The following is a 50,903-nucleotide window of genomic DNA, read 5'->3' as shown; positions in this document are numbered from 1 at the left end:
CGAAGCCTGGGTCTTCATCGCCCACATCCGCCTGCTCACGCGTCGCCTCGCAAGACCTTGAAATTGCACCAGTCGTTTTGATTCAGACACTTAGGCTTTTGGCGCGCTCGAAGTATTCCCATAACACCAGCCGTTCCTCGAGCCGATATTATCCTGTTGCTGCTCGCTCGTCACTGGCCTAGCGTCGGCCCTCGGCATAGCCGTGGGAAGACAAGTCGCGGGCAAAAAAATGCGGAAAGCAGTCGTCTCTCTGGGGGTGCTGACAGTTCTAGCCGCGGGGGCGATTGGCGGGTTGCTGATCACGTCAACCGCAGTTCTCTACCACGACGAAAAGGATCCAACGGACGGGTTCATCTGCCATTATTTCACGGGCGTAGGGACGTTCACGACGCCAAGCTATGCGGTGACTGGCTGCCCGCAGTTTATCAGAATTGGGTTCTAGGCGGGCTCTAGTCCCTCGTTCGAATGCTGCTATTGCATTAGCTCCCGCGCACTTTGCACCGATGTCGACGCGTCGGGTCTAAAAGGGGAACTCCATGGACACACTCGTGACGACGGCCCGGCAGTTTTGCCAAGGCGATCCAGGCGCTGCCATGGTCGAATATTCGATCCTCGTCGGCATCATTGCCGTAGCAGCGATACTTGCGATCCTGGCGATCGGTGGCTGGGTCACCGGGCGTTTTACCGGCCTGTGCGCCGCGCCCGCGCTCTCACTGCCTGAGAAGGGTCGGAGTTCGTTGCGCCGGCCCGTTTACGAAATTCTGTACGAACGACACCGCCACCCAGATTTCGAAGCCCGCTGTGGAGGTGGCCTGTACGCTATAGGAGTTTGTTGCATTAGGGCCAGTTGCATGGCCGCAACCTTGCGGATGTTGCCAGCCACTCGACTGGCCTTCGGCATCCAGTGTCAAGCCAGAGCACGACACTGTTAGTTGACGGCCAACGCCGTTGGCGCTGCGATGACAGCCTCCGCTAGCGGCTAGGGTGCTTATGGTGGGATCGGGCGCGTTGAAGCGCCTATTCTGATTCTTTCGCCTCTTCCTTTTTCAGGATCGGCGTCTCGGCAATTGTCGGCGTGTTCGCGACGCTTGCGACCTTGGTTTGAGGATCTACGCTTGCCGTCTTGGTTTGCTGATCTACGGAAGCCGTTGTTTTATTGTGGCCAACACATTCCGCTGCGGCGCCGGACACCGAAAGGCCCAGAGCGGCGACAACTAAGAGAGCGGTCTTCATCCTATGGCTCCTGCTTCGTTGTTGAGGGTACCGGAAAAGATTAACGGCATATCCCACGCTCGAAAAGTCAACTTTTCGTGCCCGCCCCCAACGAAAATAATTGCAATAGGCGGACACGACGTCCCGCGTTTCGGCCTCATCTGGGCGAATTCGGCATGGACAATAAACCGACCCACGCCTTGCAGCACGACTTTCTCGTTCCCAGATGTTACAAAGACTTAATGCGCATCGCTTGAACTATCTCTTGAGAGCGACGCGCTTTGGTGAAACTGCGGATCAGGGATTCTCGACCGTGTCCTCAACGGCGTTCGCTGTCGATTTGACGTCCCTGCCGACGCCGCGAACGGTATTGGCGCAGGCTGAAAGAGCCAAGGCGCAAGCGATAATGGCAATCGGCGCGATACGTAACAGTTTCATGAATGGTGTCTCCCTCAACAAATAGATTTGCCCGACAGCAACGAAGATCGGTTAAACTGGTTCCATGAGCCTCGCGCGAAAACAGCAATTCGATCAAGGCGACAGGCTGCTTGTCATCGCCTGCGGGATGATTGCGCGCGAAGTTCTGGCCGTCAAGGAGCAGCTGGGGCTCGACCATCTCGACCTGACCTGCCTGCCGGCGGAGTTCCATTTCTACCCGGACCGCATCGCGCCCGCCATGGACAAGGCAATCGAAAAGGCCAAGGCGGAAGGCTACAGAAACATCTTCGTCGGCTACGCCGATTGCGGCACCGGCGGCCTGCTCGACCGCGTCTGCGAGAAGCATGGCGTCGAGCGCATGGCCGGGCCGCATTGCTTTGCCTTCTACCAGGGCATGGACGCCTATGCGAAAATCGCCGACGACGACATGATGTCGTTCTACATGACTGATTTCCTGTGCCGGCAGTTCGACGCCTTCTTCATGAAGCCGCTCGGCCTCGACAGGCATCCGGAGCTGATCAAGGACTATTTCGGCAATTATGAAAAGCTGGTCTATATCGCCCAGACCGACGATCCGGAACTCGACAAGGTCGCCGAGAAAGCCGCGAAAATGCTCGGCCTCGCCTACGAGCGCCGCTCGACCGGCTATGGCGACCTGACGGCGGAGCTGGCCAGCGCCGCCGCACACGGCTGACCGTTCGTTCAGGCGGCTCTTTCTTCGGCTGCGAGCGCGGCAAGCACATCGGCAAAGCTCGTCTTGCAGATGAAGCCCAGCCTGTCCCTCGCCCGCGAGGCGTCGTAGACGCGGTCGATCGAGGAAAACATTGTCCAGCCCTTTCGCGCATAGAGCGCCGGAAATTCCGGAAAATAACGCGCGACGACGGACGGGGCGTCGGCGATCAATGCCTCGCAATCAACGGGCCGAAACGGTGTTGGCGCGGAAACGATGAAGATGTCGAAGCCCAGTTGCGGCGCCTTCTCCAGCGCCGCGATATGGGCCTCGGCGGCATCTTCCACGGTCAGCCGGCGGAACAACAGCTCATTGGCCTTGGTGTTGGCGTCCGACTGCTCGATCGCATGCGCCATGTCGTCTGCCTCCGGAAAGAACCGGGCGGTGCGCAGCACGATCACCGGCAGTCCGGATTGGATGTGATAGAGGCGGCAAAGATGTTCAGCCGAAAGCTTGGTGACGCCGTAGATGTTGCGCGGCTCGGGCGACATGTCTTCCGTCAGCCAGGCGGCCTTTCGCGCACCGCCGGTCGAGCCGGCGCGTATGGTTTTCGAGATCATCAGCGAGGTCGTCGATGTGAAGACGAAACGCTGAACGCCTGATACTACTGCCGCGTCGAGCAGGTTGAGCGTGCCGCGCACATTCGTCTCGATGAAATCCTCATTTCGTTGGTGTTCGATGTCAGGCTTATGAAGCGCGCCGCTGTGGACGATCGCCTCGATGCGGTTTTCCCTGAACGTTCGCATGACTAGGTCACGGTCGGCGACCGAGCCGATCACCTGGGTTTGCGCCGACGCGACAGGATCGAGGCCGATGACGTCGTGGCCAAGGGCCCGCAGGCGCGGCGCGAGCGCGCTGCCCAGCCAGCCTGACGATCCCGTAAGCAAGATCCGCATCGGCGAAACCACCATTTTTAAAGCTGATCGCTGTTAAGCATGGATGACAGGCCGCCGCGAACGGGTAAGTTGTATGCCAAACGAGAAAACAGGCTGTTCCAGCAGTCGACCGGGAAACGCACCATGATTGCTCGCCTCTTGATCGCCGCAGGCGTTGTCTGCTTCGCCCTGCCCGCGCTCGCCGATGGCGAGGTGCAGAAATTGATCACGCCCGCCGACAAGGTGCGGCTCGACAAATATGACGAGACACGCAAGGCAGCCCTTGACGAAGCCAAGGCCGGCGACGCCGCCGAGGTCAAGCAGCTCGACGCCGTGCTGGCAAAGCCGCTGGTCTCGTTTTCCGACAAGGACCTGACCGGCCACTGGCAGCACCATCAAGGCCGGCGGGCTGAGCCCGCTCGTCATCTACGGCTGGTTCAAGTGCAAGGTGAGCGACGGTGGTTCGGGCTGGATGCTGGAAAAACTCACCGGCTCGCAGCGCACCAAGGGCCGTTTCTTCGACGACGACGAAAAGCGCGCGATCTATCTCGGCTCTTTCTATGTCAACAACGATCCCGCAAAACCCTATGGCAGCGGCCCGCAAAGCGACCAGGTCGGCTACGCCTTTCGCAACAGCGCCAACGAATGGCGCATCGAGTTCCCGGCGCCCTATTACGAATCGAAGCTCGACATCCTTGAATTCAAGCGCTGAGCCCGCGGCCCTGACACCCAACCCGATCATCAAGATTAACCCGGCGGTCTAGCATCCTACGCGCTAAGACTATGTCTTTACGGGCGACACGTCGCGGCCTGCCTTCGAAACAGTGGTAGACCGGCGTAAAAAACCGGTGTCTGGTAACGAGCGCCGATTTACCGGACAGCGCCCCGGCGATAAACTTGCCTGCATGAGCGAAATCGACCACCGCACAATCATCGCCGGTCTGTCGGCCGCGGATCGTCGCGACCTCACCGCCAAACTGGATAGGCCTGGCATAGTCCGGCTGGCCGTTCACGGCGGGCTGGTTGTCGTGTTGGGAATGCTGATCGCCGCCCGCATTCCGTTCTGGCCGGTTCTCGTGCTGCCGCAGGGGATCCTGATCGTCTTTTTCTTCACGCTGTTGCACGAGACCATCCACGAAACGGCCTTCAGGACGCCGTGGCTCAATCGCGCCATCGCCGTCGTGACCGGCTTCCTGATCCTGCTGCCGCCGGCATGGTTCCGCTATTTCCATTTCGCGCACCATCGCCACACGCACGATCCGGACAATGATCCCGAACTGATGAGCCCGAAACCGGAGACCATTGGCCAGTATCTGCGCTATCTCTCCGGCTTCCCCTATTGGAGCGGCATGGCGCGCGTGATCGTCGTCAACGCCGCCGGCCGCAACCGCGACGTCTTCGTGCCGGAAAAGGGCCGCGACAAGGTGAGTTCGGAAGCACGTTGCTTTCTGATCGCCTATGCGGTGCTGCTGGCGGCCTCCCTTGCCGTGCAGTCGGCGCTGCTGCTGTGGGTCTGGATTGTGCCGGTGCTCGTCGGCCAGCCGTTTTTGCGGGCCTATCTGCTGGCCGAGCACGCGCTCTGCCCGCATGTCGCCAACATGCTCGAAAACACCCGCACCACCTTTACCACACGGCTGGTGCGCTTCGTGGCGTGGAACATGCCGTACCACTCCGAGCACCATTCCTATCCGGCCGTTCCCTTTCACCGTCTGCCGCGTTTCCATCAGATCGTCGCCGAACACCTGCGCACGACCGAGCGAGGCTATATCCGCTTCCACAGGAACCTTGTCGGCAGCTTCGATCGTCGCACCGGCTGATCCAAACCAAGCGAAATATCGAAAACTCTCACCTTTCCTTTTGCGGCCTCCAATTGCGTCGCTTTTGAATGCGCGCGCGTCGTCCCATAACAAGCAGCCCAACAGCGCTTCCGGCAATGCTCCGAACCACTGCATCGGCCCGAAGATCGATCTCCGGAAAGCACGATGCAGCTGAGTCAAAGTGGTAGAGCGTCCTTTGTGCATCCGATTGGACGCACGGCGCTCTACGGGAGTAGGAATTCATGGCCGATCTGATCGTCGTCTACTGGCGCGACATCCCCGCCCAGGTCATCGTCAAGAAAGGCCGGCAGAACGCCAAGCGCGAACTGCCGCTGCGCTTCACCGAGGCGATCGACATGTGTGCGATGCGCACCGGCGCCGGCGGCACCGACGACTACCTGGCCGAATGGCGCAAGGCCGACCCCGTGCCGGTCAGCGACGATCTTGAAGGCGAAGCTGAAAAAGCCTTTCAGGATATCGACGCGAAATACGACCGCGAGCGGCTGGTCGCTCTGGTCAAGGCGGGCGGAAAAGATGTCTGAAACAACCCCGGCGGTTACCCAGGCCACTCTGGTCAAGAAGGCAGCGCCGAAATCCGACTACAAGCCTGCCGACGTATCGCCGCAGCGGCGCGTGCAGCGCTCCTTCGCGGTCAGGCTGTGGTCCGTGCGCCACTCGCGACTGCTCGAATGGTTCTACGCCAGATTCGCCGACATGTTTCTGCTCCTCCATCCGCTGTGGAAGAGCATCGGTTACAGCCGCGTCGAAGGCCCCATCAAATTCGTCGAAAAACGCGTCAAGGGTTTTATGTTCGATTGCCGCATGTGCGGGCAGTGCGTCCTTTCTTCCACCGGCATGTCGTGTCCGATGAATTGCCCCAAGCAATTGCGCAATGGCCCTTGCGGCGGTGTGCGCGCCAACGGCAATTGCGAGGTCGAGCCTGATATGCCGTGCGTCTGGGTCAAGGCCTGGGAAGGTTCGCGCAATATGGTGCATGGCGACAAGATTCTCGACGTGCAGAAGCCGGTCGACCAGTCGCTGCGCGAGACTTCGGCCTGGCTGCGGGTGACAGCACAGGCTGCCGCCGCGCGCGAAGCCTCGCGCAACACTCCCAATCCTGGGGCACCGGCATGATCGGCCGCCAGCCCGACGAGAACCCGGCCGGCATCCATCTGCCGCTCGACCCCCTGCCCGGCCACACCTCACGCGGCCGGCTGGAGCGCGTCCTGAGGCGCGGCGAGTTCGCGGTGACGACCGAGCTCAACCCGCCCGACAGCGCCGATCCGGAGGACGTCTACAACCGCGCCAAAATCTTCGACGGCTGGGTTGACGCCATCAACGCCGTCGACGCGTCGGGTGCCAACTGCCACATGTCGTCGGTCGGCATCTGTGCGCTGCTGACCCGCATGGGCTATGCCCCGATCATGCAGATCGCCTGCCGCGACAGGAACCGCATCGCCATCCAGGGCGATGTGCTAGGCGGGGCGGCGATGGGCGTCGCCAACATGCTGTGCCTGACAGGCGACGGCGTGCAGGCCGGAGACCAGCCCGGTGCCAAGCCGGTGTTCGATCTCGACTGCATGTCACTGCTGGAAACCTGCCGTATCATGCGCGACAACGGCAAGTTCCTGTCCGGCCGAAAGCTGACGACGCCGCCTCAGCTTTTCCTCGGTGCGGCGATCAACCCTTTCGCGCCGCCGATCGATTTCCGCCCCTACCGGCTGGGCAAGAAGATCGCCGCCGGTGCACAGTTCGTGCAGAGCCAGTACTGCTTCGACGTGCCGATGTTCCGCACCTACATGCAGCAGGTCCGCGATCTCGGTTTCACGGAAAAATGCTTTATCCTGTGTGGCGTCGGGCCGCTGGCCTCGGCCAAGACGGCCAAATGGATCCGCTCCAACGTGCCGGGCATTCATATCCCCGATTCGATCGTCAAGCGGCTGGAAGGCGCCCAGGACCAGAAGAAGGAAGGCAAGCAGCTCTGCATCGACATCATCAACGAGGTGAAGGAAATTCCCGGCGTCTCCGGCGTCCATGTGATGGCCTATCGCCAGGAGGAATACGTCGCCGAGATCGTCGATGAATCGGGCGTGCTGAAGGGCCGTCAGCCCTGGAAACGCGAAATCCGCCGCGACGACCAGCTCGTCGCCGACCGGCTCGACCACATATTGCACGACGAGATCACCGAAACGCAGGTCGACATGGTCAAGACCGCGCATTGATGGCGCGGACGGTCACCATTCGCTTGATTGAAATCAGAAACGATATAAAGAAGTCTTTATATCACGAGGGAGAGATTTCATGACCCGGACGATCGTCGCCTCGGCGACACGAGAAATCATCATCGGCTTCGACCAGCCCTTCTGCGTGATTGGTGAGCGCATCAATCCGACCGGGCGCAAGAAGCTCGCGGCCGAGATGATCGCGGGCAATTTCGATACCGTCATCAGGGACGCGCTGGAACAGGCCGCCTGCGGCGCGACTATGCTCGACGTCAATGCAGGCGTCACCTCGGTCAACCCGAACGAGACCGAACCCGGTCTGCTGGTGCAGACGCTGGAGATCGTGCAGGGCCTGGTCGACCTGCCGCTGTCGATCGACAGTTCGGTGACCGCGGCGATCGAGGCGGCGCTCAAAGTCGCCAAGGGCCGTCCGCTGGTCAATTCCGTCACCGGCGAGGAAGAGAAGCTCGAAGCCATCCTGCCGCTGGTCAAGAAATACAATGTTCCGGTGGTTGCCATCTCCAACGACGAGACAGGCATTTCGATGGATCCGGACGTGCGCTTCGCCGTCGCCAAGAAGATCGTCGAGCGCTGCGCCGATTTCGGCATTCCGGCACATGACGTGGTCGTCGACCCGCTGGTCATGCCGATCGGTGCGCTGGGCGACGCCGGCCGCCAGGTCTTTGCCCTCCTGCGCCGGCTGCGTGAAGAGCTCAAGGTCAACACCACCTGCGGCCTTTCCAATATCTCGTTCGGCCTGCCGCACCGCCACGGCATCAACGCCGCCTTCATCCCGATGGTGATCGGCGCTGGCATGACCTCGGCGATCATGAATCCGGTGCGTCCGCAGGAGATGGAAGCAGTGCGCGGCGCCAATGTGCTGAATGGCACCGACGAGAACTGCACCAACTGGATCAGGACCTACAAGGACTACAAGCCGGCCGAGGGCGGCCAGGCGATCGCGGCGCCCACGCAAGTCAATGCGCCGGGCGAAGGCAATGGCAATGGCGGCCGCCGGCGCGGCGGCCGTGAAGCCCGGATGGCCCGAGGATAAGCGCAATCGTGAACTCTCCTGCCAACATCACCGATCCACTCGTGCTGTTCATGCCGTCCGGCAAGCGCGGGCGGTTTCCGGTCGGCACGCCGGTGCTCGATGCCGCACGCCAGCTCGGCGTCTATGTCGAGAGCGTGTGCGGCGGACGCGCCACCTGCGGGCGCTGCCAGATCGAGGTGCAGGAAGGTAACTTCGCCAAACACAAGATCGTCTCTTCCAACGACCACATCTCGCCCAAAGGGGCGAAGGAGGAGCGATACGAACGCGTGCGCGGCCTTCCCGAACGGCGCCGGCTGTCCTGCTCGGCGCAGATCCTCGGCGATCTCGTCGTCGACGTGCCGCAGGATACGGTGATCAACGCACAAACCATTCGCAAGGACGCGGACACCAGGGTCATCGCCCGCGATTCGGCAATCCACATGTGCTATGTCGAGATCGAAGAGCCCGACATGCACAAGCCGCTAGGCGATCTCGATCGCCTGAAGATCGCGCTGATGAAGGACTGGGGGCTCAAGAGCCTCGATTTCGATTTCCATCTGTTGCCGCAGGTGCAAGGCATCTTGCGCAAAGGCAATTGGACCGCGACCGCCGCCATTCACAAGGATGCCGACAGCGAGACCGCGCGGGTCATCTCTTTGTGGCCCGGCCTCAAGAACGAGGCCTACGGGCTTGCCTGCGATATCGGCTCGACCACTATCGCCATGCATCTGGTGTCGCTGCTGTCGGGCCGCGTCGCCGCCTCGTCGGGCACGTCGAACCCGCAGATCCGCTTCGGCGAGGATCTGATGAGCCGCGTTTCCTATGTGATGATGAACCCGGACGGTCGCGAAGGCATGACGGTCGCGGTGCGCGAGGCGATCTCGGGTCTCGTCGATAAGGTTTGCGCGGAAGGCAACGTCCAGCGCAACGACATCCTGGATTCCGTCTTCGTCGGCAATCCGATCATGCACCATCTGTTCCTCGGCATCGATCCCACCGAACTCGGCGGCGCGCCCTTCGCGCTTGCCGTCTCGGGTGCCGTGCACATCAAGGCGTCGGATATCGGCCTGAAGCTCAACCAGGGCGCCAGGCTCTACATGCTGCCTTGCATCGCCGGCCATGTCGGCGCTGATGCGGCCGCGGTGACACTGTCGGAGGGCCCGCACCGCCAGGACGAGATGATGCTGATCGTCGATGTCGGCACCAATGCCGAGATCGTGCTCGGCAATCGCCAGCGCGTGGTGGCGGCCTCCTCGCCCACCGGTCCGGCCTTTGAGGGCGCGGAAATCTCCGGCGGCCAGCGCGCCGCGCCCGGCGCCATCGAGCGCGTCCGCATCGATCCCGACACGCTGGAGCCGAAATACCGCGTCATCGGCTCGGAACTGTGGTCCGACGAGCCCGGCTTCCTCGACAGCGTGCAGGCAACCGGCGTCACCGGTATCTGCGGCTCCGGCATCATCGAGGTGGTCGCCGAAATGTATCTGGCCGGCATCATCTCCGAGGACGGCGTCGTCGACGGCGGGCTTGCCGTCCGCTCGCCGCGGGTCACCGCCAATGGCCGCACCTTCTCCTACGTGCTGAAGGAGGGCGAGCCCAGGATCACCATCACCCAGACCGACGTGCGCGCCATCCAACTCGCCAAGGCAGCGCTCTATGCCGGCACCAAGCTGTTGATGGAAAAGCAGCATACTGATCATGTCGACCGCATCCACTTCGCCGGCGCCTTTGGCTCGTTCATCGATCCGAAATACGCCATGGTGCTGGGACTGATCCCCGACTGCGATCTCGACAAGGTCTCGGCCGTCGGCAACGCCGCCGGTGCCGGCGCGCGCATGGCGCTCTTGAACCGCGGCTATCGCCGCGAGATCGAGGAAACGGTGAGCCGGATCGAGAAGATCGAGACCGCGCTGGAGCCGAAATTCCAGGAGCATTTCGTCTATGCCATGGCGCTGCCGAACAAGATCGACCCGTTCCCGAAATTGTCGGCAGCTGTGAAACTGCCACCGCGCAAGACGGTCAGCGAAGACGGGATTGCCGGCGATGCCGCCCCGCGGCGGCGTTCGCGCGAGGGACACGCGGCGCGGCGCGGCCGGGGATAGTATCCCGCTGCTAAAAGCTGCAGTTCGCCCTCATTCTCGTTTGCATGCAAATGTTTCCGGATCGGCCCAAACTGAAACAAGGCGCTGTTTTCGTGAAATCCACCAGATACATCTGCGGCGCATTTAACCGGCATCGAACGGCAGGCAGGAAATAACTTTCGGCCGCCGCAGCACTCCAAGGGAGATGAAGATGTCGATGTTCGAAAGCCTCGGCCGCTATAGGGCGGCCATCAAGCACGCGCACAGCAGGAACAAGTCCGTCCGGGCCATGAACAGCCTGCCGCCCGAAATTCAGAGGGACATCGGCTGGCCCGTGTCGCCGCGCGAAGACCCGCAGGTCACCCTCTCGGCCCTGCTTCTGGGTTCGGCGCGCTGATGACCTTCGCCGACAAAACCATGCGGCGGCCAACGCGCGGGAGCCTAAACGCGCCCCCGGCGGCAAGCGACCGTTGGCTGCGCGCCGCACTGCTGCCCCGACGCTGAGCATTGCGGCGAGCCACGACCGGATGCTGGCCTTGATTGCCAGCCAGATCACACCGCCGTGTTGAGGCCGCGCAAATCTTGACATTCTGGGCGAAGGCACGATCTTCGATAGCGAGGGGTTCTCTTAGTCGGCTCAGCCGAAGTCCGTGTGTCCGCATGCCAAGTATCAAAAGCCACGTCGTTTCCTTCGTGCTCAGGTATAGCCGCAAGAAAGCCTTCTCCAGCCCGGAAAACCTGCAGCGCTGGATTGCCTATGCGCGCAAGACGGAGAACCATCAGCCGCCCGCATCGCTGCATCAGCGTTTCGAGATCGCGACGCGCAGCGTGGACGGCTTTCCCGTGTACGAGATCGCGCCAAAGACCGGCGAGCGAAAGCGGATTCTCTACCTGCATGGCGGCGCCTATGTCTTTCAAATCACCTCCTATCACTGGGGATTGATCGCCGATATGGCCGACCGGCTGGGCTTCGGCATCACTGTGCCGATCTATCCCATTGCTCCCGAACACGATTTCCACGCCATGTTCGGCATGGTCGGCAAGGTTTACCGTCAGATGCTCGACGAAACGGAAGCGCAGGACATCGTCTTCATGGGCGATTCCGCCGGCGGCAACATGGCCGTGGTGCTGACCATGATGGCGGCGGAAGCCTCCCTGACCTTGCCGTCGCGGCATGTGCTGATTTCGCCCGGCCTCGACGTGTCGCTCGCCAACCCCGAAGTGTTCGAGGCAGAACGCTACGACCCCTGGTTGGGAATTCCTGGCGGGCTGGAGGCGGTCCGGCTCTACAGTGCCGGCATCGATCCCAGCGACTGGCGCATCAGTCCGCTTTACGGGGACCTCTCTGTGTTGCCGAAAACGCTGCTTCTGACCGGTTCGCGCGACATGCTAACCCCCGACAACCTAATCTTCGCGCAAAAGGCCCGTGCCGCCGGCGTAGAGATAGAGGTCGTGCACGAGCCAGGCATGTTCCACGTCTGGCCGCTGATCGACATGCCAGAAGCTCGGCGCGCGCGGGACAGCATCGTGACGTTTTTAACCTGCGACACCGAAAGCTATCACGCCAAAGCCGGCGAATTGGCGCTGCAAAGGACAGATCGCGGCGTCACCGCTCACAACTTGGCTACGCCGTTGCGATCCTGAATCAAAATTTCCCGGTTTCCCTGAACACTTCGAAGGTCGCGCGGATATGGTCGGCGACCGCCTTCACCGGCGCGCTGGCGTCCGGCGCCACGACCATAGCGAGATTGTAGGTGCCGATATCGGGCATGCCGTCCTTCGGGCAAAGCTCGACCATGTCGCTGCCGAGGAACGATTTCGGCAGCGGCGCCACTGCGAGGTCGGACATGATTGCGGCGCGCTGGCCGGCCGTATGCGCGCTCATATAGGCCACGCGATAGTTGCGGCCTTCGCGGCCGAGCGCTTCGAGCGCTCCGGCCCGCCAGGCACAGCCCTCTTCCCACAATGACACCGGAAGCGGTTCGCGCAGATGCGCGCAGCCGCCCTTGGCGCCGGCCCAGACGATCGGTTCGGTGAGCAGCACTTCGGCGCCGAGCGCGCTGGTCTTGTAGGAATTGGTGAGCAGCGTGATGTCGAGCGCCCGGTCGTCCATGCGCCGGCGCAGATTGCTGCTCTGGTCGATGGTCACGTCGACCGCGATCGAAGGATGCGACTGCGCAAAACGCTTCAGGACATGTGGCAGCACGCGCTCGCCATAATCATCCGGCGAGCCGAGCCGCACCACCCCGACGATGTCGGGGATGATGAATTTCGACACCACCTCGCGGTTGATCGATAACAGCCGGCGGGCGTAGCCGAGCAGCATCTCGCCATCCGTGGTCAGCGTCACCGAGCGCGCGTCGCGCGCGAACACCGAGCGGCCGAGAATGTCCTCAAGTTTCTTGATCTGCATGGAGACGGCCGACGGCGTGCGGAAGACGGCATTGGCTGCGGTTGTGAAACTGCCGGTCTCGGCGATTGCCACGAAGGTGCGCAAGACGTCGAGATCGAGCAGCGGCAACGGATGATTGAGTGGGGCGTTCATCGGGATCGTCCTTCAATTTTTCTGATGCAAACTATCATTTCATTTCGTTTGATTGAACATCAATTTGGGAGGATAGTCAACTCCATCGAAGGCAGACGTATCGAAAGCGGCCTTGAAACGCCACGACACGGAACTGCAATCGACACGAAATGAAGCTGAAACAAACCTGAAGTAGCGCTTCGTACGCGGAGCGACCGGAAACCTCCCGGCCCAACATTAAGGAGAATGAAAATGTCCATCCTGTTATCCATCGGCCGCATCGCGACCGAATTCAGCGCGGCTCGCGCCCGCTACCAGACCGAACGCGCCATCCGCTCTCTGCCGATCGAACTGCAGAAGGATATCGGCTGGCCTGAAGCCACCGACACCAAGACCGGCACTCGCTATGGCGTTGGATCCTGGGCTGGCGGAGCAAAATAGATCGTGTGTATTCAAAGCTGACGGCCTGTCGCGCAGATCATGTCCGGCAGGCCTTTTTGTTTGCAGTCAAATGTTTTTGGAGCCATGTCGCCGCAGCATGGCGCATATGAACGGGCTGCATAGCAGCCGGAATTTCCAGCTAACGCCTTGTAAAAAATCGAAAATCTTGGCGGTTGCCCAAATTTGTCGCATTCCGTGTCGCTTTTCATAACAAGTGCTTCGCTTTTGCGATTTAGTTTCCCCTCACGTAAGCCTATATCAGCGCCAGCCAACGAGCTGCCCCACTCCATCAAGCGAAGGCGACCCGTCTGAGCAACCGAATGGAGATGATCATGAAGCTTTTTGCCCGCCTTTTTCCTCGCCGTGAAATGAACCTGACGACCGCGCTCGAGCGCCAGCGCCTTGCCAACACCATGCCGGGCCAGACCGGTGCTATGGCCGCCGCGCGGCTTGGCTTCGTCGCCTGATCTGACAAGCTCGCAAGCGGCGCTCCCTGCTGCTGCTTCGAAGTTGATCACAGCGCCGCTTCGGTTCGCCGAGGCGGCGCGTTTTGTATGTGCCGACCACATGCCGCATATTTCCTCAAACCGGCGGCATGTTGGGACCGTCAACGCATAGCGATTGCCCATTTGCGACCCATGTCGCAAATAAAGTCTTTTTGTTGCCGCCTAGCCGATTGACAGGAAAGGTTTTTCCTGATGTCGCTATGCTGATCGCGACATCCTGTTCGCGCCATTGCAGCGTGAGGGCTACCCTGTGAACGTCGTAAATCATCCGGTCAGACGATCGTTTGTATTCTTCCTTGTCCCCGATTTCACCATGATCGCCTTCGCAACGGCGCTCGATCCGTTGCGCTCGGCCAACCGGATGCTCGGCTACGAGGCGTACCGCTGGCGGCTCGCCAGCATCGACGGCAAGCCGGTGCGCGCCTCGAACGGCGTCGAATGCGCCGTCAATACCTCGCTGGACGACGAACGCAAGAAGATGTCCGGCCCCGAACGGCCGAACATGGCGGTCGTCTGCAGCGGCATCAATGTCGAGCGCTACCAGAACAGATCGGCCTTCGCCTGGCTGCGCGAGGAATACAACCGCGGCGTCGCTATCGGCGGCCTGTGCACTGGCGCACATATACTGGCCGCCGCCGGCCTGTTGTCCAACAAGCGCTGCGCCATTCATTGGGAGAACCTGCCGGGCTTTTCCGAGGCGTTCCCGAAGGCCAATGTCTTTGCCGATCTCTTCGAGATCGACCAGAACATCTACACCTGCGCCGGCGGCACCGCGGCACTCGACATGATGCTGAAGCTGATCGGCGACGATTTCGACGACAATCTCGTCAACCGGGTCTGCGAGCAGGTCTTGACTGACCGCGTACGCAGCCCGACTGATCGCCAGCGCCTGCCGCTGCGCGCTCGCCTTGGCGTACAGAACTCCAAGGTGCTGACCATCATCGAGTTGATGGAGGCGAACCTGTCCGAGCCGCTGTCGCTGATCGAGATCGCCGATCACGTCGACCTGTCGCGCCGTCAGATCGAGCGCCTGTTCCGCACCGAGATGGGACGATCCCCTGCCCGCTACTATCTGGAAATCCGCCTCGACCGGGCCCGGCACTTGCTGATCCAATCATCGATGCCGGTGGTCGAAGTGGCGGTCGCTTGCGGCTTCGTCTCCGCCTCGCATTTCTCCAAATGCTACCGCGAGCTCTATGCGCGCTCGCCGCAGCAGGAGCGCGTCGACCGCAAGCAGTTGCTGGTCGCGTAGACAAGGCAGCACCTGGATGGTGTAGACGCCACCTCCCGGCGAGGAGTGCTCGCCAAGTCCAGAGCGTTCGATGCCCTAGCGGCTGTCGAACATCCAGCTTCGGTCGCGCCACATTTTCTCGCCGACCTGGCAGTCGGTGGCCGGCTTGTCTTGCGCCAGCACCACCGGCGGATCCGCCGCTTCGTCCGCCGCCCATTGCGGTGACGCAGGCCCGGCAAGCTCGAGCACCAGCTTGCGGCGGATCGCCTCAGGAAACTGCGTCCACTCGTTGACCGGGATCATGAACGCGCCGGGCCCACCGATGACGCAGTCGGTGTAGTAGCGGTCGAGATAGTTGACGTCGTAGACGCTGGTGAAGCCGCTCCGGGTCATCAGCGGCAGGCCGTTGATGGTGATGCCTTGCTTGACCAGCTCGTCACGGACCACATCGACGGGAGCACCTTGATTGTTGGGGCCATCGCCTGAAATGTCGATGACGCGCTTGACGCCCTGAAAGCCGCTTTCGGCGAAGAGATCGCTGCCGAATTGCAAGGCGCCGGAAATCGAGGTGCGCCGTGCGCTATTGGGCGCATGGGCGGCGAGCTGTTCGACCACCCGCTCGGCGTCGGCACGATTGGCGATCACCGTCCACGGCACGATGACGTGCTGCCAGGTCGTGCCGGCCCATTCGACATAGATGACGGCAATCTTGCCATAGGCGCCATCGGCTATCGCCTGCAGTACCGTGTCGTGCGTCAGCGCCGCGACATAGCCTTTGCGCTGGATCTCGAGTTCGGCCGGCGACATCGACAGCGAAACGTCGACTGCCAGCACCAGTTCGATATCGACGGGTTCGGCGGCGCGGGAGTCCGGCGCCAGCACGAACATCAGCACCAGCGCGGCGGCGCCTGAGAGGAGATGTCTTGCACGGGCAAAAGCAGACATGTCGCTAGGGTAAGCGAGAATCGCATTGTGGCAAAGGAAAAAGCCGGAACTGCCGGTTTCGGGATGTAACCCTCACGGGATCGGATGATAACTGCCCGGTACTGGTATCATTTATTGATCGGCCATCCGCCCCTGCCCCGCCATTCAATATCATCGGCAGGCTCGGTTGCCGGGCGCGGCGGACTGGGTTTTTTCCTGCCAGTGCCTCGAAACGCTCGCCAATTCGGCTTGAACGACGGCGGAAGCCATAACAGGACACCTGAGACGGCAGCAGAAAGGATGACAGCAAAACGCAAGATCGAGAGGACGACGCCGCAGAAGCCGACGATCCGCGCTGCCCTACCGGTTCCGAAGCGTCTTGTAAGCAAATGCCGCGCGATCGTGCTGCCATCAAGGGGGTAGGCCGGGAGAATGTTCAGAATAAAGAGCGCCACATTCAACAAAGTGCCAACCCAAAGCGTCCACTCCAGAAGACTGATCGACCTTGGAGGGGGCGAATTGAAGAAACTATCCGACTCGACAGTCAGGAACGGTGCCACGATGAAATAATAGGAAGCAACGAAAACTGCCGCCAAAACGATGTTCGCCAATGGGCCCGCAAATGCGATCCATGCCCAACCGCGCGACGAAGCTACGCCTCGCTTGAAATAAACAACCCCGCCAAAGAGATAGAGCTCTATCCTCTCGGTGCTGACGCCTTGCCGGCGCGCGGCCCATACATGCGCTAGTTCATGCAAAAAGACCGACACGAAGAACAGCCCGGCAAAGACCGAGGTATGGAACAGTGCGTCACCCGGACGGATCGACCACTCATGCACAAATGGCAGGACAATCGGGATTGCAAAAGTCCAGCTGATGCGAACGGGGATGTTCCCATTCACCCTGAACACCAGCGCATCGTTCTTCTTGTCCCAGTCAAACCGCCGCAAGTGCGCTACTCCGCCCAATGCGACGCTAAGCGAGAATTGCCCGTTTAAAAAGAGAAAAGCCCGGCTATGAGCCGAACTTTGCATCTACAGTCCTGCCGCACTCAGCTGCGCGGATTGAGGTTCTCTGGGTCGTAGAGCGGTCTGTAACCGACGGCGGCCACTTCGACCGGGTATGTCTCGCCGAAATATTCGACGTTCAGCTTGCGGCCCTCCTGGCAATACCCCCAAGGCAGGTAGGCGAGCGCAATGTTCTTGCCGATGGTCGGGCCATAGGCGATCGAGGTCGTGAAGGATCGGCGGCCGAGTTTGTCGACCAGCGTCTCACCCGTTTCCGGGTCCATCACCGGCATCGTGCCGACCGGATAGCGCGCAACGCCCCTGGAATCGACATTATCCGTCATGACGAGCGTGCAAAGCATCGCCGGCTGGTGCGCGCGGGCGCGATACTCCAGATGCTTTGCCTTGCCGCTGAAATCGGCCTCCTTGACCTTCGGACGGGCAAGATCAGCCTCCAGCAGATTGTACTCGGTCAGAAGATCTGCGTTCTGCAGGCGCAGGCTCTTCTCCATGCGGCGGCTGTTGGCATAGGTCTCGACGCCAAAAGCCATCACGCCGGTCGAACGCAACGCGTCCCATACGGCCAGTCCGTCTTCGTATCGCATATGCAGTTCCCAGCCCTGCTCGCCGACATAGGAGATGCGGAAAGCGGTCACGTCCTTGCCGGCGATCCTGACAGGCTTGATCGCGGCGAAGGGGAAATTCTCCGGCGTCAGGCCATCCGGGTCTTCCACGACCTTGCTCAATGTTGCCCGGGCGTTTGGTCCCCAGATGCCGACGGTCACGTAGTTCTCGGTCACATCGGTGATGGTGACGTCGAACCCTTTGTCTTCTGCCGTCCGCCGCATGTAGTGGAAGTCGCGCGGGCCGGCATCGGCGCCGTCGATGACGCGGCAGCGGTCGGCCATACGGATGACGGTCAGGTCGGCGCGCACCATGCCTTCGTCGTCGAGGAAATGGGTATAGATACCTTTGCCGATATTGCCGTCGCCGCCGATCTTGGCTGCGCACAGCCATTCCATCAGTGCGACATGATCCGGGCCTTCCACGTCGTACATCGCGAAATGCGACAGGTTGACGATGCCGCAATCCTCGCTCATTGCGAGATGCTCGGCATTGGAGACGCGCCAGAAATGGCGGTTATCCCACTCGTTTTCGCGCACCGGCACCCGGTTGCCATATTTCTCGAGCAGGTGCTCGTTGGCGGCATAGCCATGGGCGCGCTCCCAGCCGCCGAGCTCCATGAAATAGCCGCCGAGTTCCTTCTCGCGCTCCCAGAAAGGCGAGCGGCGCACGTTGCGAGCCTTGGAGAAGGGCTCGCGCGGATGGACGGCGGGATTGTAGACCTTCATCGCCGTTTCGGTGCAGCGGTCCCAGATGAACTGCTCTTGCGTCTGGTGCGGATAGAAGCGCGAATAGTCGATGGCGTGGTGGTCGATCGACGTCCGGCCGTCCGTCATCCAGTCGGCGATGAGCTTGCCCATGCCGGGGCCGTCCTTGACCCAGATCGCGACGGCATACCAGAGGCCCCGCACCTTCTGGCTCTCGCCCATGGAGGGGCCGCCATCTGCCGTCACCTGCAGAAGCCCGTTGAAGGAATGGCTCTCATTGTAGCCCAGTTCGCCCAGGATCGGCGTCAGTTCCATGGCCCGCTCGAGCGGGGCGAGGATCTGTTCCATGTCGAGGTCGCGCTGCGAGGGCGAAAGGCGGGCCTGGTCCTTCTCCAGAAGGTCGCGCGGATGGCAAAGGCGTGGATTGGTCTCTTCGTAGTAGCCCCACTCGATCTGCCCGCCTTCGGCGGTCTTGGGATCGCCGGTGTCGCGCATGTAAGCCGAGTTGCCCTGGTCGCGCAGCAGCGGCCAGCCGATCTCCTTGCCGGTGCCGGCGAACTCGGTATACGGTCCGAAGAAGGTGAGCGGATGGTCGATCGGCATCACCGGCAGGTCCTCGCCCACCATTTCCGCGATCAACCGGCCCCAGATACCCGCGCAAACAATCACATAGTCGGCTTCGATCGTGCCGCGATCGGTCACCACGCCCCTGATGCGACCGTTCTCGACGACAAGCGACCTGGCCGGCGTGTTGGCGAAGGATTTGAGCTTGCCGGAGGCTTCCGCCTGGTCGACCAGCTTACCGGCGACCGTTTGCGAGCGCGGGATGACGAGACCGGCATCGGGATCCCACAGGCCGCCCTGCACCATCTCTTCTTCGATCAGCGGGAACTTCTGCTTGATCTCGGCCGGTTCGATCAGGCGGGCACGCGTGCCGAAAGCCTTTGCCGAGGCGATCTTGCGCTTGATCTCCTCCATGCGGGCGTCGTCGCCAACGCGGGCGACCTCAAGGCCGCCGATGCGGGCGTAATGGCCCATCTTTTCGTAGAAATCGATGGAGTAGAGCGTCGTCCAACAGGACAGGAAATCATGGCTGGTCGTGTAGCAGAAGTCGGAGGCGTGCGCTGTCGAGCCGATATCGGTCGGGATGCCTGATTTGTCGATGCCGACGATGTCGTCCCAGCCGCGCTCGATCAGGTGGTGGGCGACCGATGCACCGACAATGCCGCCCAGCCCGACGATGACGACCTTCGCCTTTTCCGGAAACCCTGCCATTGCCCGCGACTCCAAAATGCTGCTGCGGGCCAGGCGCCCGCTTGATCGGCGCACAATATGCAGGCGACGGCCATCGTGCTACCGCCTGTTTGCGACACGCCGCAGGTACGGCGCGACCCCGGCGCACAACGCCGAAAAATCGGAATCGATTTTCGTTAGGATCATGCGCAGAAAGAAGTTCTATGGCGTCCTTTGCGCATCCAAAAGGACGCGTGGCACCGCAGTTGAGACCAGCTGTTTCAAGGGAAAACGATGCGCGCCAGGCTGGAGACGGAACTCATGGTTTATCTCCAGGAACGACGTGCAACACTGCGGGGCGACACCCTTTGATGCTCGCCCACAGCGCCATGAAGGGGCCGGCGAGCAGCAGGAACGGCGGGATCAGATTGGGAAAATAGATGCGGGTGTCGTGGATCGGGAAGACGGCGAACTTCGCCAGCACGCCAAGGACCAATGCCGCAACAGGATGCCGGCGCGGTGGTCGAGCTTGAAGCCGGCGCGACTGGCTGCATACCACCCCGCCAGCGCCAGCACCGAGACGCCGACCCAGCTGTTCAGGCTGATGGCGCGGACCAGGGAGGCGGCAAAAGCCCGGAGATAGGCGACAGCCGAGAACGGCGGATCGAAGCCGTCCATATTGTAATGCTGCTCGATGCTGAAGAACCACAGATGCGGCCACCAGCCGGGATGCTGCGCCCAGTGCGAGATCGCGAAATAGGCGACCAGGGAAGCGGCAAAGCCCGCCAGCTCGCCCCACGCCCTCTGCCTGAAGGCGACCAGCAGTATGGCGAAGATGGCAAGAAAGACGATGTTGTCGGGCCGCGCCATGAAGGCGAGGAAGAGCAGGGTTGCGGTGGCCACTTCGCGACCGCGCACATACGCAAAAAGCCCGCCGAGGAACAGCGCCGAGCACAACAGATCCGGCGTCGCAGCCCGCGCCGCATCGCCGAATTCGGCCATCATCAGCACCGCGCCGGCGACCGGCGCCAGCGCCAGCGCGCCTTCGGACCGCAGCCAGAGCAGCGCGATGTAGAGCCGGTTCCAGTTGCCGACGCCGTCGAGCGGAAAGAAAAAAACCTGGTAGCCGACCTGGCGCGGCGCCGTGGACCGGCCTTTCTTCCACCGGTAGGCGGCATTGAAGGCAGTCAGGAACGGCCGGTTGAGCACGTTGAACGGCGGCTGGAACGGCACCGAAAGATTCGCGCCGGCACGCAAAGCCGCATGGGAGCCATGCTCGGCGTGATTGCCGGTGAACAGCAGCCCGCGCCCGCGCCTGTGGCCGCCGGCAAGCTGGTCGATCCACGCGACGACGTATTCGTTGGCCCGGTCGGCCGCTTCGGCAAGCTCGAAGAATTCGCCAACGTCGCGGAACGGCGTCGCCGTCTCGACGATGTCGAGCGATGGCACCCGCGTCAGCCGGATCGACGCCGACAGGATCAGTCCGGTCAGCCCCATGCCGCCGATCGTCGCCGCAAACAGGCGTGCATCGTCGGTGGCCGAGCAGTAATGGGTCCGTCCATCCGATCTGAGCAGCGTGAAGGATTCGACGTGGCAGCCGAAGGTGCCCCGCCGGTGATGATTCTTGCCGTGAACGTCATTGGCGATGGCGCCGCCGAGCGTGACGAACTGCGTACCCGGAATGACCGCCGGAAAGAAGCCGTATGGCGCTGCATGGGCGATGATATCGGACAGAAGCACGCCGGCCTCGGCCTCGATCACGCCGGTCTCGGCATTGAAGGCGCGGATACGGTTCAGCGGCCGCATGTCGACGACCATGCCGGCCTCGTTCTGGCAGGAATCGCCATAGGAGCGGCCGTTGCCGTAGGCGAGCAAAGCGTTTCTTGTCGCCTTGCCGCTCTTCAGCAGCGCAACAGCGTCATCCGTCGGGATCACATCGAGTGCCGGTGGCGTGGCAAGACCAAAGCTCTGGAACCGCTCCCCCGCCATGCCTACCAGCCTCCGGCGACCAGAAACACGGCGCCGATGAGCACGACGATCTGGCTGCGCCAGTCGCGGATGATGAAGACGACCGGATCGTCATGCATCTCGTCGCGGCGGGCGAGAATCCAGACGCGTATGGTCAGGTAGAGCACGATCGGTGCCAGCGGCCAGACCAGCCAGGGGTGCGGATAGAGTTCGCGCACCGCACCCCTGTCCATATAGAGCGCCAGCACCAGCGCCGAGGAAAAGGCCGAGGCCATGCCCGCCTGGGCGACGATCTCCTGGTCTTCGGTGCGGTAGCCGCGGCCGGCAATGCGTTCGCCGGCCGGAATGGCGGTCGTGCGCAGCTCGACGAAACGCTTCACCAGCGCCAGCGACAGGAAAAAGAAGATCGAGAAGGCCAGCAGCCAGAACGAGACGTCGACGCCGGTCGCCGCGGCGCCCGCCAGAACGCGGATCGTTTAGAGACCGGCCAGCGTCAGCACGTCGATCAGGAGCATGCGCTTGAACGACAGCGAATAGGCGGTGGTGATGACTATGTAGCCGCCGAGCACGCCGATGAATTCGATCGGCAGCAGAAGCCCTGCACCAACGCCTATTGCCAGCAGCACCATCTTGGAACCGAGGCCGAACGGGATCGACAGCGCGCCGCTGGCGAATGGCCGGTTGCGCTTGGTCAGGTGTTTGCGGTCGAGCGCGAGATCGAAGAAATCATTGAGGATGTAGATGGCGGAAGCGACTGCGCTGAACGATACGAATGCCAGCAGGCATTTCCAGATCATGTCGGCGTTGAAGTATTCGTGCGACAGCACCATCGGGACCGCAATCAGCGAGTTCTTCAGCCACTGATGAACGCGCAGCATCTTGACGATGGTTCTGAAAGTCGGCTTCGGAGCCGGCATCATTTCGGCACCGTGCGTGGACTGCCAGCGCGCGGCATGGCGGTCAGGCGCGACGACGATTGCCGCGCGCGCGGCGTCGAATACCCTAAGGTCGTGCCGGCTGTTGCCGGCATAGTCGAAGCCGCCATCGCCATAGGCGGCGACAAGCGAGGCGCGCTTTCTGCCTGAGGTCATGTTGTGGGGGCCGTCGGTCGCCAGGACGCGATCGAATATCCCGAGATGTCCTGCGATCGCCTCGGCGAATTTGCGCGGCGTGCCGGTCGCCAGCACGATCTGGCGGCCCTCGCCATGTTCAATGCGAAGGCGCTGAAGCAGCGCCTCGCGGCAGCGACGCAGGGTCGATGTCGACGCGTTGAGCGATGGCCTGCTTCAACCGCGCCGGTCCGCCGGCAAGCCAGAACGGCACGAGGAAAAAATAGAGTGGATTCTTCTTGAGAAGGATGAACAGGCCTTCCCACAACAGGTCCGTCGCGATCAGCGTGCCGTCGAGATCGACCGCAAGCGGGATTGCGTTCCTGTCCGACCGCGCGTCCATTTTCCGTTGCCCTGCCTAAAAGCGGGCATGACCCCGAAAACCGATCTTTCCGAAAGGATCATGCGCCGATCCAAAACCCGCGCCGTGCTTCGGCGTCTTCGGCCCGATATAACGGGGAACAGCGCAGCGAACGTTAAAACGCCCAGCCTGGCCTGGTTTGCGTGACGGTATTTCCCCTTCATCGTTAAGTTTCGATGACCCGAAACGATAAAAGCCGGGCAGTTGCCCGGCCTTCGAAAACAAGTCGTCAACGTTGCTTGGCGCGGTTACTTGATGCGGGCGACGCCGCCCGAGATTTCAATCGTTTCCGAACCGGTCAGCGCCTCGAGGTCGCCATTCGGCATGGTAACGAAACAGCCGGTCGGGCAGAATTCCGCCGTTTCGCCGGCGGCCAGCGCCAGCTCCGTCTTGCCACCGCCTTCGGTCACGACCAGTGTGCGGGTCTCGGCGTCCTTGTTGGTCGCGCTGGCGGCGAAGGCTGAACCGCCCACGGCAAGAAAGGCGATGGCGGCGACGAGAGACTTCCACATTTGCAGTATCGGTGTTTCCACCGCCTCTGTTGCATTTCGCAAGGCATTCTCGCCCTTTGCATGTGAGCTTATATGAGATGCAAGCTGAACGGCAACTGAATGCCGCATTCATGCCGCAATTGCTTTTCGCTGTGCCGAGAGCCGGCATCAGCTGAATCTTGATGGATCCTAATCGGGATCCGGCTTGCGGACCTTACGCCCGGATCTAGCCAGGCGTTTCGCCTCGGCCACGGCTTCCGCCTTCGCTTGCTCCTGTTCGGCGAAATCGACTTCGATCTTGTCGTCGTCGATCGGCCACGCCTCATGCTTCTTGGTCTCGACGACGGCGCGCGGCGCCGACGGAATTTCGATATGCTGATCGGCGAACTCATCGAGGACGGCAAACCGGATGTCGTTCTGTACGATGTTGCCGTTCATCACGTCGGCCAGGAACACGCGGATTTCGAATTCGAGAGCGGCCGGCCCGAAATTGGTGAACAGCACGAAGGGTTCGGGATTTTTCAGCACCAGCGGATGACCGCGCGCAATCTCCAAAAGGACAGCATGGGCCTGCTTGACGTCGCTGCCGTAGGCGACGCCGACCTTGATGTCGATGCGACCCAGTTTGTTGCGATGCGTCCAGTTGCCGACGGCATTGTTGATCAGGTTTGAATTGGGCAGGATCACCGACTGCCGCTGAAACGTCTCGATCTCGGTTGCGCGCACACTGATCTTCTTGACCGTGCCGCTGATATCACCGGCGACGATCCAGTCGCCGACCTTGAACGGCCGCTCGGCCAAAAGGATCAGACCGGAGACGAAGTTGGAGACGACATTCTGCAGGCCGAAGCCGATACCGAGGGACAGGGCGCCGGCGACAAGCGCCAGATTGGAGAGATCGATGCCCGCCGCCGAGACGCCGACGAGTGCTGCGAGCGCCACGCCGGCATAGCCGACCGCCAGCCGGATCGAGTTGCGCACGCCGGTATCGACTTTGCCGCGCGCCATCACCGAGCCATCGAGCCAGCCCTGGAACCAGCGCGTCAGGAAATAGCCGATGATGAAGACAATGATGCCGGTCAGGATGCCGGTCACCGAGATCGTCACCGAGCCGATGGTGAGACCCGTCGCCAGCTTGTAGCCCCAGGCCTGGATGTCGCCGGGCTGGAAGCCCCACATCAACAGGATCAGCGGCAGGAATACCAGCACGATCATCAGGTTGATGGCGACGCTGACAACCAGGCCGAGCTGGTCGAGCGCGGACTCCTCATAACTGGAATTGGTCGATAGCCAGCGCCCGATCGACGTGTTGGCAAAGCCGCCTTCCTCGCTGATCGCCCGCGCCGACAGGAAGCCAATGTAGGCGGTGACCAGAATGGTTCCGGTGACCACGACCTGCAGCGAGACGAAGATGGCGAGGCCGATATAGCCGAGCAGCGCCGTGGCGATGGTGAAAACGCCGAGCGCGACGGCCGTGTAGCGCAGCCACATCGGCCAGGGACGCCAGCTTCCGTCAGCGGCCTTGAACGGTTTCAGCAGCCCCATCAGGATCAAGATGACGCCGACGATAAGGGTGGCGACAAAACTTCTGGCGATGGTGAGCGACAGCGGCGAGCCCATCTTGTCGTTGACGACCGACAGGAAATTGTTGACGCCGATCACCACCGCCATGGCGGTCGTCAGCCGCACCAGCCAGCGGGCCGGACCCGTTTCAACGGGTATCAGCCGCCAGTTCGGCAGCTGCGGCTCCAGCGCCGCATTGGCCAGCCGGTTGACGCAGAACACGACCGCGATGACCGCGACCAGCGCATTCAGGAAAACGCCAATGTCGCCGCGCAATACATTGTAGTAGTTGAAAAAGAACACGGTCGAGACCAGGAAGACGCCAACCGCCAGCGTCGGCAGCAATGTCGACCAGAACGCCACCGACAGCCGGCTGAGATAGGAGGGATCTTCGACGGAAGGGTCAGCTTCGAAGACGCGCCCGAACAGGCGCCGCCCACCGACAAAAAGTACCGCCGCCAGGGAAAGTGCCGTCAAGGTCGCGGCCAGCACGGCCTGGAACTTGAACTTGAAGGCGAAGGTCAGCCACGATGACACCGCCTTGTAGAAGCCGGCATATTCATCGTTGGCATCGGAAATGACCTTAGGGCTCAACGCATCGGACAGCACGTAGCGCTTTGTGAGCAGATTGCGAAACAGCTCGCTGCGCATGTTGGCGATCCTGTCGATGAGGCTGCTGATGCGGATCGACAGATTTTGCGCGGCGGCGATGACAGCATTGATCTCGGCCTTTTCGGACGCCAGCGCCTGGCGTTCGCTGGTCACGATGTCGGGTTCGGGTGGCTGGCCCGCGGCCGGCGGCGCCCCGAGCTGATCGAGCCTTGCGTTGATCTCCGAAAGGCGTGGGCGGAAGGCAAGCGCGCTGTTCAGCGCGCCTCGCGACATTTCCTCGAGCTGCAGGCGGATATCGACGAGGCTGGCGTCGTCGTCACCGTCTTCCTGGATTTTCTTTTCGAAATTGTCGGTCCGCGTCGTCAGGTCCTGCAGGATTTTCTGCTGGTCGGCGACCACTCCGGAGGCAGCCTGGTCAAGCCCCTGCGCCACCGCATCAAGCGACAGCGGCGCCGAGGCAACGATCGCCAGGACCAGAACGAAGCGGAGCAGTCGGAAAAGCATGATCGTTTGGCGACTCACAGGCGGCAAGGCGTTCTAAAGCTCGTCCTTGATAAAGACGCTCATACCAGGGAGCAAGCCGTCCCGCTCTGCCCGTCGATTTCGGAGTCGGCCAGTCGAAAAGCAATGGCGCAATATTGGCTTTGCGGCAGCGGCCTGCTCTATAGTGTGCCGCATCGCCCAAAACGGACGACAAAAAGCCAGAACGGATAACAAGAAGAATGGCGGAATATTCGGCCTTCTCGCTTCTCAAAAACGCGCTGACCGGCAACAAGGACTGGAAACCGGCCTGGCGCAAGCCGGCCCCGAAGGCCTCCTATGACGTGATCGTCATCGGCGGCGGCGGCCATGGCCTGTCGACCGCCTATTATCTCGCCAAGGAGCACGGCATCACCAATGTCGCGGTGCTGGAGAAGGGCTGGCTCGGCTCCGGCAATGTCGGCCGCAACACGACAGCCGTTCGCTCCAACTACCTGCTGCCTGCCAACACGCGCTTCTACGAACATTCGATGAAGCTGTGGGAGAACCTGTCGCACGACCTCAACTATAACGTCATGTTCTCGCAGCGCGGCTGCCTCAATCTCGCGCACACACCCGCCCAGCTCGACGATTTTGCCCGCCGCGGCAACGCCATGCGCCATCTCGGCGTCGACGCCGAACTGATGACCACGGCCGAGATCGCGCGCCTGGTGCCGGCGCTGGACGTCTCCGCCACAGCGCGCTTCCCAATCGTCGGCGGCCTGATGCAGCGGCGCGCCGGCACCGCCCGCCACGATGCCGTCGCCTGGGGCTATGCGCGCGGTGCCGACCGCCGTGGCGTCGACATCATCGAGAATTGCGAAGTTACCGGCTTCCTGCGCGATGGCGACCGCATATCAGGCGTGTCGACGTCGCGCGGCGAGATCCGCGCCAGGAAAGTGGCGGTCGCGGTGGCCGGCAGCACCGGGCAAGTCATGCGGCTCGCCGGCATCGATACGATGCCAATCGAGAGCCATGTGCTGCAGGCCTTCGTGACGGAGTCGCTGAAGCCGTTCATCGATACCGTCCTGACCTTCGGCATGGGCCATTTCTACATGTCGCAGTCGGACAAGGGCGGCCTTGTCTATGGCGGCGACCTCGACGGCTACAACAGCTACGCCCAGCGCGGCAGTTTGCCTGTTGTCGATGAGGTGATGAGCGAGATGCTGGCGCTGTTTCCGGGTCTCGCCCGCGTCCGCATGCTGCGCTCCTGGGGCGGCGTCTGCGATATGTCGATGGACGGTTCGCCGATCGTCACCGCCGGTCCGCTGCCGGGCATGTATCTCAACTGCGGCTGGTGCTACGGCGGCTTCAAGGCGACGCCGGCCTCCGGCTGGTGCTTTGCTTGGACCATCGCCAAGGATGAGCCGCACGACTTCAACGCGCCCTTCACGCTCGACCGCTTCCACCGAGGCCTGGTGATCGACGACAAGGGCCAGGGCGCAACGCCGCGGCTGCATTAGGTAGGACATCGATGCTCATCACCTGCCCCTATTGCGGCCCGCGCGACGTCATCGAGTTCACCTATCAGGGTGACGGCAACCGCGAGCGCCCTCAGCCTGCCTCGCAGAACCTCGATGCCTGGAACGCTTATGTCTACGATCGGTTGAACCCGGCGGGCGACCACAATGAGATCTGGCAGCATTCCGGCGGCTGCCGCGCCCATCTCAGGGTCGTGCGCAACACGCTGACACACGAGATCTCCAGCGTCGCCTTTGCGCGCGGCGACCATAAAGTCGCTGCTCGGCACAAGACGGAGGGCAAGACATGAGCCCGCGCCGCACCGATGCCGGTGGCCGGATCGACCGGCTGCGAACCATCCGGTTCACCTTCGACGGGGCGCCTTACACCGGGCATGCCGGCGACACGCTTGCCTCAGCATTGCTGGCCAATGGCGTCACACTGTTCGGGCGCTCGTTTAAATATCACCGCCCGCGCGGCGTGCTGACATCCGGCGTCGAGGAGCCGAACGCCCTGGTGACGGTCTTGCGGGGCGAGGTTCGCGAGCCGAACATCGCCGCCACCATGGTCGAGATCTATGACGGGCTGACCGCTGTCAGCCAGAACCGGTTTCCATCGCTGGCCTGGGATGTCAGCGCCGCCAACCAGCTCGGCGGCAAGCTTCTGTCCGCCGGCTTCTATTACAAGACCTTCATGGGACCCGCGATCGGCCCGCTGAAGAGCACGCGTTTCTGGATGTTCTGCGAGCATTTCATCCGCCGCGCCGCCGGTCTCGGCCGCGCCGGAACCGCTGCCGACACGACGCGCTACGAGCGCATGAACGCTTTCTGCGATGTGCTGGTGGTCGGCTCCGGTCCGGCCGGGCTGATGGCCGCCAGGGCCGCCGCCGATCAGGGCGCGCGTGTGATCCTCAGCGAGCTCGAACCGCATTTCGGCGGCTCGGCCAACTGGTCGGGCGAGACGATCGACGGCATGCCCGGGGCCGATTGGGCAGCGCGAGCCGCCGGGCAGCTCGAAGGCTATGACAATGTCCGCCTGCTGCCGCGCACCACGGTCTGGGGCTACTACGATGGCAACACGCTCGCCGCGCTCGAACGGGTCACCGATCATAAGGAGAGGCCCGGCAAGGGCGAACCGCGCCATCGCTACTGGACCATCCGCGCCAAATCGGTGGTGCTGGCCACCGGCTCCTTCGAGCGGCCGCTGGTGTTTCCCGGCAACGACCGGCCGGGCGTGATGCTGGCGCATGCCGCCGAGCGCTACGCCAACGAGTACGGCGTGCTGCCGGGCAACAAGATTGCGCTCTTCACCAACAATGACAGCGCCTATCGCTCCGCCCTTGCACTGAAAAAGGCCGGTGCGGCGATCGTCGCCATCGTCGACGTGCGGCCGGAGCTTTCGAGCGAGATGCGCGAATTCGCCGATGAAGCGGAGGCCAAGATCCTTTTCGGTCACGCCGTGGTCGCCACCGAAGGCGGCAAGGCGCTGTCCGGCATCAAGGTGCAGCGCTTCGACATGGTCAACGGCGCGCTTGCCGGCGAGGCGCGCAGCATCCAAGCCGACTGCCTGCTGATGTCGGGCGGCTGGTCGCCGACCATCCATCTGGCCAGCCAGGCCGGCGGCAAGGCGGAATGGAATGCCGCCCGACAGGCCTTCCTGCCACCGAAGCCGACGCAGCAGTGGATCGGCGCCGGCGCATTCACCGGCAGTTTTTCCACCGCCGAGGCAATCGCCGGAGGCCGCGCCGCCGGCCTGTCCGCGGCGGGCGGAACGGGTACGCCAGCCGCCCTGCCGGTCGTTGAAGCCGTCCCAGGCGATCCCGATCCGGCACCGGTGTTCGAGATCAGGGCCGATGGAAAAAGCTTCGTCGATTTCCAGCACGACGTGACCGCGGAGGATGTGCGGCTTGCGCATCGCGAAGGCTTCATCTCGGTCGAGCATCTGAAGCGCTACACAACGCTCGGCATGGCGACCGACCAGGGCAAGAGCTCTAACATAGCCGGCCTAGCCATCATGGCCGAAGCGTTGGGCAAGCCGATCCCCGAAGTCGGTACGACCCGTTTTCGTCCGCCTTTTTCGGCCGTGTCGATCGGCTCGCTGGCCGCCGAGCGTTTCGGCGACCTGAGGCCCGAACGGCTGACGCCGATGCATGACTGGCACGTCGCCAACGGCGCGACGATGTACTCGGCCGGCCTCTGGTATCGCCCGATGATCTACGGGCTTTCAGGCGAAACAATCGAGCAGGCCTATGTGCGCGAAGCCAGAGCGACGCGCGAGAGCGCCGGTATCGTCGATGTCTCGACGCTGGGCAAGATCGCCGTGCAGGGCCCGGACGCGGCGGAATTCCTCGACCGGGTCTACACCAACATGTTCTCGACGCTGGCCGTCGGCAAGGCCCGCTACGGGCTGATGCTGCGCGAGGACGGCCTCGCCTTCGACGACGGCACGACATGGCGGCTCGGCGAACAGGACTTCTTGATGACCACCACCACTGCCAATGCCGGCAAGGTGATGCAGCACCTGGAATATTTCCTCGACGTCATCTGGCCGGAGCTGAAGGTCCACGTCACCTCGGTGACCGACCAATGGGCGGGTGCGGCGATCGGCGGGCCAAAGGCGCGAGCCATTCTTGCTGCTTGCGTCACCGGAACAGCGGTAGACAACGCCACCTTGCCTTTCATGGGCATCGTGCACGGCAAGATATCAGGCGTGCCGGTGATGATCTGCCGGCTTTCCTTCTCAGGCGAAATGGCCTTCGAAGTTTACTCCGGCGCCGGGTACGGCACCCATGTCTGGGAAGCGTTGATCGAAGCCGGCAAGCCGTTCGGACTGGTGACTTACGGGCTTGAGGCGCTGGGCACGATGCGCATCGAGAAAGGCCACGTCACTGGCGCCGAGATCGACGGCCGCACCACGGCGCGCGACCTGCATCTCGACTGGATGCTGTCCAAGAAGAAGCCCTTCATCGGCTCGGCGATGATGGATCGCGAGGGCCTGATTGCGCCCGGCCGTCTGGAACTCGTCGGCCTGATTTCGCTGGACAACCAGCCGCTCAACGGCGGCGGGCACATCGTCGAGGCGCTTGACGAAGCCAACCCGCACGATTCCATCGGCCACATCACCGCTTGCTGTTATTCGCCGGCACTCGGCAAGTACATCGCGCTCGCTTTGGTCAAGGACGGCAAGGCACGGCGCGGCTCGCGCGCCCATATCTCCGATCCCCTGCGCAACCGGTTCGGCCCGGTCGAGATCGTCTCCAACCACTTCTTTGATCCGGACGGGAGCCGCATGCATGGTTGAGCGCCAATCACCGCTTGAGCCGGCACCGCTTGAGCCGGAACTGCGTACCGGCTCGCACGGCGATTTCGAACACGGCATCGAGGTCATCCTCTCCGAAACCAGGCCGGGATCGATCCTGCAGCTCGCTGCCTGGCTGGGCCAGGAGAAGGAGTTGATATCAGGTATCCGCACCGTTACCGGCCTTGCACTGCCCGATGGCGCCGGCGCCGGCAGCATCGACGGCGTGAGGTCGGTGTTCGGCTTTGCGCCTGGAAAATTCACTGTGGTCGATGAGGCAGAAGGCCTGGCATCGGCCTTTGGCAATGTCGTCACCCCGGCGATCGGCACGGTGACCGACCTGTCGCACGGCCGCACCGCGATCCGCATCGCCGGACCGAAGGCCGAATGGGTGCTGGCGAAATTCTTCGCCATCGACTTCGCGCTGCCGGCCTTCCCGGTCGGTGCCGGCCGCTCGACCATGCATCATGACGTCTTCGCCCAGATCCAGCGCACCGGCGCCGACCAGTTCGACATCTATGTATTCCGCTCATTTGCGCGCTCGTTCTGGAAGGCGCTCTGCCATGCCAGCGAGGAAGTCGGTTACGAGGTGCAGTAGAGACGGCGTATCGTTGCCTCACGTGGCGAACGTCACCCACTCCTCTAACGGCGCACGGTCGGTGCGGAACTCGTTTTCGGGCTTGGATGTGTCCTCACGGCCAAGCGCCATGCCGCAGACGACGATCTCCTCGTCGGGAATGTTGAGCACCGGCCTGATCTGCTTGTGATAGGGTGCAAAGGCGGCTTGCGGGCAAGTGTGCAGACCCCTGCCCCGCGCCGCCACCATGATGTTCTGCAGGAACATGCCGTAATCGATCCACGACCCCTTGTTCAGCCGCCGGTCGACGGTGAAGATCATGCCGACCGGCGCGTCGAAGAAGACGAAGTTGCGGTCGTGCTGCGCGCGCATCCTGTCGACCTCACGCCGGCCGATGCCGAGCACGCTGTAGAGGCCGAAGCCGTTCGCCCGCCGCCGGGTGAGATAGGGTTCGAAGAACTGGTCGGGATAGTAGCGATATTCGTCCCACTCGGCCTTTTCGGCGCGGATGCCGGAGTTGAGGATGGCGTCGGTGATCCGCTGCTTGACCTCACCCTTGGTGACGTAGACCCGCCAAGGCTGCATGTTGGTGCCCGAAGGTGCACGCGCGGCAACCGAGAGAATGGCGCGGATCGTCTCATCGTCGACCATATCGGGCAGAAAGGCGCGGACCGAACGGCGCGACGTGATCGCCTCGTCTACAATCGCTGCACCATCTTTAATTGTAGTCCTGTTGTCCAGCATGGGCATCCCTTTGCGCGTGACCCGAAATCCGGAATCGATTCCGGAAAGGATCATGCGCCGTCCAGAAAATGAGAGAGCACCATTACGGGTCCAATTTCACGCGTGGCGCTCTATCGCAAGCCTCGACCGGGCGCCCTCACTCGCCGTTCGTGGCCGAGCCTTTGCCTGAACCGCCAAAATGGCGCAAGCAAATCTTGTGGCCTCATGAAAATCCTATTGATTTTTTCACGAACTTGACCTCTCATGAAATTTGCTCCTAATTTTTCACCAGAGAAATTTTCACCATGGCTTTGCCCTCAACCGCCGTCCGATCGGAGCAGGAAAACCGCGAACGGCTGCTGGCCGGCGATATCAGGGCGCTGCGCCGGGCGCGCGGTCTGACGCTTACCGAGATCGCCCTGAAGCTCGGCCGCTCCGTCGGCTGGGTCAGTCAGGTCGAGCGCGGCCTGTCGATGCCATCGCTCAGCGATCTCAGAGCCTTCGCGGAATTGTTCGGCGTGCCTGTCAGCCTGTTCTTCAGCCACGACGTGCCCGTTGAGAACGAGCGCGGCGCGGTCGTGCGCGCCGGCAGCCGCCGCACGCTTGGCACAAGCGATTCCGGCCTGGTGGAGGAGCTTCTTTCGCCCGATCTTGGCGGTAGCTTCGAGATGCTGCGTTCGGTCTTCGCGCCGGGTGCTGAGCTGAAGACCGAGGCGCGCCGGCCGACGGAAGAAGCCGGATATGTCGCTTCCGGCAGCTTCGATATCGAAATATCAGGCGTCTGGCACCGGCTTGGTGAGGGCGACTCTTTTCGCTTCGACGGCAAGCCGTTCCGCTGGCGCAATCCTGGAGCGGAGCCAGCGGTAGTCATCTGGGTGGTTTCGCCACCTGTTTATTGAACGTTTGGAGAAGAACATGGCCGGTTTGCCGACCACGGCACGTGTGGTGATCATCGGAGGCGGTGTCGTCGGCGCCTCCTCGCTCTACCATCTCGCCAAGGCGGGCTGGACCGATTGCGTGCTCCTGGAAAAGAACGAGCTCACCTCCGGCTCGACGTGGCATGCAGCCGGCAACGTGCCCACCTTCTCCTCGTCATGGTCGCTGATGAACATGCAGCGCTATTCGACGGAGCTCTATCGCGGGCTGGCCGACGCGGTCGGCTATCCCATGAACTATCACGTCACCGGCTCGCTCAGGCTGGCCCATACGACCGAGCGCATGCAGGAGTTCCGCCGCGCCAAGGGCATGGGCCGCTACCAGGGCATGGACATCGACGTGGTCGGGCTCGACGAGATCAAGCGACGCTACCCGTTCATCGAAACGCATGAGCTGAAGGGCGCGCTCTACGATCCGAGCGACGGCGACATCGACCCGGCGCAGCTGACCCAGGCGCTGGCCAAGGGCGCCCGCGACATGGGTGCGAAGATCATTCGCTTCTGTCCGGTCACCGGCGTGCGCCGCGAGAGGGACGAGTGGGTGGTCGAGACCGCGCAGGGCGAGATCCGCTGCGAGATCGTCGTCAACGCCGCCGGCTACCGTGCGGCCGAAGTCGGCAGGATGTTCGGCCGCGACGTGCCGATGATGGTGATGAGCCATCAATATATTCTGTTCGAGGAAATCCCCGAACTGGCCGCATGGTCGAAAGAGCAAGGCAAGAAACTGCCGCTGCTGCGCGATGTCGACACCTCCTATTATCTGCGCCAGGAAAAGAACGGCATGAATCTCGGCCCCTATGAGCGCAATTGCCGTGCGCATTGGGTCGGCCACAACGACCCGATGCCTGATGATTTTTCGTTCCAGCTGTTTCCCGACGATCTCGACCGGCTGGAGGACTATCTGGCCGATGCCGTTGCCCGCGTGCCGATTCTCGGCACTGCCGGATTGTCCAAGGTCATCAACGGCCCGATCCCCTACGCGCCGGACGGCAACCCGCTGATCGGCCCGATGCCCGGCGTGCCGAACGCCTTCGAGGCCTGCGTCTTCACCTTCGGCATCGCCCAGGGCGGCGGCGCCGGCAAGGTGCTGGCCGAATGGATGACTGAGGGCCAGACCGAATGGGACATGTGGTCCTGCGATCCGCGTCGCTTCACCAGCTTTGCCTCGGCCCCGGATTACTGCGTCGCCAAGGGCATGCAAATCTACGGCAACGAATATGCCATCCAGTTTCCGCGCCATGCCTGGCCGGCTGGGCGCGATCGCAAACTGTCGCCGATCCATGATCGCATCAGGGCGCTCGGCGCTTGCTTCGATGCCTATAATGGCTGGGAGCGCGCCACCTGGTACGCGCAACCCGGCGACGATGTTTCGGAAGCCGCGACGCTGACCTTCCGCCGCGATGGGCCCTGGCAGCATCGCGTCCGCGAAGAATGCCTCGCCGTGCGCGATGCCGCCGGCATTCTGGACCTGCCTGGTTTTTCCCGCTTCAATCTCGACGGTCCGGGCGCTGCGGAATGGCTGAGCCAACAGGTTACCGGGCTGGTGCCGAAACCCGGCCGCATCGGCCTCGCCTATTTTGCCGACGATAAGGGCCGCATCGTCACCGAAATGTCGGTGGTGCGCCACGACGAGAACTTGATGACGCTGATCACCGCCGCAGTGGCGCAGTGGCACGATTTCGAATGGCTGAAATCGCGCATGCCGAAGGACGCTTCATTCAAGCTGGCAGACCGGACCGAGGAATATTCCACGCAGATCCTCGCCGGGCCCAATTCGCGAAAAATCCTCGCCGACGTCTGCGCCGCCGACCTTGCTCTGCCCTGGCTGACGCACCAGGAGACGAGAATCGCCGGCCGTTGGGCAAGGCTGGTGCGCGTGTCCTTCGCCGGCGAACTCGGCTGGGAAATTCACACCAAGGTCGACGACACCGCCGCCGTATTCGACGCCGTCTGGGCGGCCGGGCGGAAGCACGGCCTGAAGCCGTTCGGCATGTACGCCCTGGATTCGCTGCGGCTCGAAAAGGGCTATCGCGCCTGGAAAGGCGACCTGTCGACTGACTATTCGATCCTGCAGGGCGGGCTGGAGCGCTTTGTGAAATGGGACAAGCCCGACTTCCGCGGCAAGGCGGCACTGCAAAACGAGAAGCAGCAGGGCGTGAAGAAGCGCTTTGTCACGCTGGTCGTCGAAAATCCCGGCGACTGCGACGCGCCCTCCATGTCGACGCTGTGGCATGACGGCCGGATTGTCGGCGAGACGACGTCCGGCGGCTGGGGTCATCGCATCGACAAGTCGATCGCGCTCGGCATGCTGCGCGCCGATCTCACTGAGCCGGGAACCGCGGTCGAGGTCGAGATCTTCGGCGAGCGCTTCAAGGCGGTCGTGCAGAAGGACGAACCGCTGTGGGATCCAAAGAACGAGAGGCTCAGGGCATGAAGAAGACAGTCATCCTCACCGATGGCGGCATGGGCCAGGAACTGGTACGCCGCAGCAAGTCCGAGCCGACGCCGCTGTGGTCGGCCAGGGTGCTGATCGACGAACCGGACCTGGTGCGCGACCTGCATGCGGAGTTCATCCGGGCCGGCGCCCGCGTCATCACCATCAACACCTATTCCGCAACGCCCGAGCGTCTGGCGCGCGAGGGCGCGGAAGAGTTGTTCAAGCCGCTGCAGAAGCGCGGCATAGAACTGGCAAGGCAAGCTCGCGACCAGTCCGGCGACGCGGCGATCGCCGGCTGCCTGTCTCCCCTGTTCGGCAGCTACGCCCCGGCACTGACGATATCCTTCCAGGATACGCTCGACATCTACCGCCGCATCGTTGCCGAGCAGGCTGACGGCGTCGATCTGTTCCTGTGCGAGACCATAGCGTCGGCCGAGGAGGCGCGCGCGGCTGTCACCGCGGCGTCGGAAAGCGGCAAGCCGGTGTGGGTGTCGTGGACGCTCGCCGATCACGGCGTACCGCGCCTGCGTAGCGGCGAAGCCATTGCGGCTGCGTCGAGCGCTCTCGACGGCCTGCCGGTCGCAGCTAGACTGATCAATTGCTGCCGGCCCGAAGCGATTGCTGCAGCGCTGCCCGAACTGATCGGCCTCGGCGGCCCGGTCGGCGCCTATGCCAATGGCTTCACCTCGGTCGAGGCGCTCAAGCATGGCGGTACGGTGGAGGTGCTGCACGCCCGCCACGACCTCGATCCGGATGCCTATGCCGGCCAGGCAGTCGGCTGGGTCGAGGCTGGCGCCGACATCGTCGGCGGCTGCTGCGAAGTCGGACCGCCCCATATCGCCGCCCTGCGCGCCCGGCTCGAACAAGCCGGCTACGAGATTTCGGGAGTAGCATAATGCCCAGGCCCTCATCACGCATTTCCGGCATCGTGCCTTCCGGCAAGGACGGCTGGGAGGTCCATTTCGCCGCCTGGACACGCAAGCAGGCCGGCGAGGACATCATCATGCTGTCGGTCGGCGACCATGATTTCGATACGCCGGCGCAGACGATCGAAGCCTGCGTGACCGCGGTTCGCGCCAGCAACCACCACTACACCCCGCTTCCCGGCATTCCGCGCTTGCGCAAGGCAATGGCGGCGGCCTCGAGCGCGTGCACTGGCGTTGCGACCAACCCCGACCAGGTCATCGCCACGCCGGGCGGGCAGGCTGCACTTTACGCGGCGGTGCAGGCCGTTCTCGACCAGGGCGACCATGCCATCGTGGTCGCGCCCTATTACGCGACCTACCCCAACACGTTCAGTGCAGCGGGTGCCGATTTCACCGTGGTCGAGACACCCGCCGAGGATGGGTTTCAGCCGCGAGCCGCCGACATTCGCGCCGCCCTTCGGCCAAACACGCGCGCCATCCTCATCAACACGCCCAACAACCCGACGGGTGCCGTCTATTCGCGCCAGCGGCTGGATGATCTGGCGCAGATCTGCCGGGAACATGACCTCTGGCTGCTGTCGGATGAGGTCTATTGGACGCTGGGCGGCGGCGAGCACATTTCGCCGCGTTCGCTGCCCGGCATGGCGGAACGCACGCTGGTCATCAACTCCATGTCCAAGAGCCACGGCATGACCGGCTGGCGCATGGGCTGGCTGACCGGACCCGAAGAGATGATCTCGCTGCTGACCAGCCTCAATCTGGTGACGACTTACGGCCTGCCGGCCTTCATCAGTCTCGCTTGCGCCGAGGCGCTCGAAAACGGCTACGGCGTCAAGGAGATCGCCGAACGCTATGCTGCAAGGCGCACCGTAGTACTCGATGCCATGCGCGGCATGAACGACGTCACCGTGCGGGGTTCGGAGGGCGGCATGTATGTCATGCTCGACATATCAGCCATCGAGCCGGACGACGAGAAATTCGCCTGGGCGTTTCTCGACAAGGAAAAGGTCGGCGTGATGCCCGGCTCGAGCTTCGGGGAGGCGGCCGCCGGACATATTCGCGTCAGCCTCTGCCAGCCCGAGGCGATACTTTTGGAAGCAGCCCTTCGGCTTCGTCGCTTCGCTTCCACCTATCGCCGCGAGGCCGCATGAGCGCCCTGCCCCCGAAAACCATCCCTACGAAAGCAAGGGCCGTCATCATCGGCGGCGGCGTCTCCGGCTGCTCGGTCGCCTACCATCTGGCCAAGCTCGGCTGGACCGACATCGTGCTGCTCGAACGCAAGCAGCTGACATCGGGCACGACATGGCACGCCGCCGGCCTGATCGGCCAGTTGCGCGGCTCGCAGAACATGACCCGGCTGGCGAAATATTCGGCCGACCTCTACGTCAAGCTGGAAGCCGAGACCGATGTCGGCACCGGCATGCGCCAGGTCGGCTCGATCACCGTGGCGCTGACAGAGGAGCGCAAGCACGAGATTTATAGGCAGGCGTCTCTCGCCAGCGCGTTCGATGTCGATGTGCGTGAGATTTCGCCTGATGAAGTCAAGGACATGTACCCGCATCTCAACATTTCCGATGTCGTCGGCGCCGTGCATCTGCCGCTCGACGGCCAGTGCGACCCGGCCAACATCGCCATGGCGCTGGCCAAGGGCGCCCGCCAGCGCGGTGCGACGGTCGTCGAGAACGTGAAGGTCACCAAGGTCCATACCAGGGATGGCCGCGTCACCGGCGTTTCCTGGACGCAAGGGGACGAGCAAGGCATGATCGAGGCCGATGTCGTCGTCAATTGCGCCGGCATGTGGGCGCGCGAGCTCGGGCGTCAGAACGGCGTTACCATCCCGCTGCACGCCTGCGAGCATTTTTATCTCGTCACCGAGCCGATCCCCGGCCTGGCCCGCCTGCCGGTGTTGCGCGTGCCGGACGAATGCGCCTACTACAAGGAAGACGCCGGCAAGATGATGCTCGGCGCCTTCGAGCCGGTGGCCAAGCCTTGGGGCATGGACGGCATCCGTGAGGATTTCTGCTTCGACCAGTTGCCCGAGGATTTTGAGCATTTCGAGCCGATCCTCGAAATGGGCGTCAACCGCATGCCGATGCTGGCCAGCGCCGGCATCCACACCTTCTTCAACGGTCCCGAGAGCTTTACGCCTGATGACCGCTACTATCTCGGCGAGGCGCCGGAGCTCTCCGGCTACTGGATGGCGACCGGCTACAATTCGATCGGCATCGTCTCCTCCGGCGGCGCCGGCATGGCGCTTGCGCAATGGATCAACGACGGCGAAGCGCCCTTCGATCTCTGGGAAGTCGATATCCGCCGCGCCCAGCCGTTTCAGAAGAACCGGCGCTACCTCAAGGAGCGCGTCTCCGAGACGCTCGGCCTGCTCTACGCCGACCATTTCCCCTACCGCCAGATGGCGACTTCCCGGAACATTAGGCGCTCCCCTCTCCACGAGCATCTGAAGGCGCGCGGCGCCGTGTTTGGTGAGGTCGCCGGCTGGGAGCGCGCCAACTGGTTCGCGCGTGACGGCCAGGAGCGCGAATACCGCTATTCATGGAAGCGGCAGAACTGGTTCGACAACCAGCGCGAGGAACACCTGGCCGTCCGAAACGGCGTCGGGCTGTTCGACATGACTTCGTTCGGCAAGATCCGTGTCGAGGGCCGTGAGGCCTGTGCCTTCCTACAGAGGCTTTGCGCCAACGACATGGACGTGACGCCGGGCAAGATCGTCTACACCCAGATGCTCAACCAGCGCGGCGGCATCGAGAGCGATCTCACCGTCTCACGGCTGTCTGAAACGGCCTACTTCCTCGTCGTGCCCGGCGCGACGCTGCAGCGTGATCTCGCGTGGCTGCGCAAGCATCTTGCCGACGAGTTCGTCGTCATCACCGATGTGACCGCTGCCGAGGCCGTGCTCTGCCTGATGGGTCCGGATGCGAGGAAGCTGATTCAAAAGCTGAGTCCGAACGATTTTTCCAACGAAACCAATCCGTTCGGGACGTTTCAGGAGATTGAAATCGGCATGGGGCTGGCTCGCGCCCACCGTGTCACCTATGTCGGCGAGCTCGGCTGGGAGCTTTATGTCTCGACCGACCAGGCAGCACACGTCTTCGAGGCGATCGCGGAGGCCGGCGCCGATGTCGGCTTGAAACTTTGCGGTCTACATACGCTGGATTCCTGCCGCATCGAAAAGGCGTTCCGGCATTTCGGCCACGACATCACCGACGAGGACAATGTGCTGGAAGCCGGCCTTGGATTCGCAGTGAAGACTGCCAAGGGCGATTTCGTTGGCCGTGATGCCGTGCTGAGAAAAAAAGAAACCGGATTGAACCGGCGCCTGGTGCAGTTCCGCCTGAAAGATACGCAACCCTTGCTTTTCCACAATGAGGCGATCCTGCGCGACGGCAAGATCGTCGGCCCGATCACCTCGGGCAATTACGGCCACCATCTCGGCGGTGCTATCGGCCTCGGCTACGTGCCGTGCCAGGGAGAGAGCGAGGCGGATGTGCTGTCGTCGTCCTACGAGATCGAGATCGCCGGCGAGCGCTTCGCCGCGGAAGTGTCGCTGAAGCCGATGTATGATCCGAAATCGGAACGGGTGCGGATGTAGCTCAAAACCGCTCCAGCTTCGTTCGCACTTTCTCCAGAAACGCCGCCCTCGTCTTCGGTGTCGACGCATCCATCAGGTAATGCGCCAGAAAGAACGTCCTGCAGCGGGGAGCGCAGAGTGCCCGCATGCCGCGCAAGATTGTCTTGCGTCCCGGCTGGCCGACTACGACGCTCCACCAAGTCGGTGCGCCGCAGGTCGTGATCACCCCGATCTTCGTCACATGCCTCATCAGCGACTGGATCCGTCCCTTGCCGGCCGGCAGCCGGAAGGCGACGTCGGTCGCCCAGACCCGGTCGAGCCAGCCCTTCAGCATTGCCGGCAGGCCGTACCACCATGTCGGATAGATGAAGAGGATTGCCTGGGCCCATTTGAGATTTTCGATATGCGGCTTGAGCGCCGGGTCTTGCGGGGCGTGCTCATTGTAGGAGCGTCGCTCGCCGCAGCCCATGACCGGATCGAAATTTTCCGCATAGAGGTCGAGCAGCCGCACCTCCCAGCCCCTCGCCTTCAGCACCTCGATGGCACTATCCCGGATCGCGGCACAAAAGCTTCCCAGGACCGGATGGCAATAAACCACCAGGACCCGCATCAGAATGCATCCATACTGGCGGCGACTTTCGCCGTGAATCTCTTCCGCGTTTCATCGGTCGACAGGTTCATCGAATAATGTGCGAGATAGGACACGGAGGCACCTGGCTTGACTGCGGCGCGCAATACACGCTTGACCAGCTTGCGCGGCGGATCGCCCATCAGCATGGCGTGGAGCCGGCTGCCGCCATAGGTGGTGACCGCCGCCAACTTGCGAATGTTGTGCAGCGACGGCTGCACCTTGCCATTGACCAGCTTGAACGAGACGCCGGGCAGGAAGACGCGGTCGAAAAAGCCTTTCAGGATCGCCGGGTAGCCGTAGTTCCACACCGGAAACGACAGCACCAGCGCCTCTGCTTTTTGCAACCTCGTGACATAGGGCGCTGCCGGATCACCGGCGCCGCGCTCGTCGTGGTAACCGAGCCGCTCGGCGCGCGTCAGCCGCGGGTCGAAATCCTCGGCATAGAGATCGCAGTCGTCGACCGCGTGGCCGGCGGCCGTCAGCCGCTCGACGATCACCTTGTGCAAACCGGCATTGAAGCTGGTCTCGACCGGATGGGCGTAGAGAACGAGGATTTTCATCACCCCGCCTTCTGCAACCCCTTGAACAGGAACGACTTGCCTGAACGATAGTCGTAGTCCGGGTTTTCCCAGGCGATCATCTTGCCCGGATTGAGCAGCCCTTGCGGATCGGTCTCGCGCTTGAACGCGAGCTGCACCTCGTCCGTCTGCTTCATGCCGCCCTCTTCCAGCGTGTAGCGGTGCGGATTGAAGACCCAGCAGCCACTGTCCTCGTGAATGCGGATGATCTCGTCGAGCCGCTCGGCCGTCGTGAAGCGCACCAACGGCAGTCCGGCCACGCCGATCGCGCCGTCGAAGCGGATGAATTCGAGATGTGTCGGCACCTCGTCGCCGAAGCGATCCATCATCGCCTTGACGTAAGCCAGATGATCCGGCGAGGGATAGCGGGTCTGCAGATATGTAATCGTCGGGTCGACCCTGATGGCACGCAGCGTCGTGTGGTTCCAGGTCAGCTCATAGGCCGGCGGCAGGCCCTTGAGATCGGCCTCCTTGTCGGCGCGGAAGACGATCTCGCCCTTGCTGCGCGCCGTGAGGGCGACAAAGGCGTCCATTGCATGCGGCGCAATCATGCAGACGACGATGCTTTGCTCGCGCCTGAAGAACCGCTGGTGCCGCTTGAAATAATCGTAAGGGATGGGCGCGGCGATCGGCGTGATCAGCTTCGCCAGAATGCCGTCCTGAATGGCGAGATCGTTGCCGTAGCCGGCCGCATCCATGAAATCGTCGAAGCCGACGATGACGTCGATCCAGTCGTAAGATGCGGTCAGCGGCATCTCGACCTCGGTGATGATGCCGTTGGTGCCATAAGCATGCATCACCTTCAGCACCTCCTCGCCGGTAAGATCCATGATGCGAGGCTCCGCTTCCATCGTCACGGTCCTGAGCCGGATGACATTGCCGAGGTCGCGCAGCCCACCCCAGCGGATCGAGCCGACGCCGCCCGATCCGCCGGCGACGAAACCACCTATGCTCGCCGTATTATAAGTCGATGGCGACATCCGAAGCTCCTGCCCGGAATGGGCGCGCGTCGCCCTGTCGATGTCGGCGAGGACGGCACCGGGTCCGGCCACGACTCGGCCGGGCGCGATCGACTTCACCGCATTCATCTCGGCAAGGTTGAGCACGACGCCGCCGGACAGCGGCATCGCCTGGCCGTAATTGCCGGTGCCGCTGCCTCGCGGCGTCACCGGAATGCCATGCCGGTGGCAAGCGGCGAGCACGCGGATCACCTCGTCTTCCGTCTTCGGCGTGACGATCAGGTCGCCGGAGACATGGTCGAGCTGTTGTTTCAGCACCGGACTGTACCAGTAGAAGTCACGGCTCTTCTGCTGGACGATTGCCGGATGGTCGTCGATCTTCAGGCCGTCGAGATCGCGTTTCAGGGCAGCCAGGTCCATCATTCCACCATCAGATCGTCGAGTTCGGCATAATCGGGCAATTGGCGCTCGATGGCGCGGCCGTCGCGCACCACGATGCGATCCGATTCGGGCCGCGACAGCAATTCCGTCCAGCTCCGCCCCTTGAAGACGACGAAATCGGCGGCGCCGCCGGCGGCAAGCGTGCCGAAGCCATCGAGCCGCATCACCTTGGCCGGCGTTGCGGTCACCGCTTGCGGCCAGTCGCCGACCGGGTGATCGAAATGCAGGATGCGCGTCGCCATGCGGTAGACCTCCAGCATGTCGAGATCGCCATAGGCGTAGAACGGATCGCGGGTGTTGTCGGAAGCGACGGCGACCGAGATGCCGCGCGCCTTCATCTCGTGCAGCAGCGTCACGCCGCGCCAGCGCGGCGTGGTCTTGTCGCCACGCCGGTCCTGCAAATAAAGATTGCACATCGGCAGCGACACCACGGCAAGCCGCGCCTTCGCCACCTTGTCCAGTGTGTCGAGCACATCGAGATCGGGCTGGCGTGCCAGCGAGCAGCAGTGGCCGACGAGGATGTTTCCGTCAAAACCATTCCACAGGGCCGCCCCGGCAATCTTCTTCAGCGAGATCGCCGAGATATCGTCAGTCTCGTCGGCGTGGAAATCGAGGTCGAGGCCATGCTTGATCGCCTGCGCGAACACCTGGTCGAGAAGCTCTTCCAGGTCCGGCAGCATATAGGTGACGACGCCAAGCACGCCGTTGGCCGCGGCCACGCGCTTGGCCAGCCTTTCGAACCATTGCTTGTCGCGCACCCCTTCGATGCCGAGCAGGCAGGCCGCCTGCAGTTCGATGCGGCCACGCCATTTCTCCCGTACCGTCTCGAACACCGGCCAGGAGATCTCCTCCTGCGGCGCGACGCTGTCGAGATGGGTGCGCATAGCCCTGGTGCCGTGCGCGTAGGCGCAGCGCAGCGAAAAGTCCATGCGGCGAGCGACGTCCTCGGCGCTCCAGCGGGCGGCACGGTCGGCGCCGGTGGCGTTCAGCGCGCCCATGAAGGTGCCGTCGGGATTGGGTTTTCGAGGCCAGATATGGCCCTTGTCGACATGCGTGTGGCAGTCAACGAAGCACGGCATGACGATACGGCCGCCGAGCTCGACGGCGTCTGCTGGCGCCTTGGACTGGCGATGCGCGGTAATGCTGGAGATTTTGCTGTCGGCGACAGCGATGTCGGCGAGCGCAAATCCGTCGGCATCGATAGGTGCATTAAATCCGGGCGTCAGGGATGAGTGAAGCCGGACGCTTGAGAGAATGAATCGGCCGGATTCGGGGATCATTTCTGAGGTCATCGCTGCCCCTCATCCGCCTGCCGGCACCTTCTCCCTGTATAGTGACGGGGAGAAGGGGCTGGCTGAGACCGCAGCATACTTTCAGCAACGCTGGAGATTGGCGAAATCGTGGATGATGGCGTCCTTCTCCCCGTCTCTATACGGGGAGAAGTGCCCGGCAGGGCGATGAGGGGCAGCGCTGACGCCGGGACGGACGACCGGCAGTTTTTGCCTTGAACACACAGTACCATCATGGCTCCTGCTTCAGCGCGCTCTCGTGCCAGCGGCGCAGAATGAGGTGCGAGATCAGCGACAGCACCAGGAAGATCAGAATGCCGGTGAACGAAATCAGGATCAGCGCCGCGAACAGTCGCGGTGCGTTGAGCCGGTAGCCGGCCTCGATAATGCGCGAGGCCAGCCCCGATGACTGTCCCTGAGCCCCGGCGACGAACTCGGCCACCACCGCGCCAATCAGCGACAGGCCGCCTGCGATCTTCAGCCCGCCTAGAAAATACGGCATCGCCGCCGGCAGCCGCAGGTAGCGCAATTGCTGCCAGCGGGTCGCGCCGTTAAGCCTGAACATGTCGCGCAGATTGCGGTCGACCGAATTGAGGCCGAGCGTGGTGTTGGACAGGATCGGGAAGAAGGCGACGATCCAGGCACAAAGCAAAAGCTTCGTCGTCTGGTTGTCGACATAGATGTTGATCAGCGGGAAGATCGCGACGATCGGCGTCACCTGCAGCACGATGGCAAACGGGAAGAACGACATCTCTACCCACTTCGATTGCGCGAACAGCACCGCCAGCCCGACACCGCCGACGACGGCCAGAAGCAGGCTGAGGAAGGTGATCTTGAGCGTCACCAGCAGCGAGGAGAACAGCAGCCCGGCATCGTCGAACAGCGTTTGCAGCACCACACCGGGGCGCGGCAGGATATATTTCGGGATGTCGTTCCAGACGCAGATGCGGTCCCACAGCCAGATGGCCAGGATCATGATCGACAGCGGCAGCAGCCACCGGCCGATTCGCTCGAGCCGTTCCTGGCGCACGCGACGCGCCTCCTCGGGGTCGAGCGTTAGCGCGTGTTCTTCAATGGCCGTCATGATGCGGTCCGGCAGTTGAGTTGATGACGCCGATCAGCACGTCGGATGCCTGGCGGCAGAGCGCGGCATAGTCGGGCGAGGTACGGAAGGTCTCGTTGCGCGGATAGGGTGCATCGATGGCGAGTTCTTTGAACACCCGGCCCGGTCGCGCCGCCATGACGACGACGCGGTTGGAGAGGAAAACGCTTTCGAAGACGCTGTGGGTGACGAAGACGACGGTAAAACGCTCGTCCTGCCACAGTTCCAGAAGATCGTTGTTGAGCTTGAAGCGGGTGATCTCGTCCAGTGCCGCGAACGGCTCGTCCATCAGCAGAATACGCGGCTTGGTCACCATGGCGCGGGCGATCGAGACGCGCATCTTCATGCCGCCGGACAGCTCGCGCGGCACGGCATTCTCGAACCCGGTCAGGTGGACCCGCGCCAGCATCTCCATCACGGCAGGCGCAGCCTTGGCCCGCGACACGCCTTTCAGCCGCAGCGGCAGCCAGACATTGTCGAAGACATCGGCCCAGGGCAGCAGCGTCGGCTCCTGGAAGACGAAGCCGATATTGGAGCGGTCGACAGAGCTGCTGCCGCGCCAGTCGAGCACGCCGGATGTCGGCGTCGCCAGACCCGCAATGAGGCGCAAGGCCGTCGACTTGCCGCAGCCGGACGGGCCGAGAAGGCTGAGGAAGTCGCCTTCCCGGATCGTCAGGTCGACATTGCTGAGCGCAGTCACGCCGTTGGAAAAGACCTTACCGACGCCACGCAGCGCCAGCAGCATCGGACCTTTGCCCGATGCGCTTGCCGGCGCTTGCGCCACTTTTTCCTGCATCATGCCCGGGTGCTATTTCTTCAGGTCGATGCCGACGCCCTTGTTGACGAAGGCCAGCGTGTAGGACTTCTTGATGTCGACGCCGGCCGGCACGACCTTGGCCTTGACCATCTTGTCGTAGAAGCTCTGGATGCGCGCGTCAGTCATCGCACCGATGCCGAGTTTTTCCGTGTCGCCGGAATCGACGATGCCGAATTTCTTCATCTGCTCGATCGAAAACGCGATCTGCTCGTCGCTGATGTCGGGGTTATCCTTCTTGATCGCAGCGTTGGCGGCAGCGTTGTCGCCATAGAGATAATTGTACCAGCCCTTGGCCGAGCCATCGACGAAGCACTGAACCACCTCCGGCCGCTTGTCGATCGTGGCCTGCATGGTCTCGATCGTCGTCGCATAGGTGTCGAAGCCGTAGTCGGCGAGCAGGAACAAATTGGGCTGGAAGCCGCCTTCCTTGGCGACGGCATAAGGCTCCGAAGTCACGTAGCCTTGCTGGATCGATTTCGGATTGGCGATGAAAGGTGCGGGGTTGAAGGTGTAAGGCACGCGCTTGGCCGGATCGAACCCGAATTCCGTGATCATCCATTGGAAGAAGCTCTGCGCCCCTTCGTCGCCGATGATGTACTGGTCCGCGTTCTTCAAATCCTCCCATTTGTCGAGGCCCTGACCCGGATGGCTCATGATCACCTGCGGCTCTTTCTGGAAGGAGGCGGCGACCACGCGCAGCGGAATGTCCTGCTGAACGGCGTCGAAGGCCTGCAGCATGTTGCCGCCCATGTAGAAGTCGATCTTGCCGGCGAGCAACAGCGGCCGACCGCTGACCTGCGGGCCACCTTGCATGATCGTCACGTCGAGCCCGCAAGCCGCATAGGTGCCATCAGCGGCCGCCTGATAATAGCCACCGTGCTCGGCCTGGGCGAGCCAGTTGGTGCCGAAGGTGACTTTTTCATTTGCTGCCGCGCTTAGCGTGCTTGCGGCAAGCAGCACGATCGCGCCCACTGAAATCTTAAGTTTTCCGTCCATCCACACCACCCTCTGTTGGCTCCGGCGCGCCACGCACCGGGCTCGACACCATCGATTCAAGAAGCAAGACACATGCCATCGCCCGGACCGCCCGCCTGCGCAACGGTGGCGCGCGAAGGCCGGACGGTCATGCTGTACCGGAGGCATCGTGCCTATTTTTTGAACGCCTGTCCACAATCGCCCTGATAACATGCACTGCATCTTGAAGGGGCCGCCAATCCGGCCTTACGCTGGCGGCAAACTGGAGATTTTCATGTTCAAATTCCTGACGCCGAAGTCGATCAAGCCGCCCTTCGCCCGCTATAGCCATGGCGTCGAGGTGCCTCTCGGCAAGAGGCTGGTGCTGTGTTCGGGCCAGGTCGCCATCACTGCGGACGATCAGATCCCGGAGGATGCCGGCGCGCAGGCCGAGCTCTGTTTTCAGAACATCGCCGCGATTCTTGGCGAGGCCGGGCTTGGACTTTCCGACATCGTCCGCATCAACGCCTATGTCACCGACCGCGCCTTCCTGCGGCCCTATATGGACGTCCGCGACCGCCTGTTCACCAGCCCGGCGCCGGCTTCGACGCTGATGATCGTGTCCGGTTTCGCGCGGCCGGAATTCAAGGTCGAGATCGAGGTCATCGCGGCAGGATGAGAAACCGGCTGGAATCGACAGGCCGTAGATCTCCAGTTAAACGACAAGGGCTGGTGCTGCCCCTCATCCGCCTGCCGGCACCTTCTCCCCGTATAGTGACGGGGAGAAGGGAAGCGCTCCAACGCTGGCGCCCCCCCTCTCCCCGTCTCTATACGGGGAGAGGGTAAGGGTGAGGGGCAGCGCCGACCCCGCCAGTCTCTCTTCGAGGTTCAAAATGGCCGGAACAAACAAACGCGTATGGTGGGGCGACTACCGGACCACCGAATACGCCACCATCGATCCGGAGGCGACGATCGCCGTTCTGCCGGTGGCGGCGATCGAACAGCACGGGCCGCATCTGCCGGTTTCGACCGACACCTCGATCATGACCGGCATGCTCGAAACAGTAATCGCGCGCCTGCCCGGCGATCTCGACATCCGTATCCTGCCGGTCCAGGCGGTGGGCAAGTCGAATGAGCACCTGCATGCGCCGGGAACCCTCACTCTGCCGGCGGCGACCTTGATCGAGGCGTGGACCGAGCTTGGCCTATCTATCGCGCGGGCCGGGTTAAGGAAACTGATCGTCGTCAACTCGCATGGCGGCAACGAGGAGATCATGGGCATCGTGACGCGAGAATTGCGCGTGCGTGCAAAGATGCTGGCGGTGAAGACGAGTTGGCAACGCTTTGGCCGGCCGGCCGGCATGTATACCGAGCTTGAGGATCGCCAAGGCATTCATGGCGGCGATGTCGAGACCTCGCTGATGCTGCATTTCCGGCCGGATCTCGTCGACATGGCAAAGGCCGACAATTTCGTGTCCAACGTCGCCCGCGCCGAAAAGGAGTTTTCGCTGCTGCGCCACACCGGAACGCACGCCTTCGCCTGGATCGCCACCGATCTCAACCCCAACGGCGTCGTCGGCGACGCCAGCATTGCAACGGCCGAAAAGGGCCGGCTGACCGCCAACCATCAGGCCGACGGCTTCATCAGCCTGTTGAAGGACGTGCGCAAGGCAAAGCTGGCCGACTGGCTGGCCTAGGAGGCTCTCCGCCAGCGCCGCGCCGCCCCTCACCTGCCTGCCGGCAGCGCCGACGTCAGCCGTCGATCTTTAACGCAAAAGGCGTGCCTTCGAAGGCCTCCGCGCCGCGCCCGATCGCCTGGATCGCACCGGTCATGCGGCCGTTGCGGTCAAGCAGCGCGTCGGCGACCGCGATCAGCCGCGGATTGGGTGTCGCCGTCGGCGAAAGCGCACGCAGCGTCTCAGCCAATTCGAGCTCGCAGCGCTTCGGCGCCAATGCCGCCGCGATGATGTAGGCCGAGGCCGTCGACCGGCTGATACCGGCATAGCAATGCACGACCAGCGGTCTTGCACGATCCCATCGGCGCGCGAAATCGAGCAGGTTGCGAACATGCTCCTCGCCCGGCATGGTCATGCCCTCTTGTGCCACGGCAATGTCGTGCATGACCAGATGCAGATGGTTCTCCTGGGCGATCGATGCCGGCCGTGTCACCTCGGTGCCGGCGGCCAGCAGCGAAAGCAGCCGCTCGGCGCCGGTTCTCGTGACCGTTTCCTCGACCTTCGATAGCGAACAGACATGGATCATTGCTTGATCTCCTAATGCATGTCGCGCAAAACCGCGCAGCGGTTTTGCGATAACGACATGCATAAAAACAAGACTTAAAGCGCGTCGCATGAATCCGTTCAATTACGACGCGCTTGAGGGGTCATCGTCGCGCTGTTGCGCCCAGTCGGCAAGAGCCGATTCGAGCCGCTGCCATTCCTCGTCCCCGCCCGGCAGCCCGGCGCGCAGCACATGCGGCCGGCCGGAAAAATGGCGAAGCAGGATGCCGCGCTCGCCAAGCACCGAAAACAGACCGTCGGCGCCTGCCAGCCTGATATAGCGAAACAGGGTGGTGCCGCCGGCGACCGGGACACCGAAGCGGCCGAACAGCGCATCGAGCCGTGCTGCATCCTCTGCCAGACGGCGTCGCATCTCGGCCTGCCAGCCGCTGTCGGCAAGCGCGCGGATACCGTATTCGAGCGCCGGGCCGGCAACCGCCCATGGCCCGAACTGCGCCTCGAGCCGTTCGACCGTCAGCGCGTCGGCCAGTGCAAAGCCGAGCCGCAGTCCGGCGAGGCCAAAGAACTTGCCGAAGGAACGCAGCACGACGATGCCGCCTTGCTCGACATCGCCGGTCAGGCTTTCGCCAAGCGGGCCGACATCCATGAACGCCTCGTCGACGACCAGCAACCCGCCTCTGGCGCGCAATTTTTTGGCAAGCTCAAGCAGCCTCTCGCGCTCGACAATATGCCCGTCCGGATTGTTGGGGTTGACGATGATGGCGAGGTCGGCTCCTGCCAAGGCATCGAAATCGTCGACCTCCATCACAGCATGGCCAGCGATTGCCGCTGCCCGTTGATGTTCGGCATAGGTCGGCCCGAGCACCAGCGCCTTGCCGGGGCTCGCCAGCGAGGCGACACGCGGCAACAGGATCTGCGTGCCCGGCGCTGCCGTCACATTCGCCGCCGACGGCGCGCCATAGGCGTTTGCCGCGACGTCGGCCAGATCACGGACCCGCGCAGCTTCCGGCAATCTGGACAGGGCGGTGGCGGGCAGATCGAAAAACGGATAGGAGTGCGGATTGATACCGGTCGAGAGGTCGACAAAGGGCTGTGGCGCATGCCGAAAAAGCGCCCTCGCCCGGCCAAGGCTTCCGCCGTGATCCACCACTGCCGCCGCTCCATCAAGAGACTTCATGTCGATCCTGATCGCTTTCCTGTCACTGGTTATTGAATTCACCGTAGGCTATCCAGCCTGGCTGTTCGGCGCCATCGGCCATCCCGTCACCTGGTTTGGCAGGCTGATATCCTTTCTCGATACCAGGCTCAACCGCGATACTGATTCCGACGCCGTCCGTCGCCGGCGCGGCGTTGATGCGCTGCTGATCATCGTGCTGGTGCCGGCGGCCATCGCCTTCGCGGTGGAAACCATACTTTCGGGCATTCCCGCCGGATTGGTCCTCACGGCAATTCTGGCGACGTCGCTGCTGTCGCAAAAGAGCCTGGCCGAGCATGTCGAGGCGGTGGCCGACGGGCTCGACAATGGTGGACTCGACATCGGCCGTGTTGCCGTCTCGCGGATCGTCGGCCGCGACCCCGAAAAGCTCGACAGAGCCGGCGTCTGCCGCGCGGCGATCGAAAGCCTTGCCGAGAACTTTTCCGACGGCGTCGTCGCGCCCGTCTTCTGGATCGGCGTCGGCGGGCTGGCCGGCGGCGTCGCCTACAAGGCCGCCAACACCGCCGATT

At 62.7% G+C, this 50,903-nt stretch carries 44 protein-coding genes and 2 pseudogenes; 24 read left to right on the top strand and 22 right to left on the bottom strand.

Annotated features, from left to right (window positions below; genetic code table 11):
- Positions 1–1,017 precede the first annotated feature (1,017 nt).
- Positions 1,018–1,233 carry a hypothetical protein gene (locus NKH12_RS16140; protein WP_352954041.1) on the bottom strand — a complete coding sequence of 72 codons (216 nt, stop codon included), beginning with the start codon at positions 1,231–1,233 and terminating at the stop codon, positions 1,018–1,020.
- A 276-nt stretch (positions 1,234–1,509) separates the two neighbouring features.
- Positions 1,510–1,650 (bottom strand): EncA/B family entericidin, encoded by a 141-nt coding sequence (locus NKH12_RS16135; protein WP_254021938.1) that lies wholly within the window; start codon positions 1,648–1,650, stop codon positions 1,510–1,512.
- Positions 1,651–1,714: 64 nt separating this feature from the next.
- Between NKH12_RS16135 and NKH12_RS16130 the strand changes: the two genes are divergently transcribed.
- The gene (locus tag NKH12_RS16130; RefSeq protein WP_352954040.1) at positions 1,715–2,344 is read left to right on the top strand and encodes a DUF1638 domain-containing protein; all 630 of its coding nucleotides are present in this window, start codon (positions 1,715–1,717) and stop codon (positions 2,342–2,344) included.
- Between the two features lie 8 nt (positions 2,345–2,352).
- On the opposite strand, the gene NKH12_RS16125 is transcribed toward NKH12_RS16130, so the two are convergent.
- The gene (locus tag NKH12_RS16125) at positions 2,353–3,276 is read right to left on the bottom strand and encodes an NAD-dependent epimerase/dehydratase family protein (protein WP_352954039.1); all 924 of its coding nucleotides are present in this window, start codon (positions 3,274–3,276) and stop codon (positions 2,353–2,355) included.
- A 123-nt stretch (positions 3,277–3,399) separates the two neighbouring features.
- Between NKH12_RS16125 and NKH12_RS16120 the strand changes: the two are divergent.
- The 9 genes and pseudogenes from NKH12_RS16120 to NKH12_RS16080 all read left to right on the top strand — a co-directional run bounded on the left by NKH12_RS16120 (position 3,400) and on the right by NKH12_RS16080 (position 12,049).
- Positions 3,400–3,967 (top strand): annotated as a pseudogene (locus NKH12_RS16120) (DUF4893 domain-containing protein).
- A 193-nt stretch (positions 3,968–4,160) separates the two neighbouring features.
- A complete protein-coding gene (locus NKH12_RS16115) occupies positions 4,161–5,072 on the top strand; it encodes a fatty acid desaturase (protein WP_352954038.1) in 912 nt (303 codons plus the stop codon).
- Positions 5,073–5,314: 242 nt separating this feature from the next.
- Entirely contained in the window at positions 5,315–5,614 is a 300-nt protein-coding gene (locus tag NKH12_RS16110; RefSeq protein ID WP_292394166.1) for a virulence factor, read from the top strand.
- Positions 5,607–6,206 carry a methylenetetrahydrofolate reductase C-terminal domain-containing protein gene (locus tag NKH12_RS16105; protein ID WP_352954037.1) on the top strand — a complete coding sequence of 200 codons (600 nt, stop codon included), beginning with the start codon at positions 5,607–5,609 and terminating at the stop codon, positions 6,204–6,206. The genes NKH12_RS16110 and NKH12_RS16105 overlap by 8 nt, the downstream gene beginning before the upstream one ends.
- Complete coding sequence (locus tag NKH12_RS16100; protein ID WP_123151815.1) at positions 6,203–7,294, top strand: methylenetetrahydrofolate reductase; 1,092 nt, start codon at positions 6,203–6,205, stop codon at positions 7,292–7,294. The genes NKH12_RS16105 and NKH12_RS16100 overlap by 4 nt, the downstream gene beginning before the upstream one ends.
- 79 nt (positions 7,295–7,373) lie before the next feature.
- Positions 7,374–8,348 carry a methyltetrahydrofolate cobalamin methyltransferase gene (locus NKH12_RS16095; protein ID WP_077383680.1) on the top strand — a complete coding sequence of 325 codons (975 nt, stop codon included), beginning with the start codon at positions 7,374–7,376 and terminating at the stop codon, positions 8,346–8,348.
- 8 nt (positions 8,349–8,356) lie between these two features.
- Positions 8,357–10,426 (top strand): ASKHA domain-containing protein, encoded by a 2,070-nt coding sequence (locus NKH12_RS16090; protein ID WP_352954036.1) that lies wholly within the window; start codon positions 8,357–8,359, stop codon positions 10,424–10,426.
- Between the two features lie 190 nt (positions 10,427–10,616).
- A complete protein-coding gene (locus tag NKH12_RS16085) occupies positions 10,617–10,802 on the top strand; it encodes a hypothetical protein (RefSeq protein ID WP_352954035.1) in 186 nt (61 codons plus the stop codon).
- Positions 10,803–11,065: 263 nt separating this feature from the next.
- On the top strand, positions 11,066–12,049 hold the full coding sequence (locus NKH12_RS16080) for an alpha/beta hydrolase fold domain-containing protein (protein ID WP_352954034.1): 984 nt from the start codon (positions 11,066–11,068) through the stop codon (positions 12,047–12,049).
- 1 nt (position 12,050) lies between these two features.
- Here the strand turns inward: NKH12_RS16080 and NKH12_RS16075 are convergent, their stop codons facing one another.
- The gene (locus NKH12_RS16075; RefSeq protein ID WP_029351948.1) at positions 12,051–12,950 is read right to left on the bottom strand and encodes a LysR substrate-binding domain-containing protein; all 900 of its coding nucleotides are present in this window, start codon (positions 12,948–12,950) and stop codon (positions 12,051–12,053) included.
- A 231-nt stretch (positions 12,951–13,181) separates the two neighbouring features.
- Here NKH12_RS16075 and NKH12_RS16070 point away from each other — a divergent pair, with 231 nt between their 5' ends.
- Complete coding sequence (locus NKH12_RS16070; protein WP_352954033.1) at positions 13,182–13,370, top strand: hypothetical protein; 189 nt, start codon at positions 13,182–13,184, stop codon at positions 13,368–13,370.
- An 11-nt stretch (positions 13,371–13,381) separates the two neighbouring features.
- Here the strand turns inward: NKH12_RS16070 and NKH12_RS16065 are convergent, their stop codons facing one another.
- Positions 13,382–13,939 (bottom strand): hypothetical protein, encoded by a 558-nt coding sequence (locus NKH12_RS16065; protein WP_352954044.1) that lies wholly within the window; start codon positions 13,937–13,939, stop codon positions 13,382–13,384.
- 187 nt (positions 13,940–14,126) lie between these two features.
- On the opposite strand from NKH12_RS16065, the gene NKH12_RS16060 reads away from it, so the two are divergent.
- On the top strand, positions 14,127–15,128 hold the full coding sequence (locus tag NKH12_RS16060; RefSeq protein ID WP_352954032.1) for a GlxA family transcriptional regulator: 1,002 nt from the start codon (positions 14,127–14,129) through the stop codon (positions 15,126–15,128).
- 75 nt (positions 15,129–15,203) lie between these two features.
- Here the strand turns inward: NKH12_RS16060 and NKH12_RS16055 are convergent, their stop codons facing one another.
- From NKH12_RS16055 to NKH12_RS16025, 7 genes and pseudogenes are all read right to left on the bottom strand, one after another.
- On the bottom strand, positions 15,204–16,052 hold the full coding sequence (locus NKH12_RS16055) for a DUF1194 domain-containing protein (protein ID WP_352954031.1): 849 nt from the start codon (positions 16,050–16,052) through the stop codon (positions 15,204–15,206).
- Positions 16,053–16,159: 107 nt separating this feature from the next.
- The gene (locus NKH12_RS16050) at positions 16,160–16,981 is read right to left on the bottom strand and encodes a site-2 protease family protein (RefSeq protein ID WP_352954030.1); all 822 of its coding nucleotides are present in this window, start codon (positions 16,979–16,981) and stop codon (positions 16,160–16,162) included.
- A gap of 101 nt (positions 16,982–17,082) precedes the next feature.
- Positions 17,083–19,644: a GcvT family protein gene (locus NKH12_RS16045; protein ID WP_352954029.1), complete on the bottom strand. Its 2,562-nt coding sequence runs from the start codon at positions 19,642–19,644 to the stop codon at positions 17,083–17,085.
- A gap of 381 nt (positions 19,645–20,025) precedes the next feature.
- The gene (locus NKH12_RS16040; protein ID WP_352954028.1) at positions 20,026–21,591 is read right to left on the bottom strand and encodes an FAD-binding oxidoreductase; all 1,566 of its coding nucleotides are present in this window, start codon (positions 21,589–21,591) and stop codon (positions 20,026–20,028) included.
- A 2-nt stretch (positions 21,592–21,593) separates the two neighbouring features.
- Positions 21,594–23,022: pseudogene (locus NKH12_RS16035) on the bottom strand (UbiA family prenyltransferase).
- A gap of 266 nt (positions 23,023–23,288) precedes the next feature.
- A complete protein-coding gene (locus NKH12_RS16030) occupies positions 23,289–23,552 on the bottom strand; it encodes a hypothetical protein (protein ID WP_023798910.1) in 264 nt (87 codons plus the stop codon).
- 168 nt (positions 23,553–23,720) lie between these two features.
- Positions 23,721–26,210: a mechanosensitive ion channel domain-containing protein gene (locus NKH12_RS16025; protein ID WP_352954027.1), complete on the bottom strand. Its 2,490-nt coding sequence runs from the start codon at positions 26,208–26,210 to the stop codon at positions 23,721–23,723.
- A gap of 218 nt (positions 26,211–26,428) precedes the next feature.
- Between NKH12_RS16025 and NKH12_RS16020 the strand changes: the two genes are divergently transcribed.
- Genes NKH12_RS16020 through NKH12_RS16005 form a run of 4 tightly spaced genes read left to right on the top strand, consistent with a single transcriptional unit; the run spans position 26,429 to position 31,581 of the window.
- Positions 26,429–27,688 (top strand): sarcosine oxidase subunit beta, encoded by a 1,260-nt coding sequence (locus NKH12_RS16020; protein WP_352954026.1) that lies wholly within the window; start codon positions 26,429–26,431, stop codon positions 27,686–27,688.
- Between the two features lie 11 nt (positions 27,689–27,699).
- Positions 27,700–27,996, top strand: coding sequence for a sarcosine oxidase subunit delta (locus tag NKH12_RS16015; RefSeq protein ID WP_352954025.1), 297 nt, complete (start codon positions 27,700–27,702; stop codon positions 27,994–27,996).
- Positions 27,993–30,986, top strand: a complete 2,994-nt coding sequence (locus NKH12_RS16010; RefSeq protein ID WP_352954024.1) for a sarcosine oxidase subunit alpha — start codon at positions 27,993–27,995, stop codon at positions 30,984–30,986. The genes NKH12_RS16015 and NKH12_RS16010 overlap by 4 nt, the downstream gene beginning before the upstream one ends.
- Positions 30,979–31,581, top strand: coding sequence for a sarcosine oxidase subunit gamma (locus NKH12_RS16005; RefSeq protein WP_352954023.1), 603 nt, complete (start codon positions 30,979–30,981; stop codon positions 31,579–31,581). Before NKH12_RS16010 ends, NKH12_RS16005 begins: the two co-directional genes overlap by 8 nt.
- An 18-nt stretch (positions 31,582–31,599) precedes the next feature.
- Here NKH12_RS16005 and NKH12_RS16000 read toward each other — a convergent pair whose 3' ends face one another.
- Positions 31,600–32,310, bottom strand: coding sequence for a nitroreductase (locus tag NKH12_RS16000; RefSeq protein WP_502910802.1), 711 nt, complete (start codon positions 32,308–32,310; stop codon positions 31,600–31,602).
- A gap of 278 nt (positions 32,311–32,588) precedes the next feature.
- On the opposite strand from NKH12_RS16000, the gene NKH12_RS15995 reads away from it, so the two are divergent.
- The 5 genes from NKH12_RS15995 to NKH12_RS15975 are packed head-to-tail and all read left to right on the top strand — an operon-like array spanning position 32,589 to position 40,188.
- Positions 32,589–33,182 carry a helix-turn-helix domain-containing protein gene (locus tag NKH12_RS15995; RefSeq protein ID WP_352954021.1) on the top strand — a complete coding sequence of 198 codons (594 nt, stop codon included), beginning with the start codon at positions 32,589–32,591 and terminating at the stop codon, positions 33,180–33,182.
- A 16-nt stretch (positions 33,183–33,198) separates the two neighbouring features.
- The gene (locus NKH12_RS15990; protein ID WP_352954020.1) at positions 33,199–35,652 is read left to right on the top strand and encodes a GcvT family protein; all 2,454 of its coding nucleotides are present in this window, start codon (positions 33,199–33,201) and stop codon (positions 35,650–35,652) included.
- The gene (locus NKH12_RS15985) at positions 35,649–36,551 is read left to right on the top strand and encodes a homocysteine S-methyltransferase family protein (RefSeq protein WP_352954019.1); all 903 of its coding nucleotides are present in this window, start codon (positions 35,649–35,651) and stop codon (positions 36,549–36,551) included. Before NKH12_RS15990 ends, NKH12_RS15985 begins: the two co-directional genes overlap by 4 nt.
- Entirely contained in the window at positions 36,551–37,732 is a 1,182-nt protein-coding gene (locus NKH12_RS15980) for a pyridoxal phosphate-dependent aminotransferase (protein WP_352954018.1), read from the top strand. Before NKH12_RS15985 ends, NKH12_RS15980 begins: the two co-directional genes overlap by 1 nt.
- Positions 37,729–40,188 carry a GcvT family protein gene (locus NKH12_RS15975; RefSeq protein WP_352954017.1) on the top strand — a complete coding sequence of 820 codons (2,460 nt, stop codon included), beginning with the start codon at positions 37,729–37,731 and terminating at the stop codon, positions 40,186–40,188. Before NKH12_RS15980 ends, NKH12_RS15975 begins: the two co-directional genes overlap by 4 nt.
- Before the next feature lies 1 nt (position 40,189).
- Here the strand turns inward: NKH12_RS15975 and NKH12_RS15970 are convergent, their stop codons facing one another.
- The 7 genes from NKH12_RS15970 to NKH12_RS15940 all read right to left on the bottom strand — a co-directional run bounded on the left by NKH12_RS15970 (position 40,190) and on the right by NKH12_RS15940 (position 46,980).
- Positions 40,190–40,777 (bottom strand): NAD(P)H-dependent oxidoreductase, encoded by a 588-nt coding sequence (locus NKH12_RS15970; protein WP_352954016.1) that lies wholly within the window; start codon positions 40,775–40,777, stop codon positions 40,190–40,192.
- Positions 40,777–41,358 carry an NAD(P)H-dependent oxidoreductase gene (locus NKH12_RS15965; RefSeq protein ID WP_352954015.1) on the bottom strand — a complete coding sequence of 194 codons (582 nt, stop codon included), beginning with the start codon at positions 41,356–41,358 and terminating at the stop codon, positions 40,777–40,779. Before NKH12_RS15965 ends, NKH12_RS15970 begins: the two co-directional genes overlap by 1 nt.
- A complete protein-coding gene (locus NKH12_RS15960; RefSeq protein ID WP_352954043.1) occupies positions 41,358–42,755 on the bottom strand; it encodes an FAD-binding oxidoreductase in 1,398 nt (465 codons plus the stop codon). The genes NKH12_RS15965 and NKH12_RS15960 overlap by 1 nt, the downstream gene beginning before the upstream one ends.
- Complete coding sequence (locus NKH12_RS15955; RefSeq protein ID WP_352954042.1) at positions 42,755–44,056, bottom strand: cytosine deaminase; 1,302 nt, start codon at positions 44,054–44,056, stop codon at positions 42,755–42,757. The genes NKH12_RS15960 and NKH12_RS15955 overlap by 1 nt, the downstream gene beginning before the upstream one ends.
- A 241-nt stretch (positions 44,057–44,297) precedes the next feature.
- Positions 44,298–45,149 carry an ABC transporter permease gene (locus NKH12_RS15950; RefSeq protein WP_352954014.1) on the bottom strand — a complete coding sequence of 284 codons (852 nt, stop codon included), beginning with the start codon at positions 45,147–45,149 and terminating at the stop codon, positions 44,298–44,300.
- Positions 45,136–45,966 (bottom strand): ABC transporter ATP-binding protein, encoded by an 831-nt coding sequence (locus tag NKH12_RS15945; RefSeq protein WP_352954013.1) that lies wholly within the window; start codon positions 45,964–45,966, stop codon positions 45,136–45,138. Before NKH12_RS15945 ends, NKH12_RS15950 begins: the two co-directional genes overlap by 14 nt.
- Positions 45,967–45,975: 9 nt before the next feature.
- Entirely contained in the window at positions 45,976–46,980 is a 1,005-nt protein-coding gene (locus NKH12_RS15940) for an ABC transporter substrate-binding protein (protein WP_352954012.1), read from the bottom strand.
- 253 nt (positions 46,981–47,233) lie between these two features.
- Here NKH12_RS15940 and NKH12_RS15935 point away from each other — a divergent pair, with 253 nt between their 5' ends.
- Together NKH12_RS15935 and NKH12_RS15930 are read left to right on the top strand one after the other, a co-directional pair.
- Complete coding sequence (locus NKH12_RS15935) at positions 47,234–47,617, top strand: RidA family protein (RefSeq protein ID WP_352954011.1); 384 nt, start codon at positions 47,234–47,236, stop codon at positions 47,615–47,617.
- Between the two features lie 214 nt (positions 47,618–47,831).
- On the top strand, positions 47,832–48,635 hold the full coding sequence (locus NKH12_RS15930; RefSeq protein ID WP_352954010.1) for a creatininase family protein: 804 nt from the start codon (positions 47,832–47,834) through the stop codon (positions 48,633–48,635).
- 55 nt (positions 48,636–48,690) lie between these two features.
- Here the strand turns inward: NKH12_RS15930 and NKH12_RS15925 are convergent, their stop codons facing one another.
- Both NKH12_RS15925 and cobD read right to left on the bottom strand, forming a co-directional pair.
- A complete protein-coding gene (locus NKH12_RS15925; protein ID WP_352954009.1) occupies positions 48,691–49,200 on the bottom strand; it encodes a tyrosine phosphatase family protein in 510 nt (169 codons plus the stop codon).
- Between the two features lie 102 nt (positions 49,201–49,302).
- Positions 49,303–50,355 carry a threonine-phosphate decarboxylase CobD gene (gene cobD, locus NKH12_RS15920; RefSeq protein ID WP_352954008.1) on the bottom strand — a complete coding sequence of 351 codons (1,053 nt, stop codon included), beginning with the start codon at positions 50,353–50,355 and terminating at the stop codon, positions 49,303–49,305.
- On the opposite strand from cobD, the gene NKH12_RS15915 reads away from it, so the two are divergent.
- On the top strand, positions 50,354–50,903 hold a 550-nt coding region (locus tag NKH12_RS15915; RefSeq protein ID WP_352954007.1), incomplete at its 3' end, for a cobalamin biosynthesis protein CobD/CbiB. The genes cobD and NKH12_RS15915 overlap by 2 nt on opposite strands.

Source organism: Mesorhizobium sp. M1322 (genome assembly GCF_040318085.1).
GTDB lineage: Bacteria > Pseudomonadota > Alphaproteobacteria > Rhizobiales > Rhizobiaceae > Mesorhizobium.
This window is presented reverse-complemented; position numbering and strand designations above follow the sequence as displayed.

Bases quoted from the DNA above. Each gene is read 5' to 3' on its own strand.
- NKH12_RS16140 (WP_352954041.1), bottom strand. From the start codon at position 1,233: ATGAAGACCGCTCTCTTAGTTGTCGCCGCTCTGGGCCTTTCGGTGTCC.
- NKH12_RS16135 (WP_254021938.1), bottom strand. From the start codon at position 1,650: ATGAAACTGTTACGTATCGCGCCGATTGCCATTATCGCTTGCGCCTTG.
- NKH12_RS16130 (WP_352954040.1), top strand. From the start codon at position 1,715: ATGAGCCTCGCGCGAAAACAGCAATTCGATCAAGGCGACAGGCTGCTT.
- NKH12_RS16125 (WP_352954039.1), bottom strand. From the start codon at position 3,276: ATGCGGATCTTGCTTACGGGATCGTCAGGCTGGCTGGGCAGCGCGCTC.
- NKH12_RS16115 (WP_352954038.1), top strand. From the start codon at position 4,161: ATGAGCGAAATCGACCACCGCACAATCATCGCCGGTCTGTCGGCCGCG.
- NKH12_RS16110 (WP_292394166.1), top strand. From the start codon at position 5,315: ATGGCCGATCTGATCGTCGTCTACTGGCGCGACATCCCCGCCCAGGTC.
- NKH12_RS16105 (WP_352954037.1), top strand. From the start codon at position 5,607: ATGTCTGAAACAACCCCGGCGGTTACCCAGGCCACTCTGGTCAAGAAG.
- NKH12_RS16100 (WP_123151815.1), top strand. From the start codon at position 6,203: ATGATCGGCCGCCAGCCCGACGAGAACCCGGCCGGCATCCATCTGCCG.
- NKH12_RS16095 (WP_077383680.1), top strand. From the start codon at position 7,374: ATGACCCGGACGATCGTCGCCTCGGCGACACGAGAAATCATCATCGGC.
- NKH12_RS16085 (WP_352954035.1), top strand. From the start codon at position 10,617: ATGTCGATGTTCGAAAGCCTCGGCCGCTATAGGGCGGCCATCAAGCAC.
- NKH12_RS16080 (WP_352954034.1), top strand. From the start codon at position 11,066: ATGCCAAGTATCAAAAGCCACGTCGTTTCCTTCGTGCTCAGGTATAGC.
- NKH12_RS16075 (WP_029351948.1), bottom strand. From the start codon at position 12,950: ATGAACGCCCCACTCAATCATCCGTTGCCGCTGCTCGATCTCGACGTC.
- NKH12_RS16070 (WP_352954033.1), top strand. From the start codon at position 13,182: ATGTCCATCCTGTTATCCATCGGCCGCATCGCGACCGAATTCAGCGCG.
- NKH12_RS16065 (WP_352954044.1), bottom strand. From the start codon at position 13,939: ATGTGGTCGGCACATACAAAACGCGCCGCCTCGGCGAACCGAAGCGGC.
- NKH12_RS16055 (WP_352954031.1), bottom strand. From the start codon at position 16,052: ATGTCTGCTTTTGCCCGTGCAAGACATCTCCTCTCAGGCGCCGCCGCG.
- NKH12_RS16045 (WP_352954029.1), bottom strand. From the start codon at position 19,644: ATGGCAGGGTTTCCGGAAAAGGCGAAGGTCGTCATCGTCGGGCTGGGC.
- NKH12_RS16040 (WP_352954028.1), bottom strand. From the start codon at position 21,591: ATGGCGGGGGAGCGGTTCCAGAGCTTTGGTCTTGCCACGCCACCGGCA.
- NKH12_RS16030 (WP_023798910.1), bottom strand. From the start codon at position 23,552: ATGTGGAAGTCTCTCGTCGCCGCCATCGCCTTTCTTGCCGTGGGCGGT.
- NKH12_RS16025 (WP_352954027.1), bottom strand. From the start codon at position 26,210: ATGCTTTTCCGACTGCTCCGCTTCGTTCTGGTCCTGGCGATCGTTGCC.
- NKH12_RS16020 (WP_352954026.1), top strand. From the start codon at position 26,429: ATGGCGGAATATTCGGCCTTCTCGCTTCTCAAAAACGCGCTGACCGGC.
- NKH12_RS16015 (WP_352954025.1), top strand. From the start codon at position 27,700: ATGCTCATCACCTGCCCCTATTGCGGCCCGCGCGACGTCATCGAGTTC.
- NKH12_RS16010 (WP_352954024.1), top strand. From the start codon at position 27,993: ATGAGCCCGCGCCGCACCGATGCCGGTGGCCGGATCGACCGGCTGCGA.
- NKH12_RS16005 (WP_352954023.1), top strand. From the start codon at position 30,979: ATGGTTGAGCGCCAATCACCGCTTGAGCCGGCACCGCTTGAGCCGGAA.
- NKH12_RS16000 (WP_502910802.1), bottom strand. From the start codon at position 32,310: ATGCCCATGCTGGACAACAGGACTACAATTAAAGATGGTGCAGCGATT.
- NKH12_RS15995 (WP_352954021.1), top strand. From the start codon at position 32,589: ATGGCTTTGCCCTCAACCGCCGTCCGATCGGAGCAGGAAAACCGCGAA.
- NKH12_RS15990 (WP_352954020.1), top strand. From the start codon at position 33,199: ATGGCCGGTTTGCCGACCACGGCACGTGTGGTGATCATCGGAGGCGGT.
- NKH12_RS15985 (WP_352954019.1), top strand. From the start codon at position 35,649: ATGAAGAAGACAGTCATCCTCACCGATGGCGGCATGGGCCAGGAACTG.
- NKH12_RS15980 (WP_352954018.1), top strand. From the start codon at position 36,551: ATGCCCAGGCCCTCATCACGCATTTCCGGCATCGTGCCTTCCGGCAAG.
- NKH12_RS15975 (WP_352954017.1), top strand. From the start codon at position 37,729: ATGAGCGCCCTGCCCCCGAAAACCATCCCTACGAAAGCAAGGGCCGTC.
- NKH12_RS15970 (WP_352954016.1), bottom strand. From the start codon at position 40,777: ATGCGGGTCCTGGTGGTTTATTGCCATCCGGTCCTGGGAAGCTTTTGT.
- NKH12_RS15965 (WP_352954015.1), bottom strand. From the start codon at position 41,358: ATGAAAATCCTCGTTCTCTACGCCCATCCGGTCGAGACCAGCTTCAAT.
- NKH12_RS15960 (WP_352954043.1), bottom strand. From the start codon at position 42,755: ATGGACCTGGCTGCCCTGAAACGCGATCTCGACGGCCTGAAGATCGAC.
- NKH12_RS15955 (WP_352954042.1), bottom strand. From the start codon at position 44,056: ATGATCCCCGAATCCGGCCGATTCATTCTCTCAAGCGTCCGGCTTCAC.
- NKH12_RS15950 (WP_352954014.1), bottom strand. From the start codon at position 45,149: ATGACGGCCATTGAAGAACACGCGCTAACGCTCGACCCCGAGGAGGCG.
- NKH12_RS15945 (WP_352954013.1), bottom strand. From the start codon at position 45,966: ATGATGCAGGAAAAAGTGGCGCAAGCGCCGGCAAGCGCATCGGGCAAA.
- NKH12_RS15940 (WP_352954012.1), bottom strand. From the start codon at position 46,980: ATGGACGGAAAACTTAAGATTTCAGTGGGCGCGATCGTGCTGCTTGCC.
- NKH12_RS15935 (WP_352954011.1), top strand. From the start codon at position 47,234: ATGTTCAAATTCCTGACGCCGAAGTCGATCAAGCCGCCCTTCGCCCGC.
- NKH12_RS15930 (WP_352954010.1), top strand. From the start codon at position 47,832: ATGGCCGGAACAAACAAACGCGTATGGTGGGGCGACTACCGGACCACC.
- NKH12_RS15925 (WP_352954009.1), bottom strand. From the start codon at position 49,200: ATGATCCATGTCTGTTCGCTATCGAAGGTCGAGGAAACGGTCACGAGA.
- cobD (WP_352954008.1), bottom strand. From the start codon at position 50,355: ATGAAGTCTCTTGATGGAGCGGCGGCAGTGGTGGATCACGGCGGAAGC.